At 33.1% G+C, this 57,671-nt stretch carries 55 protein-coding genes and 1 tRNA gene (1 of these 56 running past the window's edge); 31 read left to right on the forward strand and 25 right to left on the reverse strand.

Annotated features, from left to right (window positions below; translation table 11 throughout):
• Positions 1-3,204: the 5' portion of a type II CRISPR RNA-guided endonuclease Cas9 gene (gene cas9 / locus QWY92_RS01365; protein WP_290268031.1), read on the reverse strand. The gene continues 1,128 nt to the left of window position 1, outside the view; only the first 3,204 of its 4,332 coding nucleotides appear in the window; the start codon lies at positions 3,202-3,204; its stop codon lies beyond the left edge, outside the window.
• A gap of 1,183 nt (positions 3,205-4,387) precedes the next feature.
• Here cas9 and QWY92_RS01370 point away from each other — a divergent pair.
• From QWY92_RS01370 to QWY92_RS01390, 5 genes are all read left to right on the forward strand, one after another.
• Complete coding sequence (locus QWY92_RS01370) at positions 4,388-4,744, forward strand: single-stranded DNA-binding protein (protein WP_290268033.1); 357 nt, start codon at positions 4,388-4,390, stop codon at positions 4,742-4,744.
• 76 nt (positions 4,745-4,820) lie between these two features.
• Positions 4,821-5,201: a DUF6876 family protein gene (locus QWY92_RS01375; protein WP_290267979.1), complete on the forward strand. Its 381-nt coding sequence runs from the start codon at positions 4,821-4,823 to the stop codon at positions 5,199-5,201.
• Positions 5,202-5,667: 466 nt separating this feature from the next.
• On the forward strand, positions 5,668-6,060 hold the full coding sequence (locus QWY92_RS01380; RefSeq protein ID WP_290268035.1) for a BfmA/BtgA family mobilization protein: 393 nt from the start codon (positions 5,668-5,670) through the stop codon (positions 6,058-6,060).
• Between the two features lie 4 nt (positions 6,061-6,064).
• A complete protein-coding gene (gene mobB, locus QWY92_RS01385) occupies positions 6,065-7,093 on the forward strand; it encodes a MobB family relaxase (RefSeq protein WP_290268037.1) in 1,029 nt (342 codons plus the stop codon).
• 1 nt (position 7,094) lies between these two features.
• Positions 7,095-8,684, forward strand: a complete 1,590-nt coding sequence (locus QWY92_RS01390; protein WP_290268039.1) for a type IV secretory system conjugative DNA transfer family protein — start codon at positions 7,095-7,097, stop codon at positions 8,682-8,684.
• Here the strand turns inward: QWY92_RS01390 and QWY92_RS01395 are convergent.
• From QWY92_RS01395 to QWY92_RS01435, 8 genes are all read right to left on the reverse strand, one after another.
• Positions 8,681-9,043 (reverse strand): nuclear transport factor 2 family protein, encoded by a 363-nt coding sequence (locus tag QWY92_RS01395; protein WP_290268041.1) that lies wholly within the window; start codon positions 9,041-9,043, stop codon positions 8,681-8,683. The two genes, QWY92_RS01390 and QWY92_RS01395, sit on opposite strands and share 4 nt — an antisense overlap.
• Positions 9,044-9,049: 6 nt before the next feature.
• Positions 9,050-9,883, reverse strand: a complete 834-nt coding sequence (locus QWY92_RS01400; protein ID WP_290268043.1) for a DUF4138 domain-containing protein — start codon at positions 9,881-9,883, stop codon at positions 9,050-9,052.
• Positions 9,884-9,898: 15 nt separating this feature from the next.
• Complete coding sequence (traM, locus tag QWY92_RS01405) at positions 9,899-10,828, reverse strand: conjugative transposon protein TraM (protein WP_290268045.1); 930 nt, start codon at positions 10,826-10,828, stop codon at positions 9,899-9,901.
• Between the two features lie 23 nt (positions 10,829-10,851).
• The gene (locus QWY92_RS01410) at positions 10,852-11,469 is read right to left on the reverse strand and encodes a conjugal transfer protein TraK (RefSeq protein ID WP_290268047.1); all 618 of its coding nucleotides are present in this window, start codon (positions 11,467-11,469) and stop codon (positions 10,852-10,854) included.
• A 13-nt stretch (positions 11,470-11,482) separates the two neighbouring features.
• Positions 11,483-12,325: a hypothetical protein gene (locus QWY92_RS01415; RefSeq protein ID WP_290268049.1), complete on the reverse strand. Its 843-nt coding sequence runs from the start codon at positions 12,323-12,325 to the stop codon at positions 11,483-11,485.
• 2 nt (positions 12,326-12,327) lie between these two features.
• The gene (locus QWY92_RS01420; protein WP_290268051.1) at positions 12,328-12,897 is read right to left on the reverse strand and encodes a TrbJ/VirB5 family protein; all 570 of its coding nucleotides are present in this window, start codon (positions 12,895-12,897) and stop codon (positions 12,328-12,330) included.
• 11 nt (positions 12,898-12,908) lie between these two features.
• A complete protein-coding gene (locus QWY92_RS01425) occupies positions 12,909-15,305 on the reverse strand; it encodes a TraG family conjugative transposon ATPase (protein WP_290268053.1) in 2,397 nt (798 codons plus the stop codon).
• A gap of 306 nt (positions 15,306-15,611) precedes the next feature.
• Positions 15,612-15,899 (reverse strand): hypothetical protein, encoded by a 288-nt coding sequence (locus tag QWY92_RS01435; protein ID WP_290268056.1) that lies wholly within the window; start codon positions 15,897-15,899, stop codon positions 15,612-15,614.
• A gap of 177 nt (positions 15,900-16,076) precedes the next feature.
• On the opposite strand from QWY92_RS01435, the gene QWY92_RS01440 reads away from it, so the two are divergent.
• The 4 genes from QWY92_RS01440 (at position 16,077) to QWY92_RS01455 (ending at position 22,303) form a co-directional block, all read left to right on the forward strand.
• Positions 16,077-16,727 carry an N-acetylmuramoyl-L-alanine amidase family protein gene (locus QWY92_RS01440; RefSeq protein ID WP_290268058.1) on the forward strand — a complete coding sequence of 217 codons (651 nt, stop codon included), beginning with the start codon at positions 16,077-16,079 and terminating at the stop codon, positions 16,725-16,727.
• A 254-nt stretch (positions 16,728-16,981) separates the two neighbouring features.
• Positions 16,982-18,802, forward strand: a complete 1,821-nt coding sequence (locus tag QWY92_RS01445; protein ID WP_290268061.1) for an ATP-dependent nuclease — start codon at positions 16,982-16,984, stop codon at positions 18,800-18,802.
• Positions 18,795-20,822, forward strand: coding sequence for a UvrD-helicase domain-containing protein (locus QWY92_RS01450; RefSeq protein ID WP_290268062.1), 2,028 nt, complete (start codon positions 18,795-18,797; stop codon positions 20,820-20,822). Before QWY92_RS01445 ends, QWY92_RS01450 begins: the two co-directional genes overlap by 8 nt.
• A 20-nt stretch (positions 20,823-20,842) precedes the next feature.
• The gene (locus tag QWY92_RS01455) at positions 20,843-22,303 is read left to right on the forward strand and encodes a hypothetical protein (protein ID WP_290268063.1); all 1,461 of its coding nucleotides are present in this window, start codon (positions 20,843-20,845) and stop codon (positions 22,301-22,303) included.
• Between the two features lie 124 nt (positions 22,304-22,427).
• On the opposite strand, the gene QWY92_RS01460 is transcribed toward QWY92_RS01455, so the two are convergent.
• The 6 genes from QWY92_RS01460 to QWY92_RS20520 form a co-directional block, all read right to left on the reverse strand.
• The gene (locus QWY92_RS01460) at positions 22,428-23,546 is read right to left on the reverse strand and encodes an exonuclease/endonuclease/phosphatase family protein (RefSeq protein WP_290268064.1); all 1,119 of its coding nucleotides are present in this window, start codon (positions 23,544-23,546) and stop codon (positions 22,428-22,430) included.
• A 41-nt stretch (positions 23,547-23,587) separates the two neighbouring features.
• Positions 23,588-24,244, reverse strand: a complete 657-nt coding sequence (locus tag QWY92_RS01465) for a P-loop NTPase family protein (RefSeq protein WP_290268066.1) — start codon at positions 24,242-24,244, stop codon at positions 23,588-23,590.
• Positions 24,228-24,875 (reverse strand): hypothetical protein, encoded by a 648-nt coding sequence (locus QWY92_RS01470; RefSeq protein WP_290268067.1) that lies wholly within the window; start codon positions 24,873-24,875, stop codon positions 24,228-24,230. The genes QWY92_RS01465 and QWY92_RS01470 overlap by 17 nt, the downstream gene beginning before the upstream one ends.
• Positions 24,876-24,880: 5 nt before the next feature.
• The gene (locus tag QWY92_RS01475) at positions 24,881-25,162 is read right to left on the reverse strand and encodes a helix-turn-helix domain-containing protein (protein ID WP_290268069.1); all 282 of its coding nucleotides are present in this window, start codon (positions 25,160-25,162) and stop codon (positions 24,881-24,883) included.
• Between the two features lie 263 nt (positions 25,163-25,425).
• Positions 25,426-26,241, reverse strand: coding sequence for an RteC domain-containing protein (locus tag QWY92_RS01480; RefSeq protein ID WP_290268071.1), 816 nt, complete (start codon positions 26,239-26,241; stop codon positions 25,426-25,428).
• Positions 26,242-26,480: 239 nt separating this feature from the next.
• Positions 26,481-27,398, reverse strand: a complete 918-nt coding sequence (locus QWY92_RS20520) for a helix-turn-helix domain-containing protein (protein ID WP_419761788.1) — start codon at positions 27,396-27,398, stop codon at positions 26,481-26,483.
• A gap of 86 nt (positions 27,399-27,484) precedes the next feature.
• On the opposite strand from QWY92_RS20520, the gene QWY92_RS01485 reads away from it, so the two are divergent.
• Positions 27,485-28,465, forward strand: coding sequence for a 1-aminocyclopropane-1-carboxylate deaminase/D-cysteine desulfhydrase (locus QWY92_RS01485; RefSeq protein ID WP_290268073.1), 981 nt, complete (start codon positions 27,485-27,487; stop codon positions 28,463-28,465).
• A 138-nt stretch (positions 28,466-28,603) separates the two neighbouring features.
• Here QWY92_RS01485 and QWY92_RS01490 read toward each other — a convergent pair.
• Positions 28,604-28,677 (reverse strand) — tRNA-Met (locus QWY92_RS01490).
• A gap of 135 nt (positions 28,678-28,812) precedes the next feature.
• Here QWY92_RS01490 and QWY92_RS01495 point away from each other — a divergent pair.
• Together QWY92_RS01495 and QWY92_RS01500 are read left to right on the forward strand one after the other, a co-directional pair.
• Entirely contained in the window at positions 28,813-29,205 is a 393-nt protein-coding gene (locus QWY92_RS01495; protein WP_290268075.1) for an START-like domain-containing protein, read from the forward strand.
• Between the two features lie 66 nt (positions 29,206-29,271).
• Positions 29,272-30,114 (forward strand): aminotransferase class IV, encoded by an 843-nt coding sequence (locus tag QWY92_RS01500; RefSeq protein WP_290268076.1) that lies wholly within the window; start codon positions 29,272-29,274, stop codon positions 30,112-30,114.
• A 122-nt stretch (positions 30,115-30,236) separates the two neighbouring features.
• Here QWY92_RS01500 and QWY92_RS01505 read toward each other — a convergent pair whose 3' ends face one another.
• The 5 genes from QWY92_RS01505 to QWY92_RS01525 all read right to left on the reverse strand — a co-directional run bounded on the left by QWY92_RS01505 (position 30,237) and on the right by QWY92_RS01525 (position 34,856).
• Positions 30,237-30,797: a YqgE/AlgH family protein gene (locus QWY92_RS01505; RefSeq protein ID WP_290268078.1), complete on the reverse strand. Its 561-nt coding sequence runs from the start codon at positions 30,795-30,797 to the stop codon at positions 30,237-30,239.
• A gap of 123 nt (positions 30,798-30,920) precedes the next feature.
• Positions 30,921-31,193 carry an HU family DNA-binding protein gene (locus tag QWY92_RS01510; protein ID WP_290268080.1) on the reverse strand — a complete coding sequence of 91 codons (273 nt, stop codon included), beginning with the start codon at positions 31,191-31,193 and terminating at the stop codon, positions 30,921-30,923.
• Between the two features lie 187 nt (positions 31,194-31,380).
• Entirely contained in the window at positions 31,381-32,328 is a 948-nt protein-coding gene (fmt, locus tag QWY92_RS01515; RefSeq protein ID WP_290268082.1) for a methionyl-tRNA formyltransferase, read from the reverse strand.
• Positions 32,329-32,397: 69 nt separating this feature from the next.
• Positions 32,398-34,305, reverse strand: a complete 1,908-nt coding sequence (locus QWY92_RS01520; RefSeq protein WP_290268084.1) for a RecQ family ATP-dependent DNA helicase — start codon at positions 34,303-34,305, stop codon at positions 32,398-32,400.
• A gap of 11 nt (positions 34,306-34,316) precedes the next feature.
• A complete protein-coding gene (locus tag QWY92_RS01525) occupies positions 34,317-34,856 on the reverse strand; it encodes an AAA family ATPase (RefSeq protein ID WP_290268086.1) in 540 nt (179 codons plus the stop codon).
• Between the two features lie 89 nt (positions 34,857-34,945).
• Here QWY92_RS01525 and QWY92_RS01530 point away from each other — a divergent pair, with 89 nt between their 5' ends.
• From QWY92_RS01530 to QWY92_RS01570, 9 genes are all read left to right on the forward strand, one after another.
• Entirely contained in the window at positions 34,946-35,239 is a 294-nt protein-coding gene (locus QWY92_RS01530) for a DUF493 family protein (protein ID WP_290268088.1), read from the forward strand.
• 57 nt (positions 35,240-35,296) lie between these two features.
• The gene (locus QWY92_RS01535; RefSeq protein WP_290268089.1) at positions 35,297-36,496 is read left to right on the forward strand and encodes a vWA domain-containing protein; all 1,200 of its coding nucleotides are present in this window, start codon (positions 35,297-35,299) and stop codon (positions 36,494-36,496) included.
• A gap of 92 nt (positions 36,497-36,588) precedes the next feature.
• Positions 36,589-37,248, forward strand: a complete 660-nt coding sequence (locus tag QWY92_RS01540) for a DUF4290 domain-containing protein (protein ID WP_290268091.1) — start codon at positions 36,589-36,591, stop codon at positions 37,246-37,248.
• Positions 37,249-37,257: 9 nt separating this feature from the next.
• Positions 37,258-38,568: a UDP-N-acetylglucosamine 1-carboxyvinyltransferase gene (gene murA / locus QWY92_RS01545; RefSeq protein ID WP_290268093.1), complete on the forward strand. Its 1,311-nt coding sequence runs from the start codon at positions 37,258-37,260 to the stop codon at positions 38,566-38,568.
• A 77-nt stretch (positions 38,569-38,645) separates the two neighbouring features.
• Positions 38,646-39,716 (forward strand): DUF695 domain-containing protein, encoded by a 1,071-nt coding sequence (locus tag QWY92_RS01550; protein ID WP_290268094.1) that lies wholly within the window; start codon positions 38,646-38,648, stop codon positions 39,714-39,716.
• Between the two features lie 21 nt (positions 39,717-39,737).
• Complete coding sequence (locus QWY92_RS01555; RefSeq protein WP_290268228.1) at positions 39,738-40,847, forward strand: DUF2891 domain-containing protein; 1,110 nt, start codon at positions 39,738-39,740, stop codon at positions 40,845-40,847.
• 24 nt (positions 40,848-40,871) lie between these two features.
• A complete protein-coding gene (pxpA, locus tag QWY92_RS01560) occupies positions 40,872-41,612 on the forward strand; it encodes a 5-oxoprolinase subunit PxpA (RefSeq protein WP_290268096.1) in 741 nt (246 codons plus the stop codon).
• Between the two features lie 6 nt (positions 41,613-41,618).
• Positions 41,619-42,344: a 5-oxoprolinase subunit PxpB gene (gene pxpB / locus QWY92_RS01565; protein WP_290268098.1), complete on the forward strand. Its 726-nt coding sequence runs from the start codon at positions 41,619-41,621 to the stop codon at positions 42,342-42,344.
• Positions 42,341-43,186 (forward strand): 5-oxoprolinase subunit C family protein, encoded by an 846-nt coding sequence (locus QWY92_RS01570; RefSeq protein WP_290268100.1) that lies wholly within the window; start codon positions 42,341-42,343, stop codon positions 43,184-43,186. The genes pxpB and QWY92_RS01570 overlap by 4 nt, the downstream gene beginning before the upstream one ends.
• 10 nt (positions 43,187-43,196) lie before the next feature.
• Here QWY92_RS01570 and deoC read toward each other — a convergent pair whose 3' ends face one another.
• A complete protein-coding gene (deoC, locus tag QWY92_RS01575) occupies positions 43,197-43,850 on the reverse strand; it encodes a deoxyribose-phosphate aldolase (RefSeq protein ID WP_336622081.1) in 654 nt (217 codons plus the stop codon).
• Positions 43,851-44,296: 446 nt separating this feature from the next.
• On the reverse strand, positions 44,297-46,906 hold the full coding sequence (clpB, locus tag QWY92_RS01580; protein WP_290268102.1) for an ATP-dependent chaperone ClpB: 2,610 nt from the start codon (positions 46,904-46,906) through the stop codon (positions 44,297-44,299).
• A gap of 421 nt (positions 46,907-47,327) precedes the next feature.
• On the opposite strand from clpB, the gene ytxJ reads away from it, so the two are divergent.
• Together ytxJ and QWY92_RS01590 are read left to right on the forward strand one after the other, a co-directional pair.
• Positions 47,328-47,732 carry a bacillithiol system redox-active protein YtxJ gene (gene ytxJ, locus QWY92_RS01585; protein ID WP_290268104.1) on the forward strand — a complete coding sequence of 135 codons (405 nt, stop codon included), beginning with the start codon at positions 47,328-47,330 and terminating at the stop codon, positions 47,730-47,732.
• A 213-nt stretch (positions 47,733-47,945) separates the two neighbouring features.
• Entirely contained in the window at positions 47,946-48,467 is a 522-nt protein-coding gene (locus QWY92_RS01590; protein WP_290268107.1) for a DUF5004 domain-containing protein, read from the forward strand.
• 82 nt (positions 48,468-48,549) lie between these two features.
• Here QWY92_RS01590 and QWY92_RS01595 read toward each other — a convergent pair whose 3' ends face one another.
• Both QWY92_RS01595 and fahA read right to left on the reverse strand, forming a co-directional pair.
• On the reverse strand, positions 48,550-49,728 hold the full coding sequence (locus tag QWY92_RS01595) for a hypothetical protein (protein ID WP_290268109.1): 1,179 nt from the start codon (positions 49,726-49,728) through the stop codon (positions 48,550-48,552).
• A 111-nt stretch (positions 49,729-49,839) separates the two neighbouring features.
• Positions 49,840-51,129 carry a fumarylacetoacetase gene (gene fahA, locus QWY92_RS01600; protein ID WP_290268111.1) on the reverse strand — a complete coding sequence of 430 codons (1,290 nt, stop codon included), beginning with the start codon at positions 51,127-51,129 and terminating at the stop codon, positions 49,840-49,842.
• A gap of 201 nt (positions 51,130-51,330) precedes the next feature.
• On the opposite strand from fahA, the gene glyA reads away from it, so the two are divergent.
• From glyA to QWY92_RS01640, 8 genes are all read left to right on the forward strand, one after another.
• Positions 51,331-52,602, forward strand: a complete 1,272-nt coding sequence (gene glyA / locus QWY92_RS01605) for a serine hydroxymethyltransferase (RefSeq protein ID WP_290268113.1) — start codon at positions 51,331-51,333, stop codon at positions 52,600-52,602.
• 199 nt (positions 52,603-52,801) lie between these two features.
• Positions 52,802-53,044, forward strand: coding sequence for a hypothetical protein (locus QWY92_RS01610; protein WP_290268115.1), 243 nt, complete (start codon positions 52,802-52,804; stop codon positions 53,042-53,044).
• A gap of 92 nt (positions 53,045-53,136) precedes the next feature.
• On the forward strand, positions 53,137-53,574 hold the full coding sequence (locus tag QWY92_RS01615) for a hypothetical protein (RefSeq protein ID WP_290268117.1): 438 nt from the start codon (positions 53,137-53,139) through the stop codon (positions 53,572-53,574).
• Between the two features lie 301 nt (positions 53,575-53,875).
• Entirely contained in the window at positions 53,876-54,574 is a 699-nt protein-coding gene (locus QWY92_RS01620) for a VIT1/CCC1 transporter family protein (RefSeq protein ID WP_290268119.1), read from the forward strand.
• Between the two features lie 83 nt (positions 54,575-54,657).
• A complete protein-coding gene (locus QWY92_RS01625) occupies positions 54,658-55,098 on the forward strand; it encodes a thioredoxin family protein (RefSeq protein ID WP_290268120.1) in 441 nt (146 codons plus the stop codon).
• Entirely contained in the window at positions 55,082-56,080 is a 999-nt protein-coding gene (locus QWY92_RS01630; RefSeq protein ID WP_377879173.1) for an FAD:protein FMN transferase, read from the forward strand. The genes QWY92_RS01625 and QWY92_RS01630 overlap by 17 nt, the downstream gene beginning before the upstream one ends.
• Positions 56,077-56,289: a DUF4266 domain-containing protein gene (locus QWY92_RS01635; protein ID WP_290268121.1), complete on the forward strand. Its 213-nt coding sequence runs from the start codon at positions 56,077-56,079 to the stop codon at positions 56,287-56,289. The genes QWY92_RS01630 and QWY92_RS01635 overlap by 4 nt, the downstream gene beginning before the upstream one ends.
• 53 nt (positions 56,290-56,342) lie before the next feature.
• Complete coding sequence (locus tag QWY92_RS01640) at positions 56,343-57,656, forward strand: DUF3570 domain-containing protein (RefSeq protein WP_290268122.1); 1,314 nt, start codon at positions 56,343-56,345, stop codon at positions 57,654-57,656.
• The last annotated feature ends 15 nt before the right edge of the window (positions 57,657-57,671 follow it).

Consider the following 57,671-nt stretch of genomic DNA (forward strand, 5'->3'; position numbering starts at 1 on the left):
TGGTATTCTATGTTTAAAGGAAGGTTTTTGCTTTCCGTAAAACTGATAGTCTTCGTAATTATGATAATAACTTGCCAAGGCATCATTAATATCTTTTTCGCAACACGCAACAACTACTGCGTCTTTTGCATGATGTGCATGGTTAATTCTTTCTTTTTTATCTAAGCCCCAAATATCTCTTAAATTGGACGTTGTTTTTCCTTTTACGGGGTATACTTTGGTAAATAATGATTTTAAAAACAAGTTTCCGTACTTGCTAATAATGCCAATGTCTACAGATTGACTGTTTCTAAATCCTCTAGGTATTTCAGTTATAATAAAAGTTTTATATTTATCCTTTAGGTAATTATATTCAAAACGTAATTTGGTTCTATTTTGAATATATCTATCCCTATTTTCTTTTGTTGTTGCTCCTCTAACTTTTTTAGTAATATCCCTAATTTGATTTTCTAAACTTTTATATTTAGCATACCAATGGCTTATTCTTGGCATGATCTCCTCATGATTATTACATTCGGTTGGTATTTTATCTTTTTTAAGATCTCTATTATAAACGGAACAACAAAGCGTTTTATTTATTTGAGAATTATCTAAACTTTTACTTCTTGGTATAGTGTGTTCAATATCAAATTTTGGGTTTGCTCCAATAAAATCAGATATACAAATGGTTTTTCCTGTATATAAACAAATATGATTTTGCTCTTTCCATAATTGATATTTTAAAATATCATTTTCTGTTGGTTCATAATTAGAATTTACAACATCATTACAATTGACTAATTGTAACTCTCCTTTTAATATTGCTATAATCTCTTTCTTGTAATCGTTATTTCTGTTTTGCAAATCATTCTGCCATTGCCTAATTGCTGTTCTTTCATTAGCACTTTTAAGTTCTCTAGCCATTTCAATTCTAACAATTGTATTCTCATCAATAGCATCGTCTTTTATTAATTGATTAATAACCTTACGCAATTGATGAAGTGCTCGCATTGCCATAGGGTTTTTAATAGATGAAATTAACGGGCTTCCTAAATATAACTTGCCGTCTAATTCACTACGCTTTGCTTGTTTATAAACTTCAATCGCAGATGGGTGATAAAGTTTTTTTAGTTGTTCTGGCTCAACATTAAAATTATCACGTAAAAACGTTTTTACACGCTCGTCTAATGTTTCTTTTTTCATGAATTCTCCAAGACCAGAGTTTAATTTCATTTGAGTAGAAAAAAGCTTAAAGTTATCCGTTAAAATAGTTTCTTTTTCTTCATGTAAAAATAAATCCCAACGTTTTAATCCATAATAGCTTATAACACTTTTATTAATATCCTTTTTATAAGCCTCAACAACAAAACTATTTTTATCACTCCAGGTTTCTTTATTGTCTTTTACCGTTTTTATTAAACCATTAACAATCTCTACCATATTTTTATAAATGTTATAGCTATCTATAATTGAAAACAACTCTTTATTTATAACTTTTATATCAGCTTCATTATTCCATATGGATTTAGGTAAAACAGTTTTTAAATTTGCTAAAAATACAGCATGAGAATAGAGCAAACCTTTTTCTAAATATGGTAAAATGTTACGAATAGCTTTTAAACTTAGTGATCCATAATCTTGTTTTAACTTTATTTTTGAAAACTTGGTAGCGGTATCAGCATCACAACCTAAATAATTAATTACAAATTGTTTTAGTTTTTCGGTTTTATCAAATCTAAAAAGTACGTGCCAAATGGTATCAATTATTTGATAGGGTGTTTTATTAGAATTATCTTTATTTTTTTTATTGAAATTTTCAACTAAATAAGTTTTCCAATCTTCACCAAAAACAGATCTTAAATTTGCAATAGTTGGACAACCACTAACATTTGTATAGTTCCCAAAATTGAATAACACATCATAATTTTGTGCATTTTTATCTTTATAATAACCAGATTTTAAATCTTTTGGTGTCAGCTTTTTTACAATCTCTTTAAAATCAAAATTTGGCTTAGATTTTCTATAAAAAAGAGGAACTATAAGTTCTTTTTCTTCAATATTTATAAACCTTAATTTATCGTCTTTTTCAGTTTTTATTTTTATAGAATTCATAAAACTATACATTCTAAATAACTCAAAATCGGGATGCGATATGGGTATACAGGCTTTATCATTCTCTAGCGGGCAGTTTGCAACCAATCCTTTTTGAGACTTTAAAGGTCTTTGAAAAAAGATTGCGTTTTCAATAGCTTTTTTTAATGTTGATGATACATTTTGTTTATCACAAATAACATGAAATTCATGCAAGTAATGTTCTTCACGATGCGTATAATTGTTTCTAATTCTTTTACCTTCTTTGTGTAAACCATAAAAATATTCACCCAATGTATTACAATTGGCTTCTTCAATTTTCGCAGATAAATCACTAATTGCACTTTTAACTTTACCTAAAAACTCTTTACGGTTTAAACGTTCTAATAATTTTTCTTTTACATCATGTAATTCTTCCGTAGTATTCTCCTTTAAAATAGATTTAAAGGCTCTTCCTAAAGTAAATAATGCTTTGCTATTATCGTCTGTTTTATCATAAGCATCTAAAAAATCGTCATAAGTTTGTAAAAAATCATTAATAGTGGTTGCATGTTGAATTATTTCTTCAATTTCATTGTTTTTTTCTTCAACAATAGAATTGTCTGAGGAGTCTAACCTGTTACTTAAAAAACCACGACGCTGTGCTATGTGGTAAAAAGCTCTTCCTAATTCGTGCTTATCACTTATTCTATTTAAATCTAGTTTTTGAGTTGAAGCCTTAAATCTAAACGCATAAGGGTTTTTAGTTTGAGCTTTTCGTTCTAACTTATCGTCCTGATTATCGGTGCTTAACCACAATCTGAATTGATCATTATCAGGATATATTTTTTTGTATCTCCAAAGTTTTAGTTCCTCGTCCGTTAATTTCGGGCATAAGTTATTATCAGATAAAACCTTTAATAGCTCTAACTTTCTTAATTTTCTTCTATATTTAAGTTTTCGGCCACTTCTATAATTTGTACGCTGTGCAGCTTTTGAACTTTCACTACTTGTTTTAGCTTCGATATTCACACCTTCAGAAAATATCCTAACACCTTTATCTATTAGAGTAAATTCTTTTTCATTATTGTACTTTTCTACAATTGCCCAACCAATTGAATTCGTTCCTAAGTCTAACCCTAAAATTTTTGCCATTATCTGATACTTTATTTTTTTAAAAGTAAGAAAAAGAAAAATACTATATTTACGGTTAGCCGTAAAACATTATAGTTTTTTTGTATTATATTTGTAACTGATTAAAATTTCTAATCTTTAATCTTATCACAATAAGGCTATATGCCGTAGATGAAAATCTTTAGTCCCGCTTCGGTGGGACTTTTTTTGTTTAAATTTTAAAATAAAGCTCCGCTTACTTCTGCGCTTAGTTTAATAATTTCGATTTTTTAGCATCTCTCTTTTTACTATATTATTTTTTAGATAATTAATATATAGGCACTTGTATTTTTTTATAAAGTGATTTCTAACAGAGTAAAGAAACTTAAGTCCAAATATGTAATGAATATTACCTCGTAACATACATCCATTCCAGCACATTCCCTTCCATTCCGTAAAAACTACATTCCAGAAAAATCGCTTCATTAAAAAATCTTTGACCTAATCCACGTTTTTTACTTTGCATTCCGCTAATCCTTTCCGTTTCTCTGGAAAGGAACGCTACATTCCAATTCAAAAACGCGAATCAAGTCCGCTTGAAATAGTGTTAAACAACAGTAATTCGTTTTCACAACCCGATCAGCACATGGCCACTCCATGTTATTACGGGCAAAGAGCTTCACTAAACAAATCTTGGACCCAATCCCAAAGTTTTGGTATCTGCATTTTAATAGGTATCCCGAATACCAATAAATCTTTGGTCCAAATTAACATTTCGCTTCTTAAAAAAACTTTGAAATATAGTCCGCTAAATCGGATAGATGTATTTGTCATTGTGTTCCACTTCCTATGATTTTGTATTTCACAAAGAATTTAGGTTCACTTCCGTAATCCAACACCGTCATACCTTTTTTTGACAGCAAAATAACAACATTCAGCTTTGAACGACAGCATAACCAGGCTCGTACCTCGCTCTTTTTATATGTCTTAACAAAGCTGAATATCGAAAGCACTAAGCAACAAAAAGAAGGTAACAGCGGTGGCTCTATGGGAAGTAAATCTAAAATGAATCTTATGAAATCTTACAAAATCAATAAAAAGGAAGCGAAACAAAAGTTAAATAAACAAAAGAAGGAAAACGCTCTGGATATAATAAGTAAATCAATAACAAAGCCTTTCTGAAGGGTTCAGATAGGTCAATATTAATCTTTAAATTTTTTTAATTATGAGTACTCTAAAAAACAAAGTACAGTTAATTGGCAACGTAGGAAACTCGCCAGAAATCACAAATCTTGAAAGTGGAAAGAAAGTTGCGAAATTTTCAATGGCTACAAATGAATTTTACAAAAATTCAGAAGGAGAGAAGCAACAAGACACCCAGTGGCACAATATTGTAGCATGGGGAAAGATTGCCGAAATCGTTGAGAAATACGTAGGCAAAGGAAAAGAAGTAGCCTTAGAAGGGAGATTAACTTCCCGTTCATATGAAACCAAAGAAGGAGAAAAAAGATATGTTACTGAAGTGGTAATTGATGAAATTCTTCTTTTGGGAATTAAAGGCGAGGATAACGCTACTGAATAATTGAGAATTAAAAGAGAGCGTTCCTGTGGAGAGTAGCGCTCTCTTTTTCATTATTAATCTTATTAAATAGAATACAATGAATGATAAAGTTAAAAAAATAAAAGCTGATTTGCAACATTTTTGTGGTACAGAAATGTTCTTTAAAATCCCATTAATTGGAACTTGTTTTACCGATGGGTTAAAATATTTAGCCAAAGAGGCAGAATGCTATTGGTTGATTACAGATGCATCTGTGATAGCAAAAAGTTTATCAAATAGAAGTTCTTTTATTACTATTGATTTTAAAAGACTTTCTGAAAAAGAACGGTTAGAAAAGCATTGTGAAGCCATTATTAATTATAGTGATGGGAATGATAAAATTTTTGAAACGCATAGATATAATGTAACCGATTTTCCTTTGGATGAATTGCGATTATTTTTTGTAGATAATACGCTAATGCTTCCGAGTGAATATTAAAAAAAGGGTTATGGTATATTTTTAGGAAGTAGAAACTCTAAGAGGTAGTATTCTTATAACTATGTTTAACACTTTAAATCTAATTTAAAATCAGGGCCTTTAATTTTTTAAAGGTCTTTTTTTTGTTCTGTTATTTTAGATTCTGTAATGAAAATTGAGATTTTATAAAGATACTTCTAAACTTCAATTGAAACATTCTTAAAAAAAATAATTTCAATTCGTATTCGAGTAAAAGCCATTACATTTTTGGATGTAATGGTATTTTTTTTTGTCCAGCGAAGCTGGACGAAAAGGAATAGCAAGAGGGTAACACGCTAGCGCGATGTTTCAATTTTTCGTTTTCATAATTCACTAGTGAAATCAGTAGTTTAGAGAGATTGAAGGTTTTAGTTAATAAAATTTCAGCATCAGTTTTTCAGAAAAAACCTTCGCAACCCAATAAAAACGACAATTTTTTTCAGAAAATATGGATAAAGGATATGAAAAAGAGCGATTTGAGAAGCTTGGAATTAAAGCTTCAGTGGCAGAGCGTTTTCGAAGTTTTTGTAAAAAAATGTCTAAATCGCAATCTATGACGCTGCTTTTGATGCTTGATTTTTTTGAGGATAATAGTATTTCTCCAAATGAAACTATGGGGCCTAATATGCAAACATTGGAAAGTAAAATTAAGAAACGAATTAACGCAGTAATAGCTATTATAAAAGACATTGAAAAAAATCACGATAAGCCCACAACAGCCATGTTGCAATCTTTGTTTATGGAGTTTGAACCTAAAGAAAAGAAAATCATTTTGGAAAAAGAAGTCAAAGAAAATAAAGTACAGTTTGTAGAAAAAACAGATACTAATACTCAATTATAGAATTATGTATATCACAATCACAGCTCAAAAATTAGGTGGAAATTATTCACAAAGTTCTGCGGATTTTGCTGAGTATTTGGAGAAGGAAAATCAAGGTTTGGAGCAAGGGGATGCGGAACATTTTTTTAATCAATATGCAGATAAAATTGAAGCCAAAGAAGTGGTAAAAGAAATTGATGGCAATACAGCAAAACTCAAAAGGAAAGAACCAAAATTTTATTCAATTACAGTTAGTCCTAGTAAATATGAATTAAGAAAACTGCAAAACAATTCCGAAGATTTAAAAAAATATACTAAAGCAATAATGCATGATTATGCCAGGTCTTTTAATAGAGAGATTAATGGTAAGCCGATAACCGTTGATGACATAAAATATTTTGCAAAAATTGAACATCAACGCACATTTAAAGGGACAGATAAACAGGTAAAAGAAAACCAGCCTTTTGCTGCAAAAATTCTAGAGTTGAAACATGAGATCAGGAAAATAGAGAACAACCAAATAGGAGGAGATAGAAAGAAGTTGAAAGCTCAAATTATAAAGCTTGAAGCAGAGGCTCCACACCAACAAAATGGAAAACGTATAGTTCAAGGCATGAAAAAGGGTGGTAATCAAAGTCACATTCATATTATTATAAGTCGAAAGGATGCATCAAATTCTGTGAGTTTATCACCAGGATCAAAATATAAGGCTTCAGAAGTCATGATGAATGGAAAACAGATAAAGCGAGGGTTTGATAGAGACTCATTTTTCACTAAGGCTGAAAGTACTTTTGATAAAACATTTGGTTATAAACGGAACTATGCAGAGTTCTACAAATCAAAAAAAGTATTTATGAAGAACCCTAAACTGTATTTTATTGCCTTATTGGGTTTACCTGCGAGTGAGAAAGCAGTTGCTTTTAATATACTTTCTAAATCTGGATTACCAGTATTAAGTATTCCAACCAGTCAAACTCAGATAGCTTTAAAAGCTATAAGAACATTAAAACGAGGTGCGGATTTGGCAATTAAGTCAGGTTCAATAGGTATATAACATGGAAATAATATTCACTATAGCAATATGGATAGGAGTTAGCTTTGTATTTAGTTTCTTTTTCAAAGTGATTAAGTATGCTTATATAATCAACTTAATATTGACGTTTATTTGTATGGGATTTCTTTTTAAACGGCAATTTTTTTTACACGATTGGACTTCAATAATTTTAATTTTTGGATGTCCTTTATTTCTAATAAATACAGTTCTGTATGTCTTTCTTCATAAGGGGAATGAAGGTTTAGATCTTAAAGATAAGTATCAAGTTCATTTCAAAATAAAAAACGGCATTTTTAAAGTAAACAATGTTAAACGAGGCGTTTCCATTATAGGTTCAGCGGGTAGTGGTAAAACTGAAAGTGTTATTTTTAATTTTCTTCTGCATTTTAGTAATTATAGGTTTTCTGGGGTCATACACGATTATAAGAATTTTGAACTTACAGAAATGGCATTCCCTTTATTTGAAAAGAATGAAATTGATTTTCGTGTGATTTCATTCGATAATATTTATGATCGCGTGAATCCTATTGCTCCAAGATATATGATCAACGAAGAAAGTGTAAATGAGGTAGCAAGGGTGCTTATAGAAAACCTACTGGAGCATAAAGAATCAGGTAGTTCTGGTGCAGGTAAATTCTTTAATGATGCAGCTGAAGGTTTAATAGGGGGATTAATTTGGAAACTAAAAACGTCATACCCTAAATATTGCACATTACCACATCTTATAGCTATTTATCAAATTTTAGATACAGATAGTCTTATTGCTTTTCTAAGTACAAATGCCACATGTAGAGCAATGGCAGACGCCTTTATTAGTGGAAAAGATTCTGATAAGCAAACTGCTGGTGTGAAAAGCACATTGGCAAATGCGCTTAAAAAAATAAGCACACAAAGTATTTTTATGGTACTGTCTGGTGATGATGTCGCTTTGGATGTAAACAGACAAGAGAAACCTTTAATAATTTCAGTTGTAAATAATCCGAAATATGAAACAGCTTATTCTCCGATAATTGCTACTATAATACATACCATTACAAAACAAATGAGTGTTAGAGAGTCTAATCATTCGTTTTTAATGATGGAAGAAGCCCCTACGATTAGACTATTAAATATGCACCGTATTCCAGCGACTTTAAGGAGTTATGATATATCTACCATTTATGTGATGCAGGATAAAATTCAGAATGACATGATGTATGGAGATAAAGCAAGTAGAGCTATTTTGAGTAACTTGTCATATCAATTTTTTGGAAAGGTAAATGATCCAGATACAGCAAAATATTATGAACGTTTTTTTGAAATTATAAAAAGAGAAACAACAAGTGTTAATCGGGGATATAACCTTAATTTTGATACACGCATCACTACTGGAGAACGAGAAGTAGCAAAAATTAGGGCAGATGTTTTCTTTCGTTTAAAACAAGGAGAGTTTGTTACGTTTGCTGATGGTAAGGACAAGAAAGTTCAATTTGAACATCCTAATATAGAGAAAGGGTTGCCCCCAAAAAAGCAGGACTTTACAAATGATGATTTAGAAGAAAATTTTAACAGAATATATAACGAGGCTCGGTCAATATTCAAAAATATTTAAAATGGTGATTTTTCATTTTTGTCCTTTTCTGTAACTTTCCATTTCTTATCAACTTTTACAAGCTTAAATATCTCTGGTTGGTCTTCATAAGAAGTAGAAAATTTTACCCAAGCAGTATCTCCATTAACAGATTCTTGAATTAATTTAAAGTTTGAAGCTTGGGTTGTTCCTGGAGCCACTAAAGCTTGGATAGCCATAAAGGATTGATAACTGTCTGTTGTGGTATGTTTTTCTAGCTTAGTATTTTCATTTTTATAAAAACTTTCTACAACATTTTTTGCAGTATCCACATGGGATAACTGAGGTTGATTACATCCTATGAATGATATAAGTAATAAGTATAGTGTCAACTTTTTCATAATATTTTAATTTGGGTTATTAATTGTTTTATCCGCTATTTTCAATTTAATATTTCGTTCACCGTTGTCTTCATTGAGATCCAATAGGACTAAACGTTCGTCGCTAATGGAGAATTTAGAAACAACATAAACAAACTTAATAGTTTGCTTTTCTTTTATTTTTGAAGGTACATTGTATTTAAATATAGGTTCTAAACACAATTCTTGCAATGATTTTTTCTTGCCTTTTTTTCTAGTTTGAATACTTAGGTTTAAGAAATTAACGTCATAATCTAAAGACGATTTGTTTTCAATAGTGATAACGAAATATAATTCCGCTTTATCAAAAACGATATTCTCAATCTTCAGAACAATAGCATCTTTGCGCTTTTTCAGTTTACCAATGCGTTGTCTTCTGTTAATCAGATACGAACAAAAACGTTCATAATAATTGATTTTATAATCAAAACTGTCAAATGAATTTCCGTTATTTTCATTAGCTTTATTCATTGGTGTTTCATTACCAATAGAAGCCGAATCAGGTATGAAATAATTCAATTTATTTAGAGTTTCTTTATACTTTACAATATACGAAAAAATAGCTCCATTATTATTGATTATTAGTAAGTTGCTGTCGTTTCCTGGGATGGCTTGAAGTAAACCAAAGTATTGTTCTTGATCTCTATTATAAGTGAATACAAAATTGTCAGAACCAGTTATACCTTGACGAATGGGGTTAGGGAAAAACAGTGCAACATTCTTGTTATTGTTAGCGTAAATGGTGTCTAAATTAATTTGTTGTTGGGCTTTAACTGTAGTAAAAAATAAAATAAGGCTGATTACTAGTATTATCTTTTTCATAAGAATCGGTTTATATTATTTTAATGAGGTTTTTAAAATGAGTTCATAATTGTTAACAACCAAAACTTTGATATCTCGATTATTTCGTTGGAATATTTTTTTAATTCCACTGATTTGGGGAACACCCGAGATGTTTATATCGTTAACAACATCTCCTACAACTTCACGTTTGGCATCGGCTCTAAAACTATTTTCGACATAAATACCTTCGCTACCATCTTGTAAATCGTAGGCTTTTAATTTTACGGCTTGATGCAGAATGTTTTCAATTTCTATCATAGCACGGTTGGGATGGAAGCTTATAAAACCGTAAACGGGAGTGTTCTTTGGAACGATGCTATTATTAATTAGAGCATCCTTGACTAATCGCATTCTTAAACGATAGTTTGTACTCACAGTTTGGTTTCCATCTACGGTTACGTATATGGTTGAATCAGTTTTGAAATAGTCATAATCTGGGTTGTTTTTTGGTGTAGAGGCAAAAAAAAGGTTATGTTCTAGTCCAATTTCCTTGGTATCTATTTTCTTTTCGATTTTTAGAACAGTACTATCAATTCTCAGAGTTTTAGTAATGGCTAAGTTTGAGTTAGAATTTCGATATTGATTTTCGGTATAATTTATTTTGCCAAATCGATAAATACTATCGACTATGCGTTGCTTTTCTTTTTCAATTAAATCGGGATCATAAAACCCCATAGAATCAATTAGTGCTTCATTGTAAATACTTGGAGCATTAGTCTCTCGAACCTCTTTTAGGTCGTTAATAGCATTAAGTTTTGATGAATAATCAGCTTGTTCTTGCTCAAGTTCAGGAACAAGTGTTTCTTTTAAGTTCTTATTTTCTTCAGAATGATCTCTCATTATCATAATGGAATAGGATATCAGAAAAATCAGAACAATTGCGATAACAGAACCAAATACGATTTTATTCTTTTCTAGTTTCATAATAGTGCGTTTTTAAGTAGTTATTATGGGTTTTTGTAATCAACTTTTTTTAAAGTTTTTTCAAAGTAATTTGAGATTAACAACCCATGTGTGTTTTTGGGGTAGTTACGGTCAACAACAAGTAAATTCCCTGTAGACGTTAGTTCATAAGTATCAACAACAGTCCCGCGATTAATTTCAAAAATCGTTTTGGTTTGAAATTGATAAGGTTCAACTTGTAGATCTAGTTTTGATTCTATACTTAATACCTTTTGAATCAATGAGTATTGAATTAGGCGATTATAAACACCATTCGCTTTTTTCTGTCGATAAAGATTATCTACAGAGCTATTTCCAAGCCACAATGCTTTCTCTAAATTCTTTTCATAATTACTGGCGTCTATGTTGTAGAAGTACGAATGAAATAGTTCTAAATGTGCCAAAGCTTCGACTTTAAAGTTTTCCTTTTGAATAACCCATTTTAAAGGAATAACTGTTCCGTCTGTGTTTACGGCAAACGAACTGTTCAGTGCTTTTTTATGAGTATCATAAACAACCCATCCAGAAAAAATGCTAGAACCTAAGGCGCAGATAATGACAACTAGAACGATGAACCGATTAATTTTTAAAATAGTGTATATATTTTTGTACGATGTTTTCATATTGATATTAAGGTTAAGCAGTGAATAATCTTAAAGTGAAGGCAACTGCACGTTTATAAAGTTTGAACTTTAAGAATACAATAAAGGCAACAGATCCTAATTGAACTACGGGAGCGAAAAATCGGCTTCCTACATCAGTACCAAAAAGGTTACTCCAAAAATTGGTGTTAATCTCAGTATATATGGCGTTAATAAAGATGTTAACTAGAAAAAATGCAGGAACAAGCATATATACTGCAGCATATAATTTGAAAAAAGTGTAAGCCATGGATCGGAATTTTTCAAATACAGCAAGGCTTAGTATTAAAGGAAAAAAGGCTTGCATAATACCTAGAAGGAAATAGCGCTCAGATAAAAATAAGGGGTATATAAATAGATCTAAAATCCATAGGCCTAGACTAATAATAAATGCAATGATTTTCCATCCGAAAAGAGGTGTTACTAAGGCATCGTATAATAAGGCCATAGCTTTTTTGGCGGCTTCCAATGCACCCACATCCTCTTCAATTGGGATATCCTGCATTTGTAAGGGGAGGAGTGCAGGAGCCGTATTTCTATATTGAGACTCTATAGCCACAAGTACGCCATCAAAGAATCCTAAAATTTGAGTTGAGAAAATAACCAGGAGAACTATAGCCAAATTCTTTGCGAGTTCCCCAGGATTTAATCCCCAAGAATAGCCATCTTTATTGGCTATCCCTTCATTATATTTTTTTAGGATGTTAACTAGGAAAAAGAGTACCGCAAGCGTTTTCATTCCTGTAATGGTATATTGTGAGAAATTACTGCTTTTTATAGTTTGAAAAACAGTATCGATGTATTCTAATCCAATTCCTAAAAAGTATAATTCATTCATAATTAATAGTTCGATTCTCTATTGTTTATTTTGTCCTGCATCTTTCTAAATGATATGATGTCTCTATAGCGTTCTGTCTTTTTTGTTATTTCTGCTACCATTTCATTCGATTCAACTTCCTTTTGTTTTAAAATGCCAGCACGTTCGGCATCAGTCATTTTTAAGAAATCACTTGATAGTATTTGGTCAATAAAATTCATGCTATCTAAAGAATTTTCAATAATGGCATTGAACGATTCTGAAATACGATTAACTTCCTCGGGTTTTATGTATGGAGAGTTTAGAATATCACGTAAATCGTCACGAACCACGTTAAAAAGAATTTGATTGTTTTTGGCCATTTCTTTTATGGCGTTAAGTTGCCGGATAACATTATTTACTTTTTCAATATTATCTTTTTGTGTTTTGAGAAATTGGACCGTTTTTAATAATTGAGAAGTCTGTTTTGCTGATTCTATAAGGGATTTGGCAAGACTTATAAAATTAGTGTTGTCGTAAACAGGCATGCCTTGTGCACTTGTTTTAAAGCTAAAGGCGATTACCATTACTAGGATTAGGAGTTTTGTTTTCATTTTTTTTGGTTTTAAGATGAATATTCAGTGATTGCTTTTTCCATATTTTGATGCTTTTCATAAAGCTTCATAATGGCTTCGTTTTCTGCACCATCTGTGAGATAAGCGGCATAAACTTTCTTGGGGACTTCCAATCGGAAAATGTTACTCTCTTTACCTATTTTGATAAACATTTCTGTATATTTTCGTGGACCTGTAAGGTTGTTTTTAATGGACTTTAATTGATTCAAGTCATGACTAGAGAGGTTTAATCGTTTCTGCAATTCATCATAGCCTTTTTCATTGTTTAGGCTATAGATAACTTGTGTGTTTTCTAGAATACTTGCAGATGTAGAATTGTTTGGTAATTGGTTTATGGATTGCAGAATAATCCCAATTGCTCCATTTTGTTTTCTAATGGCTTGGTAATAGAATTCTACGCTTTCCAAAACATTTTCAAACTTGAGTTGTTTAGCAAACTCATCAAATAGAATGATGCCTTTTTCTGCTCTGTTTTTCCAAATGGTTCTTTGTATCGCAGATTTTATAAGCTTAAGCATAACAGCTAAAATTTCTTTATTATCTTTTACTTCATCCAGCTCAAAAACGATTAGGCGTTTGTCTTCTATCTTGTAGGTTTGATCTTCACTTACTTCAAATAAGAAACTATAGAGTCCATCGCCTACATATTCCGACATGATGTGTAGAAAGTTTGTAATATTGAAATAATTTTCATGAATCTTCAATTGTTTTAAAAGATTGTCTTTTCTAGTTTCAATGAATTCATAAAAGCTATTAAGAGAATGATTATTTGAAACTTCAGAATAGTAAAAGCGAAGTATCTTTTTTATAGAAACAGATTCTGCTTTACTCACCTTAAAATCTGAAGCAAAGAGTTCAAATAAAAAGGTAGATAAATCTTCAAGCCTTTCTGGCGTTATGTCATCTATATTCGTAATATAAAAAGGATTGATACCAAGGTTTTTTCCGCTTTCATATCTTAATACAGTGTATTGCTTTGGGTAGAGTTTAGCAAATTTGGTATACGAACCACCTAAGTCTATAATGACCAATCTAACGCCGCTTTCAAAATATTGACGTAGAATGTTATTGGCTAAAAAAGATTTTCCTTCACCAGTTGGAGCAAATATGGCAAAGTTTCTAGCTTTAATACGGTTCTTTTTTTCGTCCCAAACATCCTTTAAAACAGGAATATTATGTTCTCTATCATTAAAAATGATACCGGTGTTATCTGTTTTGTAATTACTGTTATTAATTAGTAAGCATAAAGCATGTTTTAAATCGGTAACATATAAATCTTCATTAGAAAAGTTGGAAGAAAAACAGAAATAGCTATTCAGTAAATAATTTTTACGTTCTTCACCTCTTGGGTAATACGGGATAATGTCTATTTCCTTAAACTCCGTTTTTATTTTGGATCCTATTTTAGCTAGCGCTTTGGCTTGCTGCGCCCAATAAATAATATTTAAATGGCCGCGAATAACACGAGCTTTATCATCGGAATTAATTTTATCTAGAATATGTTGGATTTTCTGTAGTACCACTTTGTTTTGAGAGCCAAAATTGGAACTCTTGTTTAGCTCCTCAACTTTTTTGTCTAAAAGTTTTCGCCATTTTTGCTTATCATCTAAATAAATAATTTGATTAACAATATGGTTTTCATTCAAAGTAAGTCCAATGCCATCTATAAACCCTTGATGAAATACAAAATCGTCAGAAGTAAAACGTTCATTGGTTTTGCTAGTTTGTACACTTTCTCCAAAACATAGTTCGCTATTTACGGCCAAAGTATCAAAATAGTGTTCACCAATATTAACATTAGTTTTTGCTAGAAGAATATCTGTATCCAAATCGATGTTAAACCCATTGAAATAGTTGTTAGTCAACTCGTGTATGGTTTTTTCTTGCATGGGGAGAAATTCCATTTTACGACTGTTATTAATAAAGGAAACAGAGTCAGTAACTGCAGCCATAAACGTGTTGATATGGTCGTCAATGTCTTTCACTATTTTTTTAGATACCTTTTTAAAAGGGTTTACAAATTTACTGTTGTTAAGCGCGTTGCTTTTAGTCAAGATGAAGAACAGATAACACTGATGCTCCATATACTCTCGGCCTTTAAAGTGTTTGTGTGTAGCTTGCTCTAAAAAGGTGTTGTTTGGTAGTTCTTCGGATGTGTAAGTCTTTTTTAAATAGATATCTTGTTTATGAACAACACAGCCCGTAGGTAAAGATTTAATGGCTTGAAACCACGCTCCATGAATATCTTCAAAATCCTTTTCTGAAAGGGAGTAGATTTCAGGAAGCGAACCTTTATAACATAAAATCACATTGCCGTTGTTTGCAAAAACAACATTTTCTTGAATGTCAATAATGGGATAATAGGATTGTAGATTTATCTTATTCATAGTGTATAGCTGTCGATTTTTTATTACTTATTATTTTGGGGAAAATTTTAGAGAATTGTATGATTTGTGGATTATGTACAGACTTGGTCAGGCTTACATACAAGCAGGAATTCAGAATAAATACCCCAATAATTATCATAAAACTGAAAGAGAAGATGATAACTAGGAGTGAGGCTATAACAACAATCATCATTAAGGCAAATAGTGAAACGGGCAACCCGAAAATCATTGCCCGTTTTCTAATATTTTTATAGACTTCGTATTTCTTCATACCATTTCTTTTTATAATATTGTTGATACAGTAAATTATACTACGATGCTTATTAAGTAAGTGAAGATGCCTACAACTGCTCCAGCAATTAATACAAAGACAAGTACACGTGTAATTCCTTTTTTTAGGTCTGCATTTTCTCCAAAGAAATGTCCTGCATTGAATAAAAAACCAACTAAAAATATGATACCTAGAATGATTGGGAAGATGGATCTAATGGTGTCCGAAACATCATTTACGGAGTCTTCAATACCTCCAATTTGTGCAAAGCTTGAAATAGAGACCAGGAGCATAGCGAGTAGTGTAAAAACTGATTTTTTCATAATAGTTGAGATTAAGCCGTTTATGGTAACGGGTGATTAATAGTTTGAGAAAGTTATTATGAAAAGGAAGTAATGCGGAGCATTCAATAAATTTTAACGCTTAATGCTGTTAAACTTTTGAAGATTACCAAGGAAGTTCTTGATTTATTGAATTTTGTGTAATCTAAAACGGTTACTATGCATGTAATAAATCGAATTGCAGTGTGCCTATGCTGTGTAGGTTTCTTAAATTTTTCTTTCGGGCAAAAAAGGGTAGAAGTAAAGCCTCTTGTTATAGTTATAGATCCAGGACATGGCGGTAAAGATGCTGGAGCAATATCTAGAACTGGAGTAAGGGAAAAGGATATCGTTTTGAGTATTGCTAATAAAATAGTTGAACTCAATTATAGATTGAATAAGCAACCTTTAGATGTTTTTCTTACCAGGTACACAGATACGTTTGTTTCACTTGCTGATAGAACTCGATTATCAAAAAAACTAAAAGCCGATGTGTTTATTTCTATCCATTGCAATGCATCAGCTAATCCAAAAGCATCCGGAACGGAAGTTTATATATATCCTAAAAGTGACATGCAAGCACAAGCATCTGCTTATTTAGGTTTTACTATACAAAAACGATTGACAAATACAGTTGGTTTTAAAAATAGAGGTGTGAAATTTGGAGATTTCCAAGTGTTAAGGGATAGTCGTACTGAATGCGTAACGATCCTATTGGAAATTGGGTTTTTGTCTCAGATTGATGAGGTGGAGTATTTATTGGAGGAGGAGGTGCAGGGGGCTGTTGCTTTAGAAATACTTCAATCGATTATTACAGTTTTAAGGATATGAGTTAGTTATTCATTGGGATTGTTGTAAATGTAAGAGGGTGATAGTTTTTTGTAAAATCCTATATATTAAGTACAAGAACTTAAAATGATTCATTCCATTGATAAATATTAGATTGATTAATGCTAATATGTCTTTCAAGTAGTATAAAATTATAAATGCATTGAGGATTACACTTTCTAAATAATTAGATTTAATTTAGTTTTTAATGATTAGGTGAAAATCTTTTTTAACTTGTAGAGTTTATTATCAATAATATGTATCTACAAAATTTAAAACTTTGGAATTTTAGAAAATATGGAAATTCTAATCCATTTGATTTACAAGAACCAAGTCTTAATTTGAATTTTTCAAAAGGAGTAAATGTCCTAATCGGTCAAAATGATTCAGGTAAAACAGCTATAATTGATGCTATTAAATTAGTTTTGAAAACTCATAGTTACGATTGGCTTAAAATTGTAAATGAAGATTTTTATTTCGATTCAGACCGACTCAGGATAGAGCTTGTTTTTGATGATTTAGATCCAGAAGAGGCAAAACATTTTACAGAATGGCTAGGATGGAATAAAGAGGTAGGTAAAGAGCCAAGATGTTTTTTACGCCTAATTTATGATGTTAGAAGAAACATTGCTGACAACAAGATATTTCCATCAGATGTAAAAGCAGGTGTTGATCCTGTTGGATATCAGTTAACTGCTGAGGCAAGAGAGTTTATAAAAACGACCTACCTAAAACCTCTTAGAAATGCAAAAGCAGAGCTCGTGCCAAGAAAAAATTCTAGACTAGCTCAAATTCTACAGGAACACGAAGCATTTAGAGGAAGAAATAAAGATCATTCACTAGTTAGTCTTTTTAACGATTTTAATGTTTCAGTTGAAAAGTACTTTTTAGGTATTGCAAATAATGACGTCCCTTTACCACCGACTGAACAAAAAGGAAAAGAGTTAAAGGACGAAATAGATAGTTATATAAGATCCTTTTATGATGAGACAAAGGAATCAGCATTTGGAGTTAAGGATAATAATCTTAAAAATATTTTAGAGAAGTTAGAATTATCTATCAAAGATGAAATCAATCCAGGTTTAGGTACTCTAAATCGCTTATTTATGGCATCTGAGTTATTACACTTGCATAAGAAAAACTGGACTGGAATAAGATTAGGTTTAATTGAAGAATTAGAAGCGCATCTCCATCCTCAAGCCCAAATGCAAATTATAGAAGCTCTTCAGAAAGAGAAAGAGATTCAGCTTATTTTAACGACGCATAGCCCTAATCTTGGATCTAAGATAAAATTAGAAAACCTTATATTATGTAGTAATAATTATGCATTTCCTATGGGTAATGAATATACCCAGTTAGATGAAGAAGATTATGGGTTTTTAGAACGATTTCTAGATGCTACTAAGGCTAATTTGTTTTTTGCCAAAGGAGTTATTATGGTCGAAGGATGGTCTGAAGAAATATTACTGCCAGCAATAGCTCAAAGATTAAAAGAGCAAGATGTTATTCAAAAGAACTTAACTGAGGCAGGCGTCTCTATAGTAAATGTTACTAGTACTGCATTTCAACGTTATGCTAGAATATATTTACGTAAGGATAGTTTGTTAAATAAAATTGAAACACCTGTTGCTGTTATTACAGATGTTGATGTTAGAGCTTTTGAGGAAACCATAGAAACCGATCAAGATGGAAAATACAAAAAAGTATATTTAAAGCAAGATGTAGCCACGGTGTTAGTAAAATCAATTACCAAAATAACAGAATTAGAAGCTAAATTTGATAAAGAAAATGTAAAATCTTTCATAGCTAAAGATTGGACTTTGGAGTACGCTTTATTAAAATCATCATCTCTTAAATCGCTCTTTGAAGAGGCGCTTATAGAAGTGCATCCACAAATAGATCGCGATAATTTTGAAGCCGAATTAGGAAAAAAATTAATAAATAAAACACTATATAAAACGGAATTAGCGTATCAACTAGCTTCAAAATTAGATAAGCATACTACGCTCGCAATTTCAGAGGACGATACTGGAATTAAATATTTGATTGATGCTATAAAGTATGTTTGCAATGATTAAAGTAACACCAGAGGATATAGCATATACAGAGTCCTTATTATTGAAACCTGGACAGACATTTGATGATGAACGTTTAAGGTTTATTAAAAACTTTAAAACTATTGACCTACAAGCTGTTCCTGGTAGTGGGAAAACCACTGCGTTACTTGCTAAACTACTTATTTTAGAAAAACACTTGCCTCTCGAGAAAAATAGAGGAATTCTAGTTTTGTCACATACAAATGCGGCTGTAAATGAGGTTAAGAATCGAATAGGACATCATTGTCCAAAACTCTTTTCTCATCCCAACTTTGTAGGTACCATTCAAAGTTTTACTGATAATTTTTTAGCCATTCCAGCATATCTTAGCAAGTACAAACAAAAACCTGTGAGAATAGATGATGAGATTTATAATGAAACTATAGGTCGAGTTTTTCACCACAATAAAAAGGGATTTGTTATTCAAGAGAAGAAGAATGCTACCTATTACAACAAAAACTTTAATGTATTACATTCATTTAGGTTTTCATATAATAAAGGCGTTTTTAGTCTCGTAAAATCAATTTATGGAGAACCATTAGAAATTAAAACACCTAATCTTAGAAAAGAAAAGTTCACTAAAAATGAAATAGATAGAATTGCCGAATGGTTTTATAAAACTAAATTGAAAGTTTTAGAAACAGGGATCTTAAATTATGATGATGCCTATCTTTTGGCGGACGTTATTCTGACTGAAATACCTTCATATAGAGGACTTATCCAAAATAGATTCAAATATGTATTTGTGGATGAAATGCAAGATATGGAAAAACATCAATTTGATTTACTAGAAAGAATTTTTGCTAATGATAATTGCACTTCTTTTTATCAAAGGTTGGGAGATGTAAATCAATCCATCTTTTCTAAATCTTTAGACAACGAGGAAATATGGAAGCAACGAGCAGATAAGATGTTTATAAATGGGAGTCACAGACTTAGTAGGCCGATCGCTAATATCGTTGAAAAATTTGCGCTGACCTCAACTGAAGTTCAGGGTAGAATGAAGAATAACGATGGGTTTGATTTGACTATTAAGCCGCTATTGATGTGCTATGATATAGAAAGGATAGCTGATGTTATTCCAATTTTTTCTGATGAGATTAAGAAACTTATTGACAAGGGTTTAATTATTCCGAATGAAGGAAATAAGTATGAAGCTATAGGTTGGCGTAAGCATCACGATCATATTAATAAAATTTGTATATCTGATTATTGGCCTAATTTTAAAACAAATGAAAAATTAAAAAAGATTGACTACGATACTTTGGAGGATTACATAAAGTTTATTGAAAACGGCACGCAGACACTTGAGGCTAATCGTAAATCGATATTAAACTCGCTCAATAAGATATTATACATAGAAGGCATAAGAGATGAGTATTCCAGAGTTTTTACTATCTCAAAATTAATTAAATATTTTAAAGTACTTCCAAGTAATGAATACGATTTACTCAAATTGAATTTATATAATTGGAGTTTAGCGATAGAGAATGGCGCTATAGATATTGTATTAGATAAAATCAGAACTTACATTCCATACTTTTTAACTTGCTTTTCTAGACAAATAAACTACTCTAAAGATTTTATATATGAATCTTCAAAAAATGAGAAAGTTGCAAGTCCTGATGAGAGAGCTCAGTACTTTGATAAAAATGGAATACGAGTTAACATAAGCACTGTTCATTCTGTAAAAGGACAAACACATACTGCAACATTATATTTAGAAACATTTTTTAGTAAAGGTGCTGGTAGTTACGAATCAGAGAGATTACAAAATCAAGTTTTAGGAATACCAATAAAAGAGCACCTTGACAACTATAAAGGTGGCAGCGTTGATAAAATAATTCAATCTGCAAGAATGGTATATGTCGGTTTTTCAAGACCAACTCATTTTTTATGTTTTGCTGTTGAGAGTTCAAGAGCTAATAAATTGTTTAAAGAAATAGACAGAAATGATTGGGATGTTATTCAAATTAAAAAAACAGAGGTAGCAGATAGTTAGTATTATATAAATAGTGCGGTGTGACATATATAGAGAAATACATAAAAAATAAAGGAGGTATTCTATCAGGAGACCTAGCTCGGTATATAGAGCAGAAGCAAGGTATAACAAACGGGGCGGCACGTAAACGTGTTCAAAGGCTTAAAAGCCCTATTCATAAAGTAGGTGGGCTCTTTACTGATAAAAAGGTTTTTGTTTATCATTCAGATAATTTTCAAAATCCAGACTATTTCAATGATCTAGTTGAAGCATTTAAAGCAGATGGAAAACGTTGTTATTCTATTATTAATGCTCTTAAATATCATCACGGTTTAGTGCCTATTGATGAATTGGCTAATTACTCAATCAGCCCAGTAAATTTAGTAAAAGGACATATGAAGTTTTCTTCAGTTATAGAGTTACTGAAGAAACATAATTTAGTGCGTGAAACAAATACAGGAGAATATGGGCTTAATGTCTTGGTTGCCGAACAATCGAGTCCGAATGTTAGACACATAAAGGGTATACAATTATCAAAACGTTTGGTAATACAACAATTTGAAACTTGGAGTAAAAACATTGGTTTAGTTTCATTTAAAAAAGGTAAGAATAATAATCTAGTTGGAGGTTTCCAATTTGCATTTACAGCGCCTACATATATTGATGGCTTTGTCGGTTACATCAATAAAACAAAAAAGCCAGGATTTCTTGTCGCAGACATCCTTATAGGGAACATAACCAACGAAAATACTGTGAGCTTTTTTTTGAGAAAAATAGCGGCCATAAAGGCGTCTAATCCTACTCTAAAATTATTACCAGTATTGCTGGTTGATGGAATATCAACTGAAGGGCTTAATAAGTTAAAGAGTAAAGGAGTGTTGGTAGCTTCAATAAAAGAATTGTTTGGTAAAGATTATAGTGACTTACTTAAGAACATTATTAATACAGTAACCAATGCTGGAGCAATTCTAAAAACTGAACCAGAGAAGTATCTGCAGTTGATGGATAAGCTTACAAAGCTTATTGATGGAAAGACAAATAATTTAAGAGGCGATTTATTCGAGCTGGCTGTGGGCTTCTATTTTAGTAAATATTCACAGTCTCTAGATATAGGAAAAAGAGTGCCTGTTAAAGATTCTAATAGAACAAGAGAAATAGATGTACTGGCAAAAAGTGAAAATGAAATTTGCATAGTAGAATGCAAAGGTTATAATTACCCAGTAGATATAGATTATATAGAAATTTATTTGTCAGAAAAAATAAAAGAAATTAGAGGATGGTTAGCTATTGCTCATTCAGACAAAAGGCATCGATTTGAAATATGGAGCACTGGTGGATTTACAAAGGAGGCATTAATTCTATTGAAGTCAACTAAAAATAAAGCTCGAAAGTTTGACTTTGACTACTTAGATCAAAGTGATATAAAAGAGAGAGCTAATAAGTTGAACTCTGAAAAATTCAAAGAAATACTTAGAGATTATTATCTAAGAGAAGTTGTTTAGTACTATATAGCTGTATTGAACTAATTAGTAATAATAAAATATATTTTGAGATTCTAAGTTTAATTAGATATGTAAACATTAAAACCATTTGTTTTTTCCTCACTTATGTAAAAGATGTATACTTCTAAAGATCAATGTCTCCCCAAACCAAAGGATGCTCGCTAGCCTCCGTACTTTTATTAGTTACAGACTTATAAGTAGACCATTGCGGACGTTTATTAGGCCACATAGCTTTTCTGTTTAGTCCGCTATCGGTCATTTTATCAAATAGAGCAGGAGAGAGAAACATAAAATCTGTCTGTTTGATATTAACACCTTTTCTGTAAGCGCCTAGTCTAAAATAATTAGCATCGTCCCCTTTGTCCATATCTACTTCAAAAGATAAATGTTTGGTAATATCTTTTAAGTCGGTATTCTTGCTTATAGGCGAAAGAGAATCGCAATAAGATGGCGCGTTGAATGTACCTGCGATAATAACGTTGGATTTACCTTGGCTTATTAGGTTGTTGTAAACTTCGGTGATTTTGAAGATTTGATTTTTTCTAATTCTATCAGACTCATCATGGTTTTTGGTACGTTTTTGTAAATAGGTATTTAGCAACCAAATTTTTTCTTTCGATGGCGTAGTGATTTCGTACTCTATAAGGCTTTTACCATCGTCATTAATTTCCATATTTATGTTATGTGTTCTTACGGCATCTAGAATGTAGTCTTTTCTTAGAAGTATTCCCATTTCTAAACTTGTCATATCATTACCTTGGATAACAAAGGAATGTTCGAATGGTTTACAGTTAAATTCAGGTAGAATAAGTTGATTAAAATCTTCTAAAGATGCTCTGTCTTCAATTTCTTGTAATAGAAGAATGTCCGGGTTTACATCGGCAATAACTTGGGCTTTATGTTTTGTAGCATGGGGTTGAATTGGGATGGTTTGAAGTTCAATCCAACCGTTCCAATTTGTGAGATCACTGGCTTTATTTTCAATAGAATGACTGATTCCTTTCATATACAAAAAGCCTGCTTTTCTGCGTAAAAGGGCATAGGGTCTAGCACTGGATTTTTCGAAACCAATTAAAAATGATAATTCTCTAATACGATCTTGTTGACTTAGTGTTTTTGAAGGTTGAAGCATGAGCGTGTCTAGTTCTGTTATCCAATCTGTAAATACTTTACCAACCGGTTTTTCTAAAAGGCTTTTATCTCTATGGAATAAGTTCTGGATGTTGAATGTTGCTATTTTCATTGTAGTTAAGTTTATTTTGTTTCCATGAAACTGGAAATCGGTTATTTTCGTTTATCGTTAGCATTTTTATCAAATGCTATAAGGTTGAAGAGTTGTCGCATTCTACTTCTTACTCGGTTGCCGTATAAATCTTCTAATTCCTGGGCGTTTAAATTTGTAGTAGCATGTGTTTTTATGGCATGGTTTAAAAACAACTCGTGCCGTGATAGTAATATTTCGCCCATAGTGTTACAATCTTTTCCATAGTGTCTGCCCATAGGTTCTACACCCAAATCATCAAAGCAAAAAAACTGACTATTGCCATAGTCTTCAATAATTTTATGACCTACGTGATTAAAGCCAAATACAATATTGCGGCAAGGAATAACGATATACGGACGCTGCAAGGGCACAATAAACTTTAATAGTCTCATTAGACTAGTTTTTCCACATCCTACGGGACCTGAAAGGAGTATGCCTTTCGTTGGATCTATGCCATCACGATTACAGCTCTCGTAATCTTTTACGAAGTAATTGCAAAGCTTTAAGATGATGCTGTGGTCTTCTTCGTAAATTTTAAAGTGTTTTCCAAAAAGCAATTTGCCTTTGGCGTTGAGGTAAATGATAATTTTGTGAAAATTATAGTTTACTGCCTTTCCGTTGAATGTTCCTATTGAGAATTCAACGCCACCTTCGGTTATTTTAGAGGGGTTGGTCATAATTCTTGATTTTACTAGTTTTTAGGTTGTCCTTATTTTGAGACAGTGCGTTTTCGGTTTTAATTTTGTCTGTTTTTAAGACCCAGTTACCAGCACTTGCTTGCCAATCGACAATTTTTATTTTGCCACCAATTTTCCACCCGATGGATTGATAGTGATTATAAAACTTTTGAGCTTCTAATTCCGACCAATTTTTACTTTTAAAAAAATGAATGACTTCGATTTTATTTTTCGGTAGCTTTTGTTTAATAATGTTTTCTATTTGTTTATTACTGTTTGTATTAGGTACTAATGCTTGTTCAGTACTAGTTTTAAGCTTGTTTATTACTTGTTTACTTGTTGTACCTAAAATGAGTATCTTTATTTCACTGCCTTTGTATGGGTTATGAGAAGGCATATAATTAATGAATTTCCAATCGCTTAGCTTTTTTAGACACCTGTGGTAGGTGGCTTTAGAACCAATTTTAGAAAGCTTCATTACTTCGTGACGGTTTATATAAAAAGTTTCGGGAAATTTATAGATATTCCAGAAATGGAAAAGCGCCATGTACAAACTTATATGGGTTGGGTTTAGCCTGGTGTCTTCCTGAAATTTTTCAAAACACATGTTTAGATGTTTTATATAATTCATAGGTTTTATTGGATTTCGTTAGGTGTTCTATTTGCGTGCATTACTTTTTGTATTTCTTCTACATCATAAAAAATAATGCCTCCCATTTTGGTAAACGGCAATGTGCCATTGGTTCGGAGATTCTGTAAGGTGCCAGGACTAATTTTTAATAGTTCCATAAGCTCAGAAGATTTTAAGTATTTTTTTAGGCTTCCGTTGTTATGTTTAAGAAGTAGTTTTTTTATGTCTTCAATAAGTTCTAGTTTAAAATCTCGAAGGTCGTCTGTTGTGATAATGCTTGTAGCCATAATAAATTGATTTAAGTGAATTTTCGTTTAAGAAAGCCACATGCCATTTAATTAACTATGGTACAGTTTGACTTTCATTTCACAAAATTGATGAGGTTTGCTTTATTTTTATCTCTATTTAATCGTAGTCCGGGGGAAATTTAACATCTTGAAAATTGATGCTATTTGAGTAGGTTTGAAGTCGGGATTTCTGAATACTGCTGGAGAAATTGTTGAATAATAAGTATGATGATATAAAACAGGAGGTTTACCGTACTACGAGATTATTCGTCCATTTTATTCATGTGTGTAATAAGGCCTGTTGAAAGGTCGTCCAGAAACTTAGTACGACTGTTTTTTCGAGCTTTAATCTCTGAAAATGTTTTGTAGAAATTTCCCAATTCAAAATTGAAAAGGTTTTGTAAGGAGTCTGCAATTTCTTTTAAGTCACTGTTACCGTTGTTTATAACGCGGTTGCAATGTAAAGCGTAGATTAATTCTGTTAAGGCTGTTTTATTTGCAGTCCATTTTAGATCAGCTTGGCTATTGTTCGGTTCAGTAAGCTTATTTAATCTGCTCTGAAGATATTTTATTAATAACTTATAAGCTTTAAATTTACTTAAAAGCATGTCACGTGCAGTACAAAAATCTGGATCTTGAAAATAGAATTTTGTTGATGTTACCAATATATTATCCAAATGACCCCTGGTGTAATACTGAACATCAAAATGAGATTGTTTTGTTTCTATATAATGGCCGAAGTCTAGATGATATAAAAAGAAACGGTTAAGCTTTTTAAGTTTATGTGTAATATGTTTTTTTTGAGAGTCTTTATTGGCTTTAGGAAACTGAATTTCAAAAGAACGTATTTCTGTATAGTAAATGAGTTGTGTGAGTGGTATTTGTTTTACTCGTTTAAAGAATTGAATTTCTTCATGTTCTGTTTTAAAACCGTTCTCTATAATTTGTTTCTTAAAATTATAAAGAAGATTTCGACAAAGTATGATGGATTTATTTGAAACAGCAATAGGTTCATGGTAGTTATTTCTAATTTCTCCAAGACTATTTAAAAAAGTATCTGTTTTTAATTTAAAATCCATTGTTTCTATTTCTATGAAATAGGAGTAATAAATGATTAGACTACTTTGTTGTAATCTTTAAATTAAGAGAGAAATAATGGTTGGATTGGTTGTGTTTAGAAAGGGTTGTTGTGGGATTCCTATTTCCTTGATGGTAAATATAATCTATGAATTTAATTTTCACTTTTTTTAACTGCGTATATTTTGCGTATTTAAGATGTGAATTTACTACGCATTCACTAAAAGGCGAAGTATGTAGATTACTTTTTGAACTTTTTAATAAAATCTTTTCGATTTATACAACTCGATTTCATGTAAATGTTAGAAGCGTGTTTTCTAACAGTTCCATAAGTGATAAACATATTTTTAGCTATTTTTTTATAACTGTTATTTTTTATTATTTGTAATGCTATTTCATTTTCTCTATTGGTAAAATTATATTGGTGTCCAATAGTAAGTTTAAGCGTATGACTGTTTTTTAAGCGGTAAATGTAACTGTTGATCTCCATGGTTGTTACTAGAAAAAAAGCAACGGATACAATAGGTTGTGTTATTGGTTGAAAATCTCCAAAAAAAGTTAATAAAGGTAAAAGTACAATGGATAAAATGGAGCAAAGCCCTAAATAGGTTTGGATTTTAAAATAATACTGACGTTTTACTTCTTTTGTAATGATGTTGAGAAAATGTATAAAAAATATCGAGGATAATATTATAGGTAGTATTAAGAATAAGCTTCGAGATAAGTTTAACGGATAAGACAATAAAGAAGGGGTTATAAATAAAAGTAAGAAAGAAGTCAATAGTAGGATAGTTAGGTTTTTTACTTTAAAAATGTAGTAGGGAGTAATTATGTTGAATTCTTGATATAGATACCATATTAGATAAATGCACATAAATATAGAAATCCCATAAGTAATAACATACTGCAGGATTATTGGTCCAGGTAATGAAGTATTAGGTAGTAGACCGTTTAATACATTATATAAAAGAAATAGTATGGCTAAGTAAAGGTATCGAAGCTGTTCTTTACTTGTTTTTTGATTGCTACTGCATATATGTATTACCTGAAATATAATTGTAGAACTTATTAAAATACATATAAAAAGAACAATCCAATGCATTGATGAAACGTATTCATATTGCGGAGTGTATTTGTATTTTTGAATAAACAATAACATCTAAATTATTGAAAGATAAAAGATTATATGTACTTTAGGTAAATTAAAGATAATGATTATTGACGTGAATTAAAAATGATAAACCGATGTTAACTAATAAATATCCTTTGGGGTTTTTCCCAACACCGTTGGAAAAAATGAATAATTTATCTGAAAAATATCCAGACTACCAGTTATTTATTAAAAGAGACGATAATTCAGGTTTAGCATCTGGAGGAAATAAAGTGAGAAAGTTGCAATATTTAATTTACGAAGCTCTAAACAAAGGGTTTGATACAATTATAACCTCTGGAGCTCAACAATCAAATCATTGTAGGCAAACAGCAGCAGCTTGTGCTCAGGCTAAATTAGAGTGTAATTTATTGATAGGAGGAGAAAAACCTAAAATATATAATGGAAATTTATTATTGTCTCAGCTTTTAGGAGCCAAGATTCATTTTAATGGAGAGAATAGGAAAGGGGAAGATATTGAGGGTCTTAAAATTAGACTAGAAGCAGAGGGGAAGAAAGTTTATGTTGTGCCGTATGGAGGATCAAATTTATTAGGAGCCTGCGGTTTTATTGATGCTGTTAAAGAGTTAAAGGTGCAACTTTTAGAAAAGAGCTTGAAAATGGATTATATTTTTTTTGCTTCAAGCTCTGGTGGAACGCAAGCGGGCCTAAGGTTAGGGGGTGATTTATTTGGATTACAGACTAAATTGATGCCAATTAGTATTGATAAAATGGGATATGGAGATAAAACTTTAGCTGAAGCAGTCTTGGAATTATTAAATGAAGGTCAAAAAAGTTTGAGTATAAAAAAAGCATATTCTATTGATGATGCTGAATTAATTCATGGATATGATTCTAAAGGTTATGGAGTTGTAACCCCAAATGAAAAATTAGCTATTAAAGAATTAGCAGAAAATGAAGGGATTTTATTAGATCCTGTATATTCTGGAAGAGCATTTTATGGAATGTTAGATCATATAAAAAGTCAGAAAATAGAAAAAGGTGCTAACATTATGTTTTGGCATACCGGCGGTTTACCTGCTAATTTTTATTATTCTGAGGAATTATTAGAATAAAATATATTAGTTGATATCATTTGATGTCAAAAGGAATCAATAAAAATGAATGTTAAAAATAGCTCATTTGTTGTACCTATGTTGTACCCAAATAAAAAAGTCAAGAATAAAATTCTTGACTTTCCCTGGTTTTACTTGTAGCGAGAATGGGGCACGATCCCATGACCTCCGAGTTATGAATCCGACGCTCTAACCAGCTGAGCTACCTCGCCATATGCGTTTCCGCGGGTGCAAAGATAAAAACATAATTAGATTACACAAACATTAGTTGCAAAAAATATTATTAAATTTTCTGTGGTACTTCTTAATTAATGTATATATTGGTCAACATAAAGATTAAATAATATATGGACGAGAAAGTAAAATTTAATATAGAGTTTCCAATACAAGCATCACCTCAATTGTTATATCAGTATATATCAACACCTTCTGGGTTATCAGAATGGTTTTCAGACAACGTAAATTCAAGAGGAGAATTGTTTACTTTTATATGGGACGATAGCGAAGAACAAGCTAAATTATTAAATAAAAAAAGTGGCGAGCGCGTTAAATTTAGATGGGTAGAAGATGAAGAAGACGATCAGTCCTACTATTTTGAAATTAGAATACAAGTAGATGAAATTACTAAAGATGTATCTTTAATGGTTACCGATTTTGCTGAAGATGATGAAGTAGACGAATCTAAAATGCTTTGGACCAATCAGATTTCAAGTTTAAAGCAAGTATTAGGCTCAGCGTAATATAAAAAACATAATATTCGATTATATTTGTCCCGTTTTTACACTTAATGAAAACGGGATTTTTTTATGGTAAATTTTAACGAAAATATTTTAGAAGATAATACATTGTTATCTGTCAATAATAGAGGTTTTGCATATGGTGATGCCTTATTTGAAACAATTAAAGCCTCTTACGGTAAATTATTGTTTTGGGAAGACCATTATTTTAGGCTTATGGCGTCTATGCGGATTATGCGCATGGAGATTCCTATGAATTTTACCATGGAATATTTAGAAGAGCAAATACTAAATACCTTAACGGAAAACAATTTATCAAACGCATCTTCTAGAGTGAAATTAACCGTTTTTAGAAATGAAGGCGGTTTGTATTTACCCGAAACAAACACCGTAAGTTTTCTTATAGCAGTAAAACCTATCGACACCGATTTTTATATCGCAAATAGCGAGTTTTACGAGGTTGATTTGTTTAAAGATTATTATGTGTCACCAAGTTTGTTATCTACCTTAAAAAGCAACAATAAGGCCTTAAATGTGGTTGGTAGTATTTATGCGAAAGAAAACAAACTGAATAACTGTTTGGTATTAAATACCGAAAAACAAGTTGTAGAAGCGCTTAACGGAAATGTTTTCGTTGTAAAAGGAAATGAGATAAAAACACCACCAATGGGAAGTGGTTGTTTGAAAGGGGTTATGCGGAAGCAAATTATTGAAATTGTAAACAGTTTACCCGAATACGAATTAGTTGAAGCCGCTATTTCACCTTTTGAACTTCAAAAAGCAGACGAAATTTTTATTACCAATGTGGTTGTGGGAATTCAATCGGTTTCAAAATACAGAAAAAAAACTTTTGCATCCGAAGTATCTAAACTTCTAATACAGAAATTGAATATTAAAATAAGAGTAAGTTAAACATTAGCATTAATAATGTTCAGTAAAAAGGAAGAAGGTTTATTTTTTTTGTATTTATTTAATTCTGAGGAAAACAAAAACTGTAATCATTTAGGACAAGATAAGTTTTAGTAAAAGGACTTTTAATTGTAACTCGGATTTTCTGGTGCATTAGACCAAATACTGTATTGTCCACCAAATTCGAGCATTTTTTCTTTCCAAAAAGATTGATGATTCTTTTCAATAATATCTTTTTTATAAATATTATCGGTAACTACCCAAGAATTCGATTTAAGTTCACCTGCTAATTGGTTGGTAGCCCATCCAGAGTAGCCTAAAAAGAACTTTATATCATTTTCATTAATAGTATTGTCGGCAATAAGCTCGGCAACTTTATTAAAATCTCCACCCCAATAAATTCCTAAAGAAATTTCAATACTATCTGGTATTAAATGTGGGATTTTATGAATAAAATATAAGTTGTCTTGTTCCACTGGCCCTCCATTATACACAGTAAAGTTAGCATGAACTTCGGGTATTAAGTCGTTTATGGTATATTCTAGTGGTTTGTTAAGTATAAAACCAATAGAGCCTTCAATAGTGTGGTCTGCCAAAAGAACAATAGAGCGATTAAAAGAAACATCACCAATAATAGCAGGCTCTGCAATTAATAAATCCCCCTTTTTAGGTTGAGTTGTTACCATGTTTTCAGTAATTAGTAATTAAATCTAATATTAATTTCTCTAAAAAACAAGATTATTGGATAATAATAAAAAAAAATGCCTTCAATAAATGAAGGCATTTTAAAATATTAAAGTTGTAAATTATTAGTTTACAGCGTTAGATAAATCTGATCCAGCTTTAAACTTAACAACGTTTTTAGCTTTGATTTTGATTGTTTCACCTGTTTGAGGGTTTCTTCCTTCTCTTGCAGCTCTTTTAGAAACTGACCAAGATCCAAAACCTACTAAAGAAACTCTGTTACCTTTTTGTAAAGCACCTTCTATTTCGATAATAGCACATTCTAAAGCTTTTTTAGCAGCTGCCTTAGTAATTCCTGCGTGTTCTGCCATAGCATCGATTAAATCTGTTTTGTTCATAATGTAATTTTTAATAATTAATAATTTGGTTAAACATTTTGTTAAATCCTATACAAATTTATACGGATTATGCAATAACGCAAGTAATAGCAAGGGAAATCCGTTGTTTTGTTAATAACTTAAGTCATTTGTTAATAAAGATAGGGTTAATTAGCGTTTTTTTAACAACCTCAACAGCTGTAAGGCTTTACAGCATTTTGGAATCACTTTCAAAATGATAGCCATTTAAAAGTGATTTTACATCCATGGTTCGCTTACCCGGAAGCTTAATATCGTCTATAATAAGGTAACCATTTGCAACTGCGACTTTTAATTCTTTTTTGGTAGACGTAATACTTCCTATCGGTTCGGTGTGTGAAATTACTTCTTTTTTCGCTTTATAGATTTTTATATCCAGTTGGTCATTTCCGTTAATTAAAGTACACCAGGCAGCTGGGTAGGGGCTTAAGCCGCGTATTTTGTTATGGATATCGTCTATAGATGCCGCCCAATCAATTTTACAATTGTCCTTATTAAGCTTATAAGCGGTTTTTATATCGGCATTTTCTAATTGAGGTATCGTGGTAACATCTCCCTTTTCAATTTCGTTGACCGTTTTTAAAACCAAATCACTTCCTAGAAACATCAATTTGTCATGCAAGCTACCTGCATTCTCTTCCGGATCAATATTTATGGCCTCCTGATAAATCATAGCACCAGTGTCTATTTTTTCGTCTATGAAAAATGTAGATACGCCAGTTTTTGTTTCACCATTAATAATAGCCCAATTAATAGGAGCAGCGCCTCGGTAATTTGGAAGTAAGGATGCATGCAAGTTAAATGTACCGTATTCGGGCATTTGCCAAACCATTTTTGGTAACATTCTAAAGGCAACTACAATTTGAAGGTTAGCGTTTAGTGCTTTTAATTCTTCTAAAAATGTTTCATCTTTTAAATTGGTGGGCTGTAAAATATTTAGTCCAGCCGATGTAGCATATTGTTTTACGGCACTTTCGTTAAGTTTTCGTCCGCGTCCAGCAGGTTTGTCGGGTGCTGTAATTACGCCAACAATATTCCGTTTATTTTCTACTAATGTTTTTAAAATGGTCACCGCAAAATCGGGCGTTCCCATAAATACTATTCTTAAATCTTTCATTTACTGAAATTTATTTTTTTAGGTTGAAGCATTCCGTTCATTTTATTTCAAATCGTGAATAAACTGAAACTATAAATGGCTTAACTTGTAAGTGTTTTTCGGTGTTATACTTATTATTTGATGTTCTAAAAGTAATTTTAAAACCTGTTTAATATTTTCTTCGGAAGCGTCTAAGGCTTCGGAAATTTTTCTCGAAGATAAATCACTGGTTTCTAAAAGCTGAATGACTTGTTTTTTAATTGTACTAATATCGGTTACCGTAACAGGTTTCTTTTTGGCGTTAGTGCAAACCGAACAAACGCCACAAGGTTGTATTTCAGTTTCGCCAAAATAGGCTAGGAGTTGCATGCTTTTGCAAACCGAATCATTTTCTACATAATCCAACATGGCTTTAACGCGTTTTTGCTTTAACGTGTTTTGTTGTTCAATAGTTGCGGCAATACGATTAATGGTTTTTTCGTCCTCACGGGGTTGTATAAAAGTGACCTCCGCATCGGTCTTGGATAGTTGTAAGGTGATAATGGAATCGCGTTCCAGTTGCTCTAAAGCTTTTACAATTAGAGTTTCGTTGGCTCCCGATTTCTCAGCTATTTTGGCCAATGCTATTTTGGTAACTTGTTCAAAAACGCCACCGTACATTCTTAGAATCGATTTTACAATGGTACTAAAATCATTATGGGTATCGAGATAATTAAAAAGTGCGGCGTTGGATATTACGAACTGCACCGTAACCTTATTTTTAAATTGTTTAGAAAGTGTGATAACGCTATTTCTATCTAAAATCAACAACGCATTATAGCATAATCCAGGATTGAATTTATAGGTTTTACAAAAGGTGTTAAAATCGAATTCAAAGGTTAAGTATTCGCCTTCCCCATAAGGTACTTGGAAGTAGTTGCACAGTTTTCGGTATACTTGTTTTACAAAATCGACACTGGCTAAACTGCCTAAAAATTGTTTTCTAACACTACCTTCGTCACTTTGGTTTTTCAGAATTACAGCGAAAGCCTTGTCTCCATTTCTGCCAACACGTCCAGCTTCTTGAAAATAACTTTCTATGCTTTCGGGTAAACTAATGTGAATAACTGTTTTTACATCGGGTTTGTCAATGCCCATTCCAAAGGCATTTGTAGCCACCATGGCTTGCTTTTGGTTGTTAATCCAGGCGGTCATGTTTTTATCTTTTTCGGTATTGAGTAAACCTCCATGATAAAACGTAGACGATATGTTTTTAGATTCTAAAAAAGCACTTAGCTCAATCGTTTGTCTTCTGTTTCTAACGTAAATTATGGACGATTGCGTGTATTTCTTCAGAATTGTTTCAAGTCTGTAATATTTGTCATTTTCATTAAAAACCAAATAGGCTAAATTGGGTCTTAAAAACGATTGTTTAAATATTTTCGGACTAATAAAATCTAGCTGTTTTACAATGTCTTGAATAACTTCTGGTTTGGCTGAAGCCGTTAAAGCAATTACATTTACAGTGGGTTGCAGCTGTCTTAGCACAGCAATATTTTTATATGCTGGTCTAAAATCGCTACCCCATTGCGAAATACAATGCGCTTCATCTACCGCGATAAGATTTACATTCATCAACCTAATTCGGTCTTGTACAAGATCTTGTTGTAAACGTTCGGGTGATAGGTATAAAAATTTATAATTTCCGTAGACACAATTATCCAAAAGCGTATCCAAATCTCTATACGAAATGCCACTGGTTAACGCCATAGCCTTAATCCCTTTATTATTTAAGGACTGTACTTGGTCTTTCATTAAAGCAATTAATGGCGAAACCACAATGCAAATACCGGGTTTAACCAGTGCTGGAACCTGGAAACATAACGATTTTCCACCACCAGTTGGCAAAAGCGCAAAGGTGTCTTCACCTGCCAAAACAGCATTTATAATAGCTTCTTGGTTAGGTCGGAAAGCGGTAAATTTCCAATAACGTTCTAGTATGTTAATGGGATGTTCCATAAGTGAACGGGTTACATATTTAATGCTTTCAAAATAAAGTTGGTTCTATTTTCAACCGTATCAAAAGGCACATCGATTAAAGTATAATTGTATTTTTCGTAAGTTTTAACCAAATGTTCGTGAATTTCAAGAGCTTGATCGAAATTTTCGTAACGTTCATTGTCACTGGTGTAAATGGCTTCCCAAGGTTTTAAAATAAAAACGGTATGGTATTTAGAGTTGTTACAGGTTTTAATAAAATTTTCGGGACATTCGTCTCCAATAAAATCCATGTACGCCAAAACATCAGGGAGTCCGCGATCAAAAAATACAGGTTTTGTGCCATATAAATCGGCATCTACAAATTGTTTTTGCCGGCCTTTTAAAAGAAGTTCGCTAAACAATAACGGATTTTTTAAAAAAAGCTGATCGACACCATCCTTTTTAGCGTCTAAAGTTACCTGTCTTGAAATTTCTTCTAAACAGATGTGGCCTCTTTTAATCAATTCGTTAATCAAAGTTGATTTTCCCGTTCCCGGACCTCCCGTAATTACAATCTTTTTCGTGTTCAATGCGAATTTATTTTCTGTAAAAATCGGAATTTATAACCTATAAAAAAAATCGAAACTAAACTGTATATTTGCAGACTAATAAATATGTAATGAGCACACCTCCAAATTCAGAAGAATTTTACGCCAAATTAAAAGACCAATTATATGATACAGCTGTTTGGCCAGCGGAATATTTATATAAATTTATTGTGCTTTCAGATTCAAAAAAAATAGCAAAGTTAGAAGCTATTTTCGATGGTATGGGAGCTGTAATAGAAACAAAAGAGTCTGCAAAAGGTAAATACACCAGTGTTTCGATAAGTGTTTCTATGAAAAGCCCTGAGAATGTAATTGAAAAATATAAAGAAGTTGCCGATAAAATTGAAGGCGTTATAAGTCTTTAATATTTTTTTTGAAGCAACCTTTTCTGTTTTTTTGCATCTTGAAATTAAAAAGATAAGATGAAGAAAATAGTTCTAGTGTTTTGCGCGATAGTTTTATTACTAGGTTGTGAGTCAGCAGAAGGCGTGACTGATGGTGATTATGATGGTTCTGTGCTATCATCTGAAGCTTCCGGTGATGCTTCAGGATCAGATACTCCCGATTTCGGAAACGGAGATAATGGCAAAACGCCTGGGCAAATTACGGCTGCCGAATGGAACGATTTATCACAATGGGCGTTCTGGAGCGATTTGTTAAACACTCAGGATTATACAGAGCATCATAAAAGTTGGGATTTTAATACCTCTAAACGTATTGCAATTCAGATTTTAGATAAAAATACCTCGGAAGCTTTAAATAATATTTCGGTATCACTTTATAAAGGAAACGAGCTTATTTGTGCTGTGAAAACAGATAATTTTGGTAAAGCAAACCTGTTTATCGATTTGTTTGATAGTAGCAAAACAAGCACAACGGTTAATCTTTCAGAATATAAAATTGAAATTAATGGTGAATTTCAAACAGAAGCCATTACTTTATTAAAGCATGGTGTAAACGTTTTTAATATTGAGAAAACAGTACCGTTAGATAAGAAAATAGAACTGGCTTTTATTGTTGATGCCACCGGATCGATGGGGGATGAGCTGGAGTTTTTAAAAAGCGATTTAACCAACGTGATTAGTCGTGTGCAAACCGATAATGAGAATGCATCTATTTTAACGTCAACAGTTTTTTATAGAGATTATGGTGATGATTATGTCACAAAACGTTTCGATTTTACAACAAATATTTCTTCCACAGTAAACTTTATAAAAGGCCAAAGTGCCAGTGGTGGTGGCGATTTTGAAGAAGCTGTAGAAGTTGCTTTAGATGAAACCATCAACGATTTACAATGGAGTGCTAACGCCACAACAAAAATAGCTTTTCTACTTCTGGATGCACCGCCACACCTTACCAATGAGACTATCGAAAGTATTCATAAGTCGGTTTATACGGCAGCGGAAAAAGGTATTAAAATAATTCCTGTAACGGCAAGTGGAATTACTAAATCTACCGAGTTTTTAATGCGTTATTTGTCTATTGCAACTAACGGAACTTATGTGTTTATTACAAACGATAGTGGTATTGGTAACGATCACTTAGAACCTACGGTGGGCGAATACGAGGTTGAATATCTAAATGATTTAATGGTGCGCTTAATAAATAAGTACGCCGAATAATTGATGGGAATATTACTAGTGCTATTCAATTTTTTTTGTATTTTGCGCAAGCATAACTACTACGTGCAAAAACATTAATTCTACACATTATTTTGATAGACAATTTAGAATACAATACAGAGCGTGAGCATTTAATCATTCCAGAGTACGGAAGACACATGCAGAAGATGATTAATTACGCTAAAACTCGTGAAACTAAGGAAGAACGTAATAAATTAGCGAAGGGTATTATTGCTGTAATGGGCAATATGCAACCGCATTTACGTGATGTTGCCGATTTTCAACATAAACTTTGGGATCAGCTTTTTATCATGTCTAATTTTGAATTAGATGCCGATTCGCCATACCCAATTCCTACTAAAGAAATTTACGAAGAACGTCCTGAACCTTTAGAATACCCTCAAAATTTCCCAAAATATCGTTTCTACGGAAACAATATAAAAACCATGATTGATGTAGCAAATACGTGGGAGGACGGCGATTTAAAAGAAGCCTTACTGCACACTATTGCAAATCACATGAAAAAATGTTTTTTAAATTGGAATAAAGATACGGTTGAAGATGCCGTTATTTACGGCCATTTATTCGAGTTGTCTAACGGTAAAATCGACTTAAGAAATTCTGAAGAAGATTTATCAGACGCGACCAGTTTATTACGTACAAAATCTAAATTTTCCAGTAATAACAACAATAACAAAAAAGGCGGTCAGAAAAAAAGTAACAATAATAATCGCCAAAGAAAACGCTACTAATTTTTACGCATGGGAACATTTAAGATTGAAGGTGGACACCAACTAAAAGGAAAAATCCAGCCTCAAGGAGCAAAAAACGAAGCTTTACAAATTTTATGTGCCGTTCTGTTAACTCCAGAATTGGTTACAATTAACAATATTCCAGATATAATTGATGTCAATAAGCTTATAAACTTGTTGAAAAAGCTGGGTGTCAAAGTTGAGAATATAGGTAAAGGAAGTTATACTTTTCAAGCCGATGAAGTTAATTTAGAATATTTAGAATCAGATGCCTTTAAAATAGATGGTCGTGGTTTACGTGGCTCTATCATGATTGTTGGGCCGTTATTAGCACGTTTTGGTAAAGGGTATATTCCGAAACCAGGAGGCGATAAAATTGGGCGTCGTCGTTTAGATACCCATTTTGAAGGCTTAATTAATTTAGGGGCAAAATTTAGATATAGTAAAGAAGATCAGTTTTACGGCGTTGAAGCCGAATATTTAACGGGAACCTATATGTTGCTTGAAGAAGCATCGGTTACCGGAACCGCAAATATTGTTATGGCTGCTGTGTTAGCACGTGGTACAACAACAATTTACAATGCAGCTTGCGAGCCTTATTTGCAGCAGTTATGTAAAATGCTGAACAGAATGGGCGCTAAAATTAGCGGTGTAGGTTCAAATATGTTAATCATTGAAGGGGTTAAAGCTTTAGGTGGCACAGAACATCGTATGTTGCCTGATATGATTGAAATAGGAAGTTGGATTGGGCTTGCGGCTATGACGAAAAGCGAACTAACCATTACCAATGTAAGTTGGGACGATTTAGGTGTTATTCCTAGTGTATTCCGAAAATTAGGAATTACGGTAGAAAAGCAAGGCGATGATATTCATATTCCTGCACATACCAATGGTTACGAAATTCAAAGTTATATCGATGGTTCTATTTTAACCATTTCTGATGCACCTTGGCCTGGTTTTACACCAGATTTATTGAGTATCATTCTTGTTGTGGCTACACAAGCAAGAGGAAGTGTGCTAATACATCAAAAAATGTTCGAAAGTCGTTTATTCTTCGTGGATAAATTGATCGATATGGGAGCAAAAATTATTTTATGCGATCCGCATCGTGCTACCGTTATTGGTCACGATTTTAAATCGACCTTAAAAGCAACAACGATGACCTCGCCAGATATTCGTGCGGGTGTGTCATTACTTATTGCGGCACTTTCAGCTAAAGGAACGTCAACCATTCAAAATATAGAGCAAATAGATCGTGGATACGAAAATATCGACTCGCGTTTACGTGCCATTGGTGCGAAAATAGAACGTGTAGACTAGGTGTTGTTTCATCTTTAGTAGAATTTTTTATCGATTGATTTACTTTATTATTTGTTATGGGTTTTTTTAAAAAGTTCTTGAAAAAGGAAATTCCGATAAATTCTAATGCCGATTTTTGGGAGTGGTTTGTTCAGAATGAAAAATCATTTCATAAAGTGGTTAAAAATGAGGGGGATATTAGCAACGATTTTTTCAGCAAGCTTTCCCCGAAACTTGACGCTTTAAAAAAAGGCTATTGGTTTTTGGCGGGTATGTTTGATGCGGATACGGCTGAATTAATTCTAACAGCCGATGGTGATATAAAAAACATCGCTTTTATTGAAGACTTGGTTCGTGAAGCTCCTGAAATAAAGGGCTGGCGAATTACAGCACTAAAGCCAGAGTCAGGGTTTGATACATCAGCAGTGGAAATGGATGCGCTTAAATTCAGTAAAGATACGCTTCATTTTTATTCCAATGATTTAGGTGATTTCCCTGATGAAATCGATATTACAATAACACATCCAGACTTAAATGAAGCTAATAGTGCAGATGTTACTAATGGAGTTTATTTATTTCTAGATAATGCTTTAGGAGAGCTTAAATCGGTATCTGTTATCGATAATTTGGAAGTTATTAGCGAGAAAGCTGCCACGGCGGAACTTGTTCCTATTGAAAAGTTAAATGCCTTTTTAATTTGGAGAGAAAAGGAGTTTATCGAAAAATACGAAGGCGTACGCCATTCCACAGAAAACGATAATTATTCAGCACTAGAAGCTAGTTTGAAATCGGGTTTCCCTTTATTGGCAGTGGTTAATATGGATTTATTAAACTGGGATAGTAAGGCATCTCATCCTTGGATTGCTGAAATAGAATTGGAGTATAAAGGTATTAGCGCGAATGGTATGCCAGATGAAGCGACTTACGAGTTACTGAATACGATTGAAGATGAAATTATTCAGGAATTAAAAGATGCTGATGGTTATTTGAATATTGGAAGGCAAACTGCCGAAAATGTTCGTGAAGTCTATTTTGCTTGTGCCGATTTTAGAAAACCCTCTAAAGTGTTTTATCAAATTCAACAGAAATATTCGAATCGTATAAAGATAGAATTCGATATATATAAAGATAAGTATTGGCAATCATTCGATCGGTTTTTGCCACGATAAATCCTAAACTATAAATTCATGATGCAGCGTTTTATTTTAGTTCTTTTAATTTTATTTTCGGCTTGTAAGCAACCCGAAGAGAAGCAAAATGTAGAGGTTGTTCCTGTTGAAATTTCTATTAAAGCAGTTCCTAAACTCGATTTAGAGCAAGCGAATCTTTTAGCAGCGTTACCGTTACATTGTATAAATACTGAATACCCAAACAAGCTATCACAAACCTTAGGAGGCGACGAAGATTTGAAATCACCTGCAGCTTTACATCCTGCATTTTACGGTTGTTTCGATTGGCATTCTGCGGTGCATGGGCATTGGAGTTTGGTTAGTTTACTTAAAAATAATCCGGATATTTATAATCATAAAGAATTAGAAAACAAATTACTACATAACTTATCTAAAGTAAACATTGAAGGTGAGGTATTGTATTTCTCTGGTAAGTATAATACATCTTTCGAGCGAACTTATGGTTGGGCTTGGTTGTTGAAATTGGCAGAAGAACTTCATACTTGGGATAATGATACCGCCCGAATTCTTGAGAAAAATTTACAACCTCTAACCGATATAATTGTTGAAAAATATATCGAATATCTTCCTAAACTGAATTATCCAACCCGAGTAGGTACGCATAGTAATACGGCTTTCGGAATGTCCTTTGCTTACGATTATGCTAAAGCTGTAAATAACGAAGTGTTTAAAACAGCTATTGAAACACGTGCTAAATTCTTCTTTCTAAAGGATGAAAATTGCCCGATGTCATGGGAGCCTGGTGGATCCGATTTTTTATCACCGTGTTTAGAGGAGGCTGCTTTAATGAAGCGTTTATTACCGCTTGAAACTTATAAAACTTGGCTGGATGCTTTTTTACCACAGCTGAAAAACAAAAACTTTACTTTGGAAACAGGGAAGGTTTCTGATAGAACTGATGGGCATTTGGTGCATTTAGATGGTTTAAACTTCTCTAGAGCATGGAGTTTGAATAAAATAGCCGAAGATTTACCTGAATACGCTCACTTGAAAAACGTTGCTACAGAGCATATAAACCATTCTTTACCTAGTATTTTCGGAGATAGCTACGAAGGTGGGCATTGGTTGGGTAGTTTTGCTATTTATGCCTTAAATTCTTATTCTGAATAGTTTAAAATTCACTAACTTAGTGTAGTGAAAAATAAAACAATTGATATTAATGTTGATCTAGGCGAGGGGGTTGGTAACGAAGCGTTATTAATGCCTCATATTTCATCTTGCAATATCGCTTGTGGTGGGCATGCTGGTTCGCTTGAAACCATGCGGGATGTAGTTCGGCTAGCTAAGCAATATCGCGTAAAAATTGGAGCGCATCCTTCGTTTCCAGATAAAGAAAACTTCGGAAGAAAAGCTGTAGATATGTCTTGCGTAGCTTTGTATGCTTCCATTAAACATCAAATTAAAGATTTATTAGAGGTTCTGAAAAGTGAGCACGCTCGGCTGTATCACATCAAGCCACATGGCGCACTTTATAATTTGGCTGCAACCGACAAAAAGGTGGCTAACGTAATTGTTGAAGTGATGAAATCTTTAATGCTTCCTGTAAAACTTTACGTGCCATATCATTCTGTAATTGCTGATTTGGCTCTAGAAAATAATATTAAAATAACCTACGAAGCGTTTGCTGATAGAAATTATAATACAGATTTAACCTTAGTTTCTAGGCAGGAAAATAATGCTATAATTCATGATGCTGATACTGTATTTGAACATGTTTTTAGAATGATTTCTGAAGATAAAGTAAAGACTATCGATGGCTCTGAAATCGAGATTTTGGCGAATACTTTTTGTATACATGGCGATCATCCTAATGCTATAAATTTGATTAAAAATTTAAAGCGAAAACTAATCAATTGTGGTGTTCAAATTCAATAAAATTTAATGGCTTTTAAACTTCAGTATAAAACCTATGGAGCGCATGCTGTTTTAGTTGAATGGCCAGCGGTTATTGATGAGATTGTTTTACGTGATGTACTTTATTTTAAAGACATTATTGAAAAATCAAATATTAAATATTTAGTTCAAGTAAATTCCGCATACAACTCATTAATAGTTATTTATGATGAAAGTGTTAATTGTTTGAGTTTGCAAATAGTTATTATAGATAAAATCTATGCAACAAGAAATAAGGCTAATATTTCGAAAGCTATTTTGTGGCGAATTCCTGTGTGTTATGACGCTTTGTTTTCGTTAGATTTGGCTTCTATTTCGGGAGCTAAAAACATGTCTGAAATAGAATTTATTAAGCAACATTCCGAAGCCGTTTATACGGTCTACTTTATTGGTTTTTTACCAGGCTTTTTATATCTCGGAGGTTTGAATAAGGCACTTCAGACACCTCGAAAATCGACACCAAGATTACATGTTGAAAAAGGGGCTGTGGCTATAGGTGGAAATCAAACAGGCGTGTATCCAAATACAAGTCCTGGTGGCTGGAATATTATTGGGAATTCACCGATTAACTTTTTTGATATTTCAAAAGAAAAACCCTGTTTTGCAAAAGCGGGAGATCGTGTTCAGTTTTATCCTGTTTCTTTAGAAAAACATCAGGAAATTAAAGTTTTAGTAGAGGCGGGTGTGTATCAAATTGAAAATTCTATACTATGATTCTGGTTTTAAAAACAGGATTTTATTCCTCGATACAAGATTTTGGACGCTTAGGCTTTCAGGAATTTGGTGTGCCATATTCAGGCGTTATGGATCGAAAAGCAGTACGGTTGGCAAATGCCTTATTGGGGAATTCGGAAAATGAAGCTGTAATTGAAATGACGATGATTGGCGGAACCTTTCAATTTACAAAAAGCACATGTATTGCGATTTCAGGAGCGGACATGACACCAAAATTGAATAATAATCGCATTCGGAACTATGATTTTATAGCAATTAAGCCTGGCGATGTGTTGTCTTTTGGTAAAGCACAAGCAGGATTTAGGTGTTATTTGGCTGTTTTAGGTGGTTTTAACGCAGAAATCGTGATGCAGAGTAAAAGTATGTATCAAAACATAACGAAAGCTGTAACGATACTTAAAAATGATGAATTGACGTATGATGCTTCTGAAAGTACTGGGAGAGGTCATGCTAAAATCCGTGTTAATGCTGCTTATATGGAGTCTGAAATTTTAGAAGTTTATAGTGGGCCGGAGTTTGAGTATTTATCGAACCATCAACAAAAGCTGCTTTTGGATGGTAGTTTTACGGTATCGAAAAATAATAATCGTATGGCTTATCAGTTGGAAGAGGTGGTTTCAAATACGTTAAACTCTATAATTACATCGCCGGTACTTCCTGGAACGGTGCAATTAACACCGTCGGGAAAATTAATCATTTTAATGCGAGATTGTCAAACTACAGGTGGCTATCCTCGGGTATTTCAATTGAAAGCATCGGCTATAAATACTTTGTCGCAAAAGTTTACGGGGCAAATAATACAGTTTAAATTACTGGATTAGTTGTGCTAGCCTAATTAAGGCGTAAAAGGGCTTTGCGTAGTTTTAAATTGGGGCTCAAACCAACACGGCTAACACCGATATCAATAAATTTCTGAGCGGCTTCTAAGGTGGTAATATCTCCAGAAGCTTTAATTTGTATAGAATCTCTTACGGTTTTCTTAATAATTTTTACCGCCGTAAAGGTGGCGCCGCTTTTAGAAAAACCTGTTGAAGTTTTGATGTAGTCGGCATTCGCATCGATGCAAAGTTGTGATGCTTTTACAATTTCGTTTTTATTTAATTCTGAAATTTCTATGTTTACTTTTAAAATGGTTTTTCCAATAGCTTTTTTCACAGAGCTAATATCTTTCATTACAGAAATGTAATTTTTACTTTTTAAAAGTCCTAAATTCATGACCATGTCAATTTCATGGGCGCCTTCAGTAATGGCATTTTTAGCTTCAAATATTTTTGATTCGGTGGATGCTGATCCTGTAGGAAATCCAACGGTAGAACAGATTTTTACATCGGTATCTAGTAAAAGTTCTTTCGCTAATTTAACGTAGCAGCTATTTATGCAGATGCTGTTTAAATTACTTTTTCGGGCTTCATTACAAAGGCTGATAATTTCTGCTTCGGTAGCAGTATGAGATAATAATGTATAATCTAAGTATGCTGAAATCATAATTTAGAGAGTTTATGGTAATGCGTTAGGGGTGAATTGAAATACGCTTAATTTTTTTATTGAGAGTTTAAAGTCGTTACAATTCGAAGTCAAAGCTAAAGCCTTTTCAAGTTGCGGTGTTTTAAAAATGATTTTTTTAGATGAAATGCAGGTGCATGGTTCCGTTTGTAGAAAAATTAACTAAAATCAGGGTTTTGTAGAAATTATTCTATATGAAGAAGTGTTTTTTTGAAATTAATAAGAGGTTATTTTGTTGATTTTTAAGTGTTTATTTGTGTTTCTGTTTATGTGGAATATTCAGCGAAAGGCATGTGAATAATTATAAATGCTAAGTTTTTTCTTACTTTTAATTTTTTTTATCGAGTATTTGTATAAAAAGAACAGCGTAAGCTTCTTGAAGAGACTTACGCTGTTTTTTTCATTTTGATTATTAAGGGCTTATAGATTTAAACCTCTTCTATAACCAGATCACTTTGGTTTCTAAAAACGAGTTTATCATCGAAGGTATCTAGTAGGATGATGCTATCTGTAGTCACCGTTCCTGCTAAAATTTCCTTACTTAAAGCGTTTAAAACTTCTTTTTGAATCACACGTTTTACTGGTCTTGCACCGTATTCTGGTTGATACCCTTTATCGGCTAAATAGCTTAAAGCTTCTGCTGTAGCATCAAAAGTAATACCTTGTTGGGCAATCATTTTGGTGATGCCTTTAAGTTGTAAACCTACAATATCAATAATGTTTTCTTTGCTTAACGGTGTAAACATTACGGTATCATCAATTCGGTTTAAAAACTCAGGACGTACAGTTTGTTTCAACAATGCTAATACATCTACTTTCGCAGCTTCAATAGCGGAATCGATATCTTTTGTGGCTTCAAAACGATCTTGTATGATCTGGCTTCCCATGTTAGAAGTCATGATGATAATCGTATTTTTAAAATCAGCCAATCGACCTTTGTTGTCTGTTAAATGGCCTTCGTCTAAAACTTGCAACAAAATGTTGAACGTATCTGGATGTGCTTTTTCTATTTCATCTAATAACACTACAGAGTACGGTTTACGTCTTACCGCTTCAGTTAGCTGTCCTCCTTCATCATAGCCTACGTATCCTGGAGGTGCTCCAACAAGTCTGCTTACGGCATGTCGCTCCTGATATTCGCTCATGTCTATACGGGTCATGGCATTTTCATCGTCGAATAAATATTCTGCTAAGGCCTTCGCTAACTCTGTTTTTCCAACACCTGTAGTTCCTAAGAATAAAAAGGTTCCAATAGGTTTTTTCGGATTTTGCAAACCTGCACGGCTTCTTCGTACAGCATCACTTACAGCTTCAATAGCTTCTTCTTGTCCAACCACACGTTTATGTAGTTGATTTTCTAGTTTTAGCAGTTTCTCGCGTTCGCTTTGCAGCATTTTTGTTACCGGAATACCTGTCCATTTTGCAACAACCTCTGCAATATCATCATAGGTGACTTCTTCTTTAATTAAAGAACTTTCGGTTTGATTGTCTTGCAGGTTTTTCTGAAGTTGCTCTAAATTTTCTTGAGCTTCTTTTATTTTTCCGTAACGTAACTCGGCTACTTTACCATAATCTCCTTCGCGCTCAGCCTTTTCTGCTTCTATTTTGAAGTATTCAATGGCTAGTTTTGCGTTCTGTATGTTATCTACAACATCTTTTTCACTTTTCCATTTGGCGTTTAGTTCATTTCTAGCTTCTTTTAAATTGGCTAGATCGGAACGTAACGATTTTAGTTTGGTTTCATCTTTTTCGCGTTTAATGGCCTCGATTTCGATTTCTAACTGCATTACTTTTCTATCTAAAACATCGAGTTCTTCAGGTTTAGAGTTTATTTCCATACGTAGTTTAGCAGCAGCTTCATCCATTAAATCGATGGCCTTGTCTGGTAAAAAACGATTGGTAATGTAACGTTCTGATAATTCTACAGCGCCAATAATAGCTTCATCTTTAATACGTACTTTGTGGTGTGTTTCGTATTTTTCTTTAATACCACGAAGAATAGAAATCGCACTTTCCGTATCAGGTTCGTTAACCATTACTTTTTGAAAACGACGTTCTAAAGCTTTGTCTTTTTCGAAATATTTTTGGTACTCATCTAAAGTTGTTGCACCAATAGCACGTAGTTCTCCACGGGCTAAGGCAGGTTTTAGTATGTTTGCTGCATCCATTGCACCTTGTCCGCCACCAGCACCAACTAAGGTGTGTATTTCGTCAATAAATAAAACCACATCACCATTGCTGGTTGTAACTTCTTTGATTACGGCTTTTAAACGCTCTTCGAATTCACCTTTAAATTTAGCACCCGCAATAAGGGCGCCCATATCAAGTGCGAAAATTTGCTTGTCCTTTAGGTTTTCTGGGATGTCTCCGTCTACAATACGATGTGCTAAACCTTCCGCAATGGCTGTTTTTCCTGTTCCTGGTTCACCAACCAAAATAGGGTTGTTTTTGGTACGTCGGGATAGGATTTGCAGGATACGACGAATTTCCTCGTCACGACCAATTACCGGATCTAACTTACCATCTTTAGCGAGTTGATTCAGGTTTTTAGCGAATTTGTTTAACGAATTGTAAGTCTCTTCTTGACTTTGAGAGGTTACATTTTCGCCTTGTCTAAGCTCGTCTATGGCAGCGTTTAGTCCTTTTTCTGTAACACCTTGGTCTTTTAACATTTGGGCTATTTTGCTTTTTGATTTAAAAACAGCCAAAATAAGGTGCTCGATAGACACGTAGTCGTCTTTCATTTTTTTAGCAATGATAGCGGCTTCGTTAAGGGTTTTTCCAGCTTCGCGAGAAATCATTAGGTCGCTTCCTGTTACTTTTGGGAAGTTTTCTAATTGTTTTTCTAAGGTTTGCTGAAGTATTGTGATGTTAACGTTTAATTTTTTTAACAGAAAAGGTAATACGTTTTCGTCGACTTCAAATATGCCTTTAAAAAGGTGTTCGTTTTCTATTTGTTGATGCCCAAAACCTTGCGCAATTTGCTGCGCCTGTTGTATGGCTTCTTGCGATTTTATGGTATAATTATTTAAATTCATTTTTTTGTTTTTTATTGTTCGTTGGGGTTTTGTTAGTTTACTGATTTTGAAAAGTATATTCCTTTTTATACTTTTAACTTCTTAGTTTTAACCGGTTGCTAGTTCTATTTCAATTACCTTACCATGTTGATTTACAGGACAAAATGACTGTTTAGGCGTGGCTTTTAATGACTTTTTGTCGGGTTGTAAGTTTTGGTTTTTGTTCCGACTTATTGTTTCTGTTATTATAACTGAGATGAGTTTGTATGGCAGATAACTTGATATGTTTCGGGTTATTAACTAAATTTGGCAGATTAACCCGCGTTAGGGATTGAGGCTTTGTTGAAGCTCTTTTTGTGTTGTTGCTTTTATGCAACACAAAAAAGCGACTGCCGAAAGCCCGACCCTTGTGGTAACGCCCAAATAAATAAAGTATATAAAAATGGGATTATTTGATAAAGTTTTTGGTGGTTCGACGGAAAAAAAAGAGAAAAAGGTTTTGCCTTGGATTCCGTTGAATGAGTTGCAACAATTGGATTTAATTGCCGAGAAATCTAAGTTGAAAACACAGCTTGTTTTTAAACATTCGACACGTTGCGGCATTAGCAGAATGGTGATGAGCCAGTTTGTGGAAGCTTATGGATTTACGGAAAAGGATGCAGATTTGTATTATTTAGATTTGCTGAATTTTAGAGATGTATCTAATGAAATTGGATATAAGTTTCAGGTAATGCACCAGTCGCCACAGCTTATAGTAATTAAGGATGGGGTTGCTGTAACACATGCGAACCACGGCGCAATTAATGAATTGGATTTGACGGCCTTTGTGGAGGTGAATGAAGGATAATATAAAATATATTGAATATAGAAAATGCTCAGGGCTTAGGCTTGTGGGCATTTTTTTATGCTTTTAATTTTTTTAAATGAATACGCGGTTTTATATTGCTTATAATGAGTTAGATGTGTTTTTGGAATGGGGTTGGGGTGAAAAAAAGGTGCTTTTTGTACGCAACTATTTGAAGATTTATTCATCTAAAGAAAAAACAGAAATTATTATATTATGAAAAAAAGTATTTTTTTAGTGAAGAGCTTAATGGCATTTAGTATTTTGTTTGTGAGTTGTGACGACGATAACGAAATAAAATGTCCGGATGCATTAACGGGAGAATTATCGACTATTGAAACGGACTTGACAGGAACTTGGGTTTTGTCGGATATTGTTTCAGAAGATGCTATTGATTTAACTGATGATGATACCGATAATGCGAGCATGGATTTGTATACTCAATATACAGAATGCCAAAAGGATATTAGTTACGAGTTTGATGCGGATAGAAGTTATGCCTTTCTTGCCGGGAAGAGTGTTGCTGATTGTGATAATGAGCAAGAGTCTGTTGGTACATGGGGATTGAGTGCGACTTCTGTTTTAACTGTTGTTTCTAACTGCTCTAGCCAAATTACAAATATTGAGGTTAATGATGATAGCACGGCGTTTACAACTAATGGAAATATTCAATATGTTGATGTTAATGGAGATGTGGTTATTAGTGAAACAACATTTACTTATTCTAAAGTAGAGTAAACCTTTCTCGATGTATAAAATTGTGTGCAACTAAGAATTGTAAAAGAAAAAAGCCCTCTAAATTTATTTTAGAGGGCTTTTTTTATAACGGATTGTAGGAGCTTATGATGTCTTTTAATTTTTGTTTGATATCTTCTCCTGTATCGAAAATCATTTGTTCGGTGGTTGGAAAAGGTACTTTTCGGTTTCTTAAAATGTTTAAGTCTTCGGTGGTTAGTGCACGTTTATCTCCTCGATATGTGGCAAATAGATTTTGAAATGTGAAACCACTATCGATAGGGAAGTTATCTAGAATTTTATTGGTTTTTAAATCTTTATAAACCACGTTTGCCAATATTTGCGAAGATTTTTGTTGTTGAACTTCGTATAGAACGGCTTTAATTTTAATGATTTTATTAACTTTAATATCGTTGCCTAGACTGTCTTTTTTAACATTGCCTTTTTTGTCGAGCAAGTATTCTTTTCCATCAATAATACTTTTCTCTCTTACAATTTGGCGTTCCTTAATTTGTTCGGGCGACATGTTAATTTGCTGAAATTGCAATTGCATACCGTAATCGTAGCTGGTTATTTTGTCGGGCATGGCGTGGTAGGTAATCCAAAATTGATTTAATCCATAAGTATCAAAATTAAGTAAATCGGCTTCCAATTCTTTTGGGATCACTTGGTTGGTTTTGTTTACGCTCGATACTAAAACGTTAATAATACCTCGTTGGTGTGCTTCTTGTAACAACTCACGGGTGTTATCGTAATTCGGGTTTATAGATTCTATATAACTGTAAATATCGTAAGCCTCACGAATATTGAATTTATTATCGGTTTCGAGTAGTTCTAAACCTTTTTCGTATAAATAGTTTGAGGTTTTATCTCTATATTCTGAAATCTCATTGCTGTAATCGTTAAGCTTAAAATTGATGTTTTTTCCGTTTACGCTTAACGGAAGTACCGGTTTTATGGCTTCTTGTCTAGTGTTTAAATCGGTGTAAAGATTCAAAACATCTTCATATTGAACAGGATTATTATCTTTTTGAAGATGTTTAATGGTGTTCAAATCCTTATCAACCGCTTTAGAATAGGCATCTTGAAGCATGAGGATATAATCTCCTTTGCTTTTTTTGTCCTTATTAGTCTCTAGTTTTTTTAGAGCTTCGGTAATGGCGTGGTTATAATTCCCGGTATTAATGGCTTTTTCTAGCTGTTTTCTGCTACTGCAGGACATTAATAATGAAAGTAATACTGTTAGGAGTAGTAATCTTTTCATAAGTATGTGTTTTAGGTTATGTGATGGTAATTTCAATTTTAGTGCCAAATAAAAATTAACCCTCAAGTTTTTGATGCTTGAGGGTTTTATATGCTGTAATTTATGGTGTTTTTATTTCTTTTTAGATTCGAAAACGGGGAGGAGTTGTGTTGATACTTCTCCGAAACCAATTCTAGTACCGTCTTTTTCGCAATACCCGCGCATAATAACAGTATCGTGATCGTTTATAAATTTACGTTCGCTACCATCTTTCAGTTTTACGGGGTTTTCGCCACGCCAAGATAGTTCTAACATCGAACCATAAGAGTCGGGGGTTGGGCCGGATAATGTGCCACTTCCCATCATATCTCCCGAATTTACTGGACAACCATTTACGGTGTGGTGTGCTAGTTGTTGCGACATGTTCCAGTACATATACTTAAAGTTCGAATTACTTACGGTGGTTTCTTTAGCGCCTTTAGGCTGTATGCTCACTTCTAAATTAATATCGTAGCTTTTTTTACCTTTAAATTTGAGGTAATCTAATTGTTTTTTAATAGGTTTTGGTCCTTCTACTCGGTAAGGTTCTAGTGCATCAAGCGTAACAATCCAAGGAGAAATTGAAGTGGCAAAACTTTTAGCTAAAAAGGGACCTAGTGGTACGTATTCCCATTTTTGAATATCGCGTGCGCTCCAATCGTTGAGTAAAACAAGTCCGAAAATGTATTCTTCAGCTTCGTTTACAGGAATAGGTTCGCCTAAATCGTTAGCGTCGGTAGTAATAAATGCCATTTCTAATTCGAAATCTATTAATTTACTAGGGCCAAAAACAGGTTCCGTAGCACCATTAGGTAAGGTTTGCCCTTGTGGACGATGAACCGGAATACCCGATGGAATTATCGACGAGCTGCGCCCATGATACCCTACCGGAATATGTAGCCAGTTTGGTAAAAGTGCGTTTTCAGGATCTCTAAATAATGTGCCAACATTGGTGGCATGCTCTTTACTTGAGTAAAAATCTGTATAATCTCCAATTTGCACAGGCAGTTGCATTTCAATTTCATCTAAACGAAAAAGAACAACTTCTTTATGTTGTTTGTTACTTTTTAAGGTATCATTTTCAGCATCGAAAATTTCACCTATTCTATTACGTACTAAACGCCATGTTTTACGGCCGTCTGCAATAAAATCGTTTAAGGTATCTTGAAGGAAGATATCATCGGTTAATGGTATACCTTCAAAGTACCCCAATTGGTGTAGTGCGCCTAAATCTATAGCAGTGTCGCCAATACGTGTGCCAATTGTTATAATGTCATCTCGGGTTAAAAACACTCCAAAAGGAATATTTTGAATAGGAAAGTCTGAGTTTTTATCTACGTGTAGCCACGATGTTCTGTCTGGGTTGTTCGCTGTTATTGGCATAAGCTTTGTTGTTTGCTGGTTGTTGTATTCTTATCAAACCTACATAATTTTTTTGTTTTATTACAATAAAATACTTTAAAAATGAATTTTCTTTAACCGTTAATAAATCGGTTGAAAACTTGAAAGTAAAAACCAGTTTTTTACTGAATTTAAATAATCTATTTCCTATTTTTGCGTCTTATTAAACACCAAATTAATTTTATGCAACGCGACGAACAAATTTTTGAACTTATTGAAGCCGAAAAAGAACGCCAATTACACGGTATTGAACTTATTGCATCAGAGAACTTTGTAAGCAACCAGGTGATGGAAGCTGCAGGCTCTGTGTTAACAAATAAATATGCCGAAGGTTACCCAGGTAAACGTTATTATGGCGGTTGCGAAGTAGTTGATGAAGTTGAGCAAATTGCTATCGACAGAGCTAAAGCTTTGTTTGGAGCCACTTATGTAAACGTACAACCACACTCTGGTAGCCAAGCAAATACTGCTGTTTATCATGCTTGTTTAACACCAGGTGATAAAATTTTAGGTTTCGATTTATCTCACGGTGGACATTTAACGCACGGTTCACCAGTTAACTTTTCAGGAAAACTTTACAACCCTGTGTTTTACGGTGTAGAGCAAGAAACAGGTGTTTTAAATTACGATAAAATTCAGGAAATAGCAACTAAAGAACAACCAAAATTAATTATTGCAGGAGCTTCGGCTTATTCTCGTGATATCGATTTTAAACGTTTTAGAGTTATTGCTGATAGTGTTGGCGCTATTTTAATGGCCGATATATCTCACCCAGCAGGTTTAATTGCTAAAGGTATTTTAAACGATCCGCTTCCTCATTGTCATATTGTAACCACTACAACTCATAAAACATTACGTGGCCCAAGAGGTGGTATGATTATGATGGGGCAAGATTTTGACAACCCATTTGGTATTACGCTTAAAAACGGAAATTTACGTAAAATGTCGTCTTTATTAGATTCAGCTGTTTTCCCTGGAAATCAAGGTGGACCATTAGAGCACATTATTGCTGCTAAAGCTATCGCTTTTGGAGAGGCTTTAACTGATGATTTTTTACAGTACCAATTACAAGTTAAGAAAAACGCAAACGCTATGGCTGAAGCCTTAGTTGGTAAAGCGTATAACATTATTTCTGGTGGTACTGATAACCACTGCATGTTAATTGATTTACGTAACAAAAACTTATCTGGTAAAGATGCTGAGCAAGCTTTAGTAAAAGCGGATATTACTGTAAATAAAAACATGGTACCTTTTGATGATAAGTCTCCGTTTGTAACGTCTGGTATTCGTTTAGGCGTTTCTGCAGTTACAACACGTGGCTTAAATGAAACGGATATGGTTGCTATTGTTGAGCTTGTTGACGAAGTAATAAACAACTTTGAAGATGAGGCTGTTTTAGAAGCTGTAAAAACGAAAGTAAATGCAATGATGAAAGACAAACCTTTGTTTGTATAAGCATTATTAAAATATATTTTTTGAAAGAATCCTGCTTTTTAAGCAGGATTTTTTTTGTTTAAAAGGTAAATTGTGCGTGCTATGCTTATAAATGAAATAACGACTTTAATAAGATTTTAACTAATTTAATTGATTTCTAATTATGTTAGTTTCTGGAATATTCTTAATATGTGCCTTTAAATATTCAATATAAATAATTATGCTACGGAATGCTTTTTTATTCGCTTTTTTTGCAATGCTTTTTGGAAGTTGTAGCGATAAAAAGGAAGTAAAGCCAACTATTATTTTGGTAGAAACAGATGCTTCTAATGGCGTAAATTGTTTTGGTCAGAATATGGGGTTAGATACAATAAATGCTAAAGAGGATAAAAAACTTAAGCGCTATTTCAATTCTATGGTTCCGGTGCCATCACGTTCGAGTTTATTTGTAAAGCGTGATTAAGGTAATTACGTTTGCTATCAGAAGGTTTTCTGCTAAAAAGGTTTGTTATAAAGGTGTTACAAATGATATTTTAAAAATAATCTATGTAAAAAATGTTGACGAAGGTTCAAATTATTACCTTTGTACTAGTGAATAAATTATTTTCCATAACGTTATCCTTTATTATCTTAATGCAAAGCTTTGGGGCTAGTATAAGTGATATTGCCCAAATCGATGAGTTTATCGAGCATGCGCAATTTCATAGTCAGCAGTATGGCGATAATGTTTTTGTTTTTATTTCTAAACATTATGGAAAGCTAAAATTAAATCACGATAAAGAACATCAAGAAGAAAAGGAAGATCACGAGCATTTACCTTTTCATCACCAATCTCATGCGTCTTTAGTTCTTGCTTTTGTGTTAAATACAGATAAATCAGAATTAAACACAGTTGAATTTTTAGAATCAAATACACATAAATTTTATTACCAAGCACCTTCTTCATCACTTCATTTAGAAGGGCTATTCCAGCCACCACGGCTAAGTGCATAAATAACCACTTACTTCTTTTTTTATTAATTTAATCTGTATGGTTTTCAGGGTAATCACTTAGATTATTAATTAAAATAAATACAATTATAAGTCATGTTTCCGCGAAAGCGTTACCTAACAAATCATCTTTTGTTTACATTATTTTTAGATGAAAAGGACAGTGATATTAATTTCTTTAGTTAAAAAAAGTATGATTAAGAGAGGAGTAAAACGCGAGTATAATAATATAATATACTAAAAGATTCAAATTGAATACCAAAATTTTAATTCGAGTAGTGTTTAATTTATAAGGAGAATAGTTATGGATTTACAAACAACAGAAAAGCACTATATAAACCGGAGTGGTTGGCTTAGGGCAAGTGTTTTAGGAGCGAATGATGGCATTTTATCTACCGCAAGTTTAATCATAGGTGTTGCTGCGGCAAGTAGTACTCGAGAGCCTATTTTACTAGCAGGTGTTGCTGGTTTGGTGGCCGGTGCGTTATCTATGGCGGCGGGAGAATATGTGTCTGTGAGCTCTCAAACGGATATTGAAAAATCTGATTTAGCTCGTGAAAAACAAGAGCTTAATGATACTCCGGAAGAAGAATTGATTGAGCTTACAGAGATTTATAAAGCACGTGGTTTAACACACGAAACCGCATTGGAAGTTGCTAAACAATTAACCGCACATGATGCTCTTGGAGCGCATGCAAGGGATGAATTAGGGATAACAGAAATGACGGAAGCAAAACCGTTACAAGCCGCACTATCTTCGGGAATATCTTTTACAGTGGGCGGTTTTTTACCCGTATTGGTTGCTTTTATAGCACCGTTAAATATCATGGAATATATACAGTATGTTTTTGCTATTTTGTTTCTAGCCGTTTTAGGAGCAATCTCTGCAAAAACGGGAGGCGCAAAGCCTTTAAGTGCCATACTTCGTATTACATTTTGGGGTACATTAGCTATGGGGTTAACGGCTGTAATTGGGGCTTTGTTTAATACGAATTTGGCTTAAATATTTTAATAAAAAAACTAGTCCCTTTTTGATAGGATACTGGATCATTCTTGACTATATATAAATAAGTAAATAATAAAAACATGAAAAAAATAATATTAACAGTAACACTTTTTCTAGTTAGTGTCATTACAATAACTGCTCAAAATTGGCAGACAGATTTTACCCTAGCTAAAGATATTTCTTCTAAAGAGCACAAACCTATAATCCTGGTTTTTCAAGGTTCGGATTGGTGTGGGCCGTGCATAAAGCTCGATCACGAAATTTGGAGTACCGATGCTTTTAAAAAATATGCCGATAAAAACTATGTGATGTTGCAGGCCGATTTTCCTAAAAGAAAGAAAAATGCCTTGCCTGAAGCTCAAACTAAAGCCAATGCCAAATTAGCCGAGGCTTATAATAAAAATGGCATTTTTCCTTTTGTAGTGGTTTTAAACGCTAAAGGCGAAGTTCTTGGAGAAACGAGCTATAAAAAAACAACACCAGAAAATTATATAAAAGAAATCAATGCGTTTACAAAATAAATTAAAAGGGCTAACAACCGCCTTAATGGTGTTTTTTACGATGGTGGGCTTCGCACAGCAGCCATATAAACAGACCCTAAAACTTATGGGGAGTCGTTTTGATATTACTGTAGTTGCTAGTGATGCTGTAAAAGGAAATGAATATATCGATAACGCTGTCTCGGAAATAACTCGGATTGAAAAACTCATATCCTCTTGGGATGAAAACTCTCAAACATCTGCCATAAATAAGAATGCTGGAATTGAACCTGTAAAAGTCGATTTGGAACTTTTCAGTTTAATTGAACGCGCAATTGGAATTTCAAAATTGACCGATGGCGCTTTTGATATTAGCTATGCATCTATGGATAGAATTTGGCATTTTGATGGTAGTATGACGGTTATGCCTCCAGAAAACAAAATAAAAGCATCTGTAGCAAAAGTAGGGTTTCAGAATATAGTGTTAGATAAAGTGAATACAACAGTTTTTCTGAAATTAGAAGGTATGAAAATTGGTTTTGGTGCTATTGGGAAAGGTTATGCAGCCGATAAAGCAAAGGCATTGCTTATAGAAAAAGGTGTAGTCTCCGGTATTATAAATGCTTCGGGAGATATGAATACTTGGGGAAAACAACCTGATGGTACAGCTTGGAAAGTAGCCATTACTAACCCCATGAATAAAAACAAAGTGTTTGCATTACTTCCTATAACCAATGGGGCTGTGGTAACTTCTGGAAATTATGAGAAGTACGTTAATTTTAAGGGTAAACGTTACACCCATATTATCGATCCGCGAACTGGGTATCCATCTTCAGGAATTATAAGTGTAACCGTTTTTGCACCAAAAGCAGAATTGGCCGATGCTTTAGCAACATCGGTTTTTGTTATGGGGAAAGAAGCGGGATTGGATAGAATAAATCAGTTACCAAAAATTGAATGCATCATTATAGATGATAAAGGAAATATAATTAAGTCCAACAATATAGAAATAGATAAATTATGATAAACAAGATAATATGTTGCGTATTAATCGTCACATCTTTTAGTAGTTGTGTTGTGGTTAAAGAATACGAAAAAGTAAATATAAACGATCCAGATATGGTATTATCTGATAAAAAAGTAGATCGTAACCTTTCTACGGCGCACTCTTATCGTGAAGCAGCAGTAGGGGCAAACGGAGGAAAAACAGGTGGTGGTTGCGGTTGTAATTAACCGAAACTCTTATTATATATCTGTATTTAGAAATTTTAAAAAAATAAAATAAATTGAAAAAACTTATAATTTTGTTTTGTGTATTCGCTTTCGTGAAAGGTTACGCACAAACAGGGCAAGACGATACCAAAGTCTATAAAAAAAGAGTTTTAGAAACTACCGAAGTCGATTTTTTAACAAGTTATTATAGTCAAGATGGCGATAACGCAGCAGTAGGTGGCGGTATTGGTACCGAAGAATTAACGGATGTTACGGGAACTTTTGTGGTTTCTATTCCGTTGAATGATGATGATGTATTAACTATTGATGCTGGTATTTCTGCATATACATCGGCTTCATCTAGTAATATCGATCCTTTTGACGATGGACCAGCAGATCCATTTCAAGCATCCACAGGAGCTTCAAGCAGTGATGTTTGGGCAAATTTAACGGGAAGTTACAGTCATAGTTCGGATGATAGAAATGATATTTGGTCGGCTAAGTTAGCTATTTCCTCAGAGTACGATTATTTTTCTGTCGGAGTTGGCGGAACGTACTCCAAACTTTTTAATGAAAAGAATACCGAGGTTAGTGTAAGCGGAAACGTGTATTTGGATACTTGGAATCCTATTTACCCAACAGAACTAAGACCTTTTGGAGCAGGTGGGGATGGTTTAAACAATAGATTATTTACTCAAAACACTATTACGGGTAATAGCAATTATAATCCTAGGTTTAAGGAGTTTGATAGTGAAGGGCGTAATTCGTATTCGTTAGGTTTTGGTTTCTCACAAATACTTCATAAAAATCTTCAAGGTTCATTAGCTTTAGATTTTGTTCAACAAGATGGTTTGTTGTCTACGCCTTTTCAAAGGGTCTATTTTGGAGATGTAGCCGATTCTTTTATAGATAATTTTCAGCTTGCCGATGCTGTGGAACGTTTACCTGATTCTAGGTTTAAAGTGGCTGCTGGCGGACGTTTAAATTGGTATATTAATGAAGTTTTAACGGTGCGTACTTTTTATCGTTATTATTTTGACGATTGGGGAATTAACTCACACACCGCGAGTATTGAATTGCCAATAAAAATCACAAATAAATTTACGCTTTACCCATCGTACAGATATTATAATCAAACCGCGGCTGATTATTTTAATCCTTATGAAGCGGCTTTATCTACGGATGAGTTTTATACGTCAGATTATGATTTATCTGAATATTCTGCAAATCAATATGGTTTTGGAGTCTCTTATACCGATATTTTTACTAAAGCACATATATGGAACTATGGTTTAAAAAGTATCGATTTAAAGTTCTATCAATACGATAGAGATACGACGTTTTCATCGAGTATTATTACAGCAGGTTTTAAATTTGTATTAGATTAATTCTTGTTGTTGATG

Origin of the sequence: Algibacter miyuki, assembly GCF_030409805.1 — a bacterium.
Classification (GTDB): domain Bacteria; phylum Bacteroidota; class Bacteroidia; order Flavobacteriales; family Flavobacteriaceae; genus Algibacter; species Algibacter miyuki.

Bases quoted from the DNA above. Each gene is read 5' to 3' on its own strand.
- QWY92_RS01590 (WP_290268107.1), top strand. From the start codon at position 47,946: ATGAAAAAAAGTATTTTTTTAGTGAAGAGCTTAATGGCATTTAGTATT.
- deoC (WP_336622081.1), bottom strand. From the start codon at position 43,850: ATGATTTCAGCATACTTAGATTATACATTATTATCTCATACTGCTACC.
- ytxJ (WP_290268104.1), top strand. From the start codon at position 47,328: ATGGGATTATTTGATAAAGTTTTTGGTGGTTCGACGGAAAAAAAAGAG.
- QWY92_RS01420 (WP_290268051.1), bottom strand. From the start codon at position 12,897: ATGAAAACAAAACTCCTAATCCTAGTAATGGTAATCGCCTTTAGCTTT.
- QWY92_RS01435 (WP_290268056.1), bottom strand. From the start codon at position 15,899: ATGAAAAAATCAGTTTTTACACTACTCGCTATGCTCCTGGTCTCTATT.
- QWY92_RS01425 (WP_290268053.1), bottom strand. From the start codon at position 15,305: ATGAATAAGATAAATCTACAATCCTATTATCCCATTATTGACATTCAA.
- QWY92_RS01480 (WP_290268071.1), bottom strand. From the start codon at position 26,241: ATGGATTTTAAATTAAAAACAGATACTTTTTTAAATAGTCTTGGAGAA.
- QWY92_RS01555 (WP_290268228.1), top strand. From the start codon at position 39,738: ATGCAGCGTTTTATTTTAGTTCTTTTAATTTTATTTTCGGCTTGTAAG.
- QWY92_RS01450 (WP_290268062.1), top strand. From the start codon at position 18,795: ATGATTAAAGTAACACCAGAGGATATAGCATATACAGAGTCCTTATTA.
- QWY92_RS01505 (WP_290268078.1), bottom strand. From the start codon at position 30,797: ATGGTAACAACTCAACCTAAAAAGGGGGATTTATTAATTGCAGAGCCT.
- QWY92_RS01390 (WP_290268039.1), top strand. From the start codon at position 7,095: ATGGAAATAATATTCACTATAGCAATATGGATAGGAGTTAGCTTTGTA.
- QWY92_RS01535 (WP_290268089.1), top strand. From the start codon at position 35,297: ATGAAGAAAATAGTTCTAGTGTTTTGCGCGATAGTTTTATTACTAGGT.
- QWY92_RS20520 (WP_419761788.1), bottom strand. From the start codon at position 27,398: ATGTTATTGTTTATTCAAAAATACAAATACACTCCGCAATATGAATAC.
- QWY92_RS01445 (WP_290268061.1), top strand. From the start codon at position 16,982: ATGTATCTACAAAATTTAAAACTTTGGAATTTTAGAAAATATGGAAAT.
- QWY92_RS01630 (WP_377879173.1), top strand. From the start codon at position 55,082: ATGCGTTTACAAAATAAATTAAAAGGGCTAACAACCGCCTTAATGGTG.
- QWY92_RS01595 (WP_290268109.1), bottom strand. From the start codon at position 49,728: ATGAAAAGATTACTACTCCTAACAGTATTACTTTCATTATTAATGTCC.
- traM (WP_290268045.1), bottom strand. From the start codon at position 10,828: ATGAAACTAGAAAAGAATAAAATCGTATTTGGTTCTGTTATCGCAATT.
- QWY92_RS01570 (WP_290268100.1), top strand. From the start codon at position 42,341: ATGATTCTGGTTTTAAAAACAGGATTTTATTCCTCGATACAAGATTTT.
- QWY92_RS01475 (WP_290268069.1), bottom strand. From the start codon at position 25,162: ATGGCTACAAGCATTATCACAACAGACGACCTTCGAGATTTTAAACTA.
- QWY92_RS01615 (WP_290268117.1), top strand. From the start codon at position 53,137: ATGTTGACGAAGGTTCAAATTATTACCTTTGTACTAGTGAATAAATTA.
- QWY92_RS01380 (WP_290268035.1), top strand. From the start codon at position 5,668: ATGGATAAAGGATATGAAAAAGAGCGATTTGAGAAGCTTGGAATTAAA.
- QWY92_RS01500 (WP_290268076.1), top strand. From the start codon at position 29,272: ATGGTAAATTTTAACGAAAATATTTTAGAAGATAATACATTGTTATCT.
- QWY92_RS01470 (WP_290268067.1), bottom strand. From the start codon at position 24,875: ATGAATTATATAAAACATCTAAACATGTGTTTTGAAAAATTTCAGGAA.
- murA (WP_290268093.1), top strand. From the start codon at position 37,258: ATGGGAACATTTAAGATTGAAGGTGGACACCAACTAAAAGGAAAAATC.
- fmt (WP_290268082.1), bottom strand. From the start codon at position 32,328: ATGAAAGATTTAAGAATAGTATTTATGGGAACGCCCGATTTTGCGGTG.
- QWY92_RS01375 (WP_290267979.1), top strand. From the start codon at position 4,821: ATGAATGATAAAGTTAAAAAAATAAAAGCTGATTTGCAACATTTTTGT.
- QWY92_RS01415 (WP_290268049.1), bottom strand. From the start codon at position 12,325: ATGAATGAATTATACTTTTTAGGAATTGGATTAGAATACATCGATACT.
- QWY92_RS01400 (WP_290268043.1), bottom strand. From the start codon at position 9,883: ATGAAAAAGATAATACTAGTAATCAGCCTTATTTTATTTTTTACTACA.
- QWY92_RS01395 (WP_290268041.1), bottom strand. From the start codon at position 9,043: ATGAAAAAGTTGACACTATACTTATTACTTATATCATTCATAGGATGT.
- QWY92_RS01370 (WP_290268033.1), top strand. From the start codon at position 4,388: ATGAGTACTCTAAAAAACAAAGTACAGTTAATTGGCAACGTAGGAAAC.
- QWY92_RS01410 (WP_290268047.1), bottom strand. From the start codon at position 11,469: ATGAAAACATCGTACAAAAATATATACACTATTTTAAAAATTAATCGG.
- glyA (WP_290268113.1), top strand. From the start codon at position 51,331: ATGCAACGCGACGAACAAATTTTTGAACTTATTGAAGCCGAAAAAGAA.
- QWY92_RS01620 (WP_290268119.1), top strand. From the start codon at position 53,876: ATGGATTTACAAACAACAGAAAAGCACTATATAAACCGGAGTGGTTGG.
- QWY92_RS01625 (WP_290268120.1), top strand. From the start codon at position 54,658: ATGAAAAAAATAATATTAACAGTAACACTTTTTCTAGTTAGTGTCATT.
- pxpB (WP_290268098.1), top strand. From the start codon at position 41,619: ATGGCTTTTAAACTTCAGTATAAAACCTATGGAGCGCATGCTGTTTTA.
- QWY92_RS01495 (WP_290268075.1), top strand. From the start codon at position 28,813: ATGGACGAGAAAGTAAAATTTAATATAGAGTTTCCAATACAAGCATCA.
- QWY92_RS01635 (WP_290268121.1), top strand. From the start codon at position 56,077: ATGATAAACAAGATAATATGTTGCGTATTAATCGTCACATCTTTTAGT.
- QWY92_RS01610 (WP_290268115.1), top strand. From the start codon at position 52,802: ATGCTACGGAATGCTTTTTTATTCGCTTTTTTTGCAATGCTTTTTGGA.
- QWY92_RS01510 (WP_290268080.1), bottom strand. From the start codon at position 31,193: ATGAACAAAACAGATTTAATCGATGCTATGGCAGAACACGCAGGAATT.
- QWY92_RS01440 (WP_290268058.1), top strand. From the start codon at position 16,077: ATGCATGTAATAAATCGAATTGCAGTGTGCCTATGCTGTGTAGGTTTC.
- fahA (WP_290268111.1), bottom strand. From the start codon at position 51,129: ATGCCAATAACAGCGAACAACCCAGACAGAACATCGTGGCTACACGTA.
- QWY92_RS01465 (WP_290268066.1), bottom strand. From the start codon at position 24,244: ATGACCAACCCCTCTAAAATAACCGAAGGTGGCGTTGAATTCTCAATA.
- QWY92_RS01530 (WP_290268088.1), top strand. From the start codon at position 34,946: ATGAGCACACCTCCAAATTCAGAAGAATTTTACGCCAAATTAAAAGAC.
- clpB (WP_290268102.1), bottom strand. From the start codon at position 46,906: ATGAATTTAAATAATTATACCATAAAATCGCAAGAAGCCATACAACAG.
- QWY92_RS01460 (WP_290268064.1), bottom strand. From the start codon at position 23,546: ATGAAAATAGCAACATTCAACATCCAGAACTTATTCCATAGAGATAAA.
- QWY92_RS01520 (WP_290268084.1), bottom strand. From the start codon at position 34,305: ATGGAACATCCCATTAACATACTAGAACGTTATTGGAAATTTACCGCT.
- QWY92_RS01485 (WP_290268073.1), top strand. From the start codon at position 27,485: ATGTTAACTAATAAATATCCTTTGGGGTTTTTCCCAACACCGTTGGAA.
- mobB (WP_290268037.1), top strand. From the start codon at position 6,065: ATGTATATCACAATCACAGCTCAAAAATTAGGTGGAAATTATTCACAA.